Source organism: Pelomicrobium sp. G1 (genome assembly GCF_051905455.1).
Classification (GTDB): Bacteria; Pseudomonadota; Gammaproteobacteria; order Burkholderiales; family UBA6910; genus Pelomicrobium.
This window is the reverse complement of record NZ_JBQACR010000006.1, coordinates 1-54546: the sequence shown is the minus strand read 5'-3', so window position 1 is coordinate 54546 and position 54546 is coordinate 1. Positions and strand designations below refer to the sequence as shown.

At 67.9% G+C, this 54546-nt stretch carries 53 protein-coding genes, 1 tRNA gene and 1 pseudogene (1 of these 55 only partly in view); 28 read left to right on the top strand and 27 right to left on the bottom strand.

Annotation, left to right across the window (positions count from 1 at the left end; translation table 11 throughout):
* The 6 genes in view from ACTFO6_RS07550 to ACTFO6_RS07525 are tightly spaced (at most 49 nt apart) and all read right to left on the bottom strand, a layout consistent with a single transcriptional unit that may run on beyond the window.
* A protein-coding gene (locus ACTFO6_RS07550) for a triphosphoribosyl-dephospho-CoA synthase (RefSeq protein WP_439933842.1) crosses the window boundary here: on the bottom strand, positions 1-373 show its 5' portion. It extends 560 nt beyond the left edge of the window; only the first 373 of its 933 coding nucleotides appear in the window; it begins with the start codon at positions 371-373; the stop codon falls past the left edge of the window.
* A 2-nt stretch (positions 374-375) separates the two neighbouring features.
* Positions 376-1287, bottom strand: a complete 912-nt coding sequence (locus ACTFO6_RS07545; RefSeq protein ID WP_439933841.1) for an ATP-grasp domain-containing protein — start codon at positions 1285-1287, stop codon at positions 376-378.
* Complete coding sequence (mch, locus tag ACTFO6_RS07540; protein ID WP_439933840.1) at positions 1280-2281, bottom strand: methenyltetrahydromethanopterin cyclohydrolase; 1002 nt, start codon at positions 2279-2281, stop codon at positions 1280-1282. Before mch ends, ACTFO6_RS07545 begins: the two co-directional genes overlap by 8 nt.
* Before the next feature lie 49 nt (positions 2282-2330).
* The gene (locus tag ACTFO6_RS07535) at positions 2331-3458 is read right to left on the bottom strand and encodes an ATP-grasp domain-containing protein (RefSeq protein ID WP_439933839.1); all 1128 of its coding nucleotides are present in this window, start codon (positions 3456-3458) and stop codon (positions 2331-2333) included.
* Positions 3448-4350, bottom strand: coding sequence for an NAD(P)-dependent methylenetetrahydromethanopterin dehydrogenase (locus ACTFO6_RS07530; protein ID WP_439933838.1), 903 nt, complete (start codon positions 4348-4350; stop codon positions 3448-3450). Before ACTFO6_RS07530 ends, ACTFO6_RS07535 begins: the two co-directional genes overlap by 11 nt.
* A gap of 26 nt (positions 4351-4376) precedes the next feature.
* The gene (locus ACTFO6_RS07525) at positions 4377-5381 is read right to left on the bottom strand and encodes a beta-ribofuranosylaminobenzene 5'-phosphate synthase family protein (RefSeq protein WP_439933837.1); all 1005 of its coding nucleotides are present in this window, start codon (positions 5379-5381) and stop codon (positions 4377-4379) included.
* A 377-nt stretch (positions 5382-5758) separates the two neighbouring features.
* Here ACTFO6_RS07525 and ACTFO6_RS07520 point away from each other — a divergent pair, with 377 nt between their 5' ends.
* Genes ACTFO6_RS07520 through ACTFO6_RS07505 form a run of 4 tightly spaced genes read left to right on the top strand, consistent with a single transcriptional unit; the run spans position 5759 to position 10416 of the window.
* Complete coding sequence (locus ACTFO6_RS07520) at positions 5759-7030, top strand: formylmethanofuran dehydrogenase subunit B (RefSeq protein WP_439933836.1); 1272 nt, start codon at positions 5759-5761, stop codon at positions 7028-7030.
* Between the two features lie 19 nt (positions 7031-7049).
* A complete protein-coding gene (locus ACTFO6_RS07515; protein ID WP_439933835.1) occupies positions 7050-8717 on the top strand; it encodes a formylmethanofuran dehydrogenase subunit A in 1668 nt (555 codons plus the stop codon).
* Positions 8714-9610: a formylmethanofuran--tetrahydromethanopterin N-formyltransferase gene (fhcD, locus tag ACTFO6_RS07510; protein ID WP_439933834.1), complete on the top strand. Its 897-nt coding sequence runs from the start codon at positions 8714-8716 to the stop codon at positions 9608-9610. Before ACTFO6_RS07515 ends, fhcD begins: the two co-directional genes overlap by 4 nt.
* Positions 9607-10416, top strand: a complete 810-nt coding sequence (locus tag ACTFO6_RS07505) for a formylmethanofuran dehydrogenase subunit C (protein ID WP_439933833.1) — start codon at positions 9607-9609, stop codon at positions 10414-10416. Before fhcD ends, ACTFO6_RS07505 begins: the two co-directional genes overlap by 4 nt.
* Before the next feature lie 4 nt (positions 10417-10420).
* Here the strand turns inward: ACTFO6_RS07505 and ACTFO6_RS07500 are convergent, their stop codons facing one another.
* The 5 genes from ACTFO6_RS07500 to ACTFO6_RS07480 form a co-directional block, all read right to left on the bottom strand.
* Positions 10421-11140 (bottom strand): hypothetical protein, encoded by a 720-nt coding sequence (locus tag ACTFO6_RS07500; protein WP_439933832.1) that lies wholly within the window; start codon positions 11138-11140, stop codon positions 10421-10423.
* A 73-nt stretch (positions 11141-11213) separates the two neighbouring features.
* Entirely contained in the window at positions 11214-12221 is a 1008-nt protein-coding gene (locus ACTFO6_RS07495; RefSeq protein WP_439933831.1) for a trypsin-like peptidase domain-containing protein, read from the bottom strand.
* A gap of 109 nt (positions 12222-12330) precedes the next feature.
* On the bottom strand, positions 12331-13227 hold the full coding sequence (locus ACTFO6_RS07490; protein WP_439933830.1) for a substrate-binding domain-containing protein: 897 nt from the start codon (positions 13225-13227) through the stop codon (positions 12331-12333).
* A gap of 24 nt (positions 13228-13251) precedes the next feature.
* On the bottom strand, positions 13252-13662 hold the full coding sequence (locus tag ACTFO6_RS07485; RefSeq protein WP_439933829.1) for a c-type cytochrome: 411 nt from the start codon (positions 13660-13662) through the stop codon (positions 13252-13254).
* A 124-nt stretch (positions 13663-13786) separates the two neighbouring features.
* Positions 13787-15598 carry a methanol/ethanol family PQQ-dependent dehydrogenase gene (locus ACTFO6_RS07480; protein WP_439933828.1) on the bottom strand — a complete coding sequence of 604 codons (1812 nt, stop codon included), beginning with the start codon at positions 15596-15598 and terminating at the stop codon, positions 13787-13789.
* A 399-nt stretch (positions 15599-15997) separates the two neighbouring features.
* Here ACTFO6_RS07480 and ACTFO6_RS07475 point away from each other — a divergent pair, with 399 nt between their 5' ends.
* From ACTFO6_RS07475 to ACTFO6_RS07460, 4 genes are all read left to right on the top strand, one after another.
* Entirely contained in the window at positions 15998-16378 is a 381-nt protein-coding gene (locus tag ACTFO6_RS07475) for a 4a-hydroxytetrahydrobiopterin dehydratase (protein WP_439933827.1), read from the top strand.
* A 74-nt stretch (positions 16379-16452) separates the two neighbouring features.
* Complete coding sequence (locus ACTFO6_RS07470; protein ID WP_439933826.1) at positions 16453-17181, top strand: pentapeptide repeat-containing protein; 729 nt, start codon at positions 16453-16455, stop codon at positions 17179-17181.
* A 20-nt stretch (positions 17182-17201) separates the two neighbouring features.
* Entirely contained in the window at positions 17202-18116 is a 915-nt protein-coding gene (locus tag ACTFO6_RS07465) for a quinoprotein relay system zinc metallohydrolase 2 (RefSeq protein ID WP_439933825.1), read from the top strand.
* Positions 18117-18253: 137 nt separating this feature from the next.
* Positions 18254-19090, top strand: coding sequence for a quinoprotein dehydrogenase-associated SoxYZ-like carrier (locus tag ACTFO6_RS07460; RefSeq protein ID WP_439933824.1), 837 nt, complete (start codon positions 18254-18256; stop codon positions 19088-19090).
* Here the strand turns inward: ACTFO6_RS07460 and ACTFO6_RS07455 are convergent, their stop codons facing one another.
* Both ACTFO6_RS07455 and ACTFO6_RS07450 read right to left on the bottom strand, forming a co-directional pair.
* Positions 19091-19636, bottom strand: coding sequence for a DUF3280 domain-containing protein (locus ACTFO6_RS07455; protein WP_439933823.1), 546 nt, complete (start codon positions 19634-19636; stop codon positions 19091-19093).
* A gap of 18 nt (positions 19637-19654) precedes the next feature.
* The gene (locus tag ACTFO6_RS07450; protein ID WP_439933822.1) at positions 19655-19987 is read right to left on the bottom strand and encodes a hypothetical protein; all 333 of its coding nucleotides are present in this window, start codon (positions 19985-19987) and stop codon (positions 19655-19657) included.
* Positions 19988-20120: 133 nt separating this feature from the next.
* On the opposite strand from ACTFO6_RS07450, the gene ACTFO6_RS07445 reads away from it, so the two are divergent.
* From ACTFO6_RS07445 to ACTFO6_RS07410, 8 genes are all read left to right on the top strand, one after another.
* Complete coding sequence (locus tag ACTFO6_RS07445) at positions 20121-21110, top strand: MBL fold metallo-hydrolase (RefSeq protein ID WP_439933821.1); 990 nt, start codon at positions 20121-20123, stop codon at positions 21108-21110.
* Positions 21111-21965: 855 nt separating this feature from the next.
* A complete protein-coding gene (locus ACTFO6_RS07440) occupies positions 21966-23216 on the top strand; it encodes a porin (RefSeq protein ID WP_439933820.1) in 1251 nt (416 codons plus the stop codon).
* Positions 23217-23488: 272 nt separating this feature from the next.
* Positions 23489-24394 (top strand): pyrroloquinoline quinone biosynthesis protein PqqB, encoded by a 906-nt coding sequence (gene pqqB / locus ACTFO6_RS07435; RefSeq protein ID WP_439933819.1) that lies wholly within the window; start codon positions 23489-23491, stop codon positions 24392-24394.
* Positions 24395-24402: 8 nt separating this feature from the next.
* On the top strand, positions 24403-25116 hold the full coding sequence (pqqC, locus tag ACTFO6_RS07430) for a pyrroloquinoline-quinone synthase PqqC (protein ID WP_439933818.1): 714 nt from the start codon (positions 24403-24405) through the stop codon (positions 25114-25116).
* Between the two features lie 136 nt (positions 25117-25252).
* Positions 25253-25537 (top strand): pyrroloquinoline quinone biosynthesis peptide chaperone PqqD, encoded by a 285-nt coding sequence (gene pqqD / locus ACTFO6_RS07425; RefSeq protein WP_439933817.1) that lies wholly within the window; start codon positions 25253-25255, stop codon positions 25535-25537.
* Entirely contained in the window at positions 25503-26645 is a 1143-nt protein-coding gene (gene pqqE / locus ACTFO6_RS07420) for a pyrroloquinoline quinone biosynthesis protein PqqE (protein WP_439933816.1), read from the top strand. The genes pqqD and pqqE overlap by 35 nt, the downstream gene beginning before the upstream one ends.
* Positions 26646-26668: 23 nt before the next feature.
* Positions 26669-27664 (top strand): ABC transporter ATP-binding protein, encoded by a 996-nt coding sequence (locus ACTFO6_RS07415; RefSeq protein WP_439933815.1) that lies wholly within the window; start codon positions 26669-26671, stop codon positions 27662-27664.
* Positions 27661-28467 (top strand): ABC transporter permease, encoded by an 807-nt coding sequence (locus ACTFO6_RS07410; protein ID WP_439933814.1) that lies wholly within the window; start codon positions 27661-27663, stop codon positions 28465-28467. The genes ACTFO6_RS07415 and ACTFO6_RS07410 overlap by 4 nt, the downstream gene beginning before the upstream one ends.
* Before the next feature lie 82 nt (positions 28468-28549).
* On the opposite strand, the gene ACTFO6_RS07405 is transcribed toward ACTFO6_RS07410, so the two are convergent.
* Positions 28550-30286: a hypothetical protein gene (locus tag ACTFO6_RS07405; RefSeq protein ID WP_439933813.1), complete on the bottom strand. Its 1737-nt coding sequence runs from the start codon at positions 30284-30286 to the stop codon at positions 28550-28552.
* A gap of 179 nt (positions 30287-30465) precedes the next feature.
* Between ACTFO6_RS07405 and ACTFO6_RS07400 the strand changes: the two genes are divergently transcribed.
* From ACTFO6_RS07400 to ald, 8 genes are all read left to right on the top strand, one after another.
* Positions 30466-32670 (top strand): TonB-dependent receptor family protein, encoded by a 2205-nt coding sequence (locus ACTFO6_RS07400; RefSeq protein WP_439933812.1) that lies wholly within the window; start codon positions 30466-30468, stop codon positions 32668-32670.
* Between the two features lie 244 nt (positions 32671-32914).
* Entirely contained in the window at positions 32915-33394 is a 480-nt protein-coding gene (locus ACTFO6_RS07395; protein ID WP_439933811.1) for a 4Fe-4S dicluster domain-containing protein, read from the top strand.
* Positions 33395-33407: 13 nt separating this feature from the next.
* Complete coding sequence (locus ACTFO6_RS07390) at positions 33408-35255, top strand: aldehyde ferredoxin oxidoreductase family protein (protein WP_439933810.1); 1848 nt, start codon at positions 33408-33410, stop codon at positions 35253-35255.
* Between the two features lie 29 nt (positions 35256-35284).
* Positions 35285-36538, top strand: coding sequence for an NAD(P)/FAD-dependent oxidoreductase (locus ACTFO6_RS07385; RefSeq protein ID WP_439933809.1), 1254 nt, complete (start codon positions 35285-35287; stop codon positions 36536-36538).
* Complete coding sequence (locus ACTFO6_RS07380) at positions 36535-36789, top strand: MoaD/ThiS family protein (RefSeq protein ID WP_439933808.1); 255 nt, start codon at positions 36535-36537, stop codon at positions 36787-36789. Before ACTFO6_RS07385 ends, ACTFO6_RS07380 begins: the two co-directional genes overlap by 4 nt.
* Positions 36790-37098, top strand: a complete 309-nt coding sequence (locus ACTFO6_RS07375) for a hypothetical protein (protein WP_439933807.1) — start codon at positions 36790-36792, stop codon at positions 37096-37098.
* A 32-nt stretch (positions 37099-37130) separates the two neighbouring features.
* Positions 37131-38003: a DUF4743 domain-containing protein gene (locus tag ACTFO6_RS07370; protein ID WP_439933806.1), complete on the top strand. Its 873-nt coding sequence runs from the start codon at positions 37131-37133 to the stop codon at positions 38001-38003.
* Between the two features lie 58 nt (positions 38004-38061).
* The gene (ald, locus tag ACTFO6_RS07365) at positions 38062-39180 is read left to right on the top strand and encodes an alanine dehydrogenase (protein ID WP_439933805.1); all 1119 of its coding nucleotides are present in this window, start codon (positions 38062-38064) and stop codon (positions 39178-39180) included.
* Positions 39181-39482: 302 nt separating this feature from the next.
* On the opposite strand, the gene yqeC is transcribed toward ald, so the two are convergent.
* From yqeC to ACTFO6_RS07350, 3 genes are all read right to left on the bottom strand, one after another.
* Positions 39483-40244, bottom strand: coding sequence for a selenium cofactor biosynthesis protein YqeC (gene yqeC, locus ACTFO6_RS07360; RefSeq protein ID WP_439933804.1), 762 nt, complete (start codon positions 40242-40244; stop codon positions 39483-39485).
* The gene (locus ACTFO6_RS07355; protein ID WP_439933803.1) at positions 40241-41362 is read right to left on the bottom strand and encodes a WD40/YVTN/BNR-like repeat-containing protein; all 1122 of its coding nucleotides are present in this window, start codon (positions 41360-41362) and stop codon (positions 40241-40243) included. Before ACTFO6_RS07355 ends, yqeC begins: the two co-directional genes overlap by 4 nt.
* A gap of 153 nt (positions 41363-41515) precedes the next feature.
* Positions 41516-41592 (bottom strand) — tRNA-Arg (locus ACTFO6_RS07350).
* A gap of 109 nt (positions 41593-41701) precedes the next feature.
* Between ACTFO6_RS07350 and ACTFO6_RS07345 the strand changes: the two genes are divergently transcribed.
* Positions 41702-42256 (top strand): c-type cytochrome, encoded by a 555-nt coding sequence (locus tag ACTFO6_RS07345; RefSeq protein ID WP_439933802.1) that lies wholly within the window; start codon positions 41702-41704, stop codon positions 42254-42256.
* A gap of 58 nt (positions 42257-42314) precedes the next feature.
* Entirely contained in the window at positions 42315-43175 is an 861-nt protein-coding gene (locus ACTFO6_RS07340) for a symmetrical bis(5'-nucleosyl)-tetraphosphatase (RefSeq protein WP_439933801.1), read from the top strand.
* Positions 43176-43332: 157 nt separating this feature from the next.
* On the opposite strand, the pseudogene ACTFO6_RS07335 reads toward ACTFO6_RS07340, so the two are convergent.
* From ACTFO6_RS07335 to ACTFO6_RS07310, 6 genes and pseudogenes are all read right to left on the bottom strand, one after another.
* Positions 43333-43737: pseudogene (locus ACTFO6_RS07335) on the bottom strand (lysophospholipid acyltransferase family protein); the annotation flags it as partial.
* A 121-nt stretch (positions 43738-43858) separates the two neighbouring features.
* Positions 43859-44620, bottom strand: a complete 762-nt coding sequence (locus tag ACTFO6_RS07330) for a GNAT family N-acetyltransferase (protein WP_439933800.1) — start codon at positions 44618-44620, stop codon at positions 43859-43861.
* 121 nt (positions 44621-44741) lie between these two features.
* Positions 44742-45200, bottom strand: a complete 459-nt coding sequence (locus ACTFO6_RS07325; protein WP_439933799.1) for a glycine zipper 2TM domain-containing protein — start codon at positions 45198-45200, stop codon at positions 44742-44744.
* A gap of 19 nt (positions 45201-45219) precedes the next feature.
* Complete coding sequence (locus ACTFO6_RS07320) at positions 45220-46155, bottom strand: carbohydrate kinase family protein (protein ID WP_439933798.1); 936 nt, start codon at positions 46153-46155, stop codon at positions 45220-45222.
* Positions 46156-46307: 152 nt separating this feature from the next.
* Positions 46308-47204: a 2-keto-4-pentenoate hydratase gene (locus ACTFO6_RS07315; RefSeq protein WP_439933797.1), complete on the bottom strand. Its 897-nt coding sequence runs from the start codon at positions 47202-47204 to the stop codon at positions 46308-46310.
* Between the two features lie 82 nt (positions 47205-47286).
* Positions 47287-47706, bottom strand: a complete 420-nt coding sequence (locus tag ACTFO6_RS07310) for an SWIB/MDM2 domain-containing protein (RefSeq protein ID WP_439933796.1) — start codon at positions 47704-47706, stop codon at positions 47287-47289.
* Between the two features lie 462 nt (positions 47707-48168).
* Here ACTFO6_RS07310 and ACTFO6_RS07305 point away from each other — a divergent pair, with 462 nt between their 5' ends.
* Complete coding sequence (locus tag ACTFO6_RS07305; protein WP_439933795.1) at positions 48169-49872, top strand: glutamine--tRNA ligase/YqeY domain fusion protein; 1704 nt, start codon at positions 48169-48171, stop codon at positions 49870-49872.
* Here ACTFO6_RS07305 and ACTFO6_RS07300 read toward each other — a convergent pair.
* The 4 genes from ACTFO6_RS07300 to ACTFO6_RS07285 form a co-directional block, all read right to left on the bottom strand.
* On the bottom strand, positions 49835-50368 hold the full coding sequence (locus ACTFO6_RS07300; RefSeq protein WP_439933957.1) for an ester cyclase: 534 nt from the start codon (positions 50366-50368) through the stop codon (positions 49835-49837). The two genes, ACTFO6_RS07305 and ACTFO6_RS07300, sit on opposite strands and share 38 nt — an antisense overlap.
* A gap of 269 nt (positions 50369-50637) precedes the next feature.
* Positions 50638-51648 carry a radical SAM protein gene (locus ACTFO6_RS07295; protein WP_439933794.1) on the bottom strand — a complete coding sequence of 337 codons (1011 nt, stop codon included), beginning with the start codon at positions 51646-51648 and terminating at the stop codon, positions 50638-50640.
* Between the two features lie 283 nt (positions 51649-51931).
* Positions 51932-52537 (bottom strand): plasmid pRiA4b ORF-3 family protein, encoded by a 606-nt coding sequence (locus ACTFO6_RS07290; protein ID WP_439933793.1) that lies wholly within the window; start codon positions 52535-52537, stop codon positions 51932-51934.
* Positions 52538-52683: 146 nt separating this feature from the next.
* Positions 52684-52830, bottom strand: a complete 147-nt coding sequence (locus ACTFO6_RS07285) for an addiction module protein (RefSeq protein ID WP_439933956.1) — start codon at positions 52828-52830, stop codon at positions 52684-52686.
* A 1315-nt stretch (positions 52831-54145) separates the two neighbouring features.
* Between ACTFO6_RS07285 and groES the strand changes: the two genes are divergently transcribed.
* The gene (gene groES / locus ACTFO6_RS07280) at positions 54146-54439 is read left to right on the top strand and encodes a co-chaperone GroES (RefSeq protein ID WP_439933792.1); all 294 of its coding nucleotides are present in this window, start codon (positions 54146-54148) and stop codon (positions 54437-54439) included.
* Positions 54440-54546 lie beyond the last annotated feature (107 nt).

Here is a 54546-nt window from a genome sequence, read left to right as displayed (position 1 = left end):
CGTCCTCCGCGTCTTTCACGTCCAGGCGCTCGAGCAACGCCGCGAGCCGCTCCCGCAGCGCCATTCCAGGCTGAGCCGCCAAGGCCGCCTGGGCGAGGGGCGCGCAGGCGAGGACGATGCCCAGATTGGTGTTGCAGCCCACCGCCGCCCGGGTCGCCTCGACCGCCCGCAGGATGCGCGTTCCTACCTTGAGTCCCGGCGCGGTCAGGGGGGCCACGATGGCCTGGGCGCTTAGGACGAAGTCCTCGGCCATCATGCCGTGCCCGTCCGAGTACACGCTCACGTTGCCGGGTTTGAGGGCCCGCACGTCGGCGAGGCAGGCCCCCATCAGGGCTCGAGCGACTTGGGCAGCGCGGGACACGGGCTCGTCCATGCTCAGCCGGCCGCCTCCAGCCGGACGCTTGAGCGGCGGGAGACGAGATCGTCCACCAGGAAGCGGGCGATGGGGACGCCGGTGGCGCCCTGGAGGCTGCGCCACGCCGGCATGCCGTTCACCTCGATCACGTAGGGATCGCCCTGACGGTCGACGATCACGTCCACCCCCGCGTAGTCCGCCTCCACCGCCCGGGCGGCGTCGCAGGCGAGCCGGGCCAGGGCCGGCTCCAGGGCCACCGCTTCGCAACGAGCGCCGCACGCGGCGTTGCTCACCCAGCTCGTCCCCCAGCGGCGCATGGCCGCCACCGCCGCGCCGCCGACCACGAAAACCCGGTAGTCGTGCCAACGGCCTTCTCCCGAGTCGATGTAGCGCTGCAGGTAGGCGACCCCATGGTACTCGGCCAGATCCGGCATGTCCGTCCCCGCGCCCAGCCGGCGCAGCCCCACCCCCCGGGAGCCGAACAAGGGCTTGATGACTACTTGATGGCCGGCGGCCGCTTCCTTGTCCAGCACCGCCCGCGCCTGCTCCCGGCTCTCCACCACCCAGGTGGGCGGGGTCGGCACCCCGGCCCGCCGCAGGAGAAAGCTGGTCATCGCCTTGTCCACGGTGCGCTCGATGGCCCGGGCGTCGTTATACACGGGAACGCCCACTTCCCGCAGGGCGTGGAGCACGTCCAGCCGCCACACCACCTGCTCCAGGGTGCCGCCGGGCACGCTTTTCACGAACACCGCCTCGGGCAGTTGGCGCTCGAACCCCGGCATGACGATGCCATGCCAGGCGGCGGCGAGATCGAGCCGGCACTCGGCAAGTCGCACGTAGCAGGTCTTGAGCCCCCGCGCCTGGAAGGCGCGCTTGAGCCGGGCGCCATGCCAGCCCGGCCCGTCGGTCACGATGGCCACGCGCCTAGTCATTCCCGCTCCCGAAGGAAGCTTCCAGCAAGGCGGCATCGATCCGCCCGGCGTGGAAACTGCGGCCGCTTCTCAAGCTGGTCACCACCACCTGGGCCGGGGCGAACAGCAGGGGATCGATGCGGTAGAAGTCATAGCCGTAGTCCTTGAACACCTGGGCGAAGGGCTTGCCGTAGTCCCGGGAGGCGGAAGAGGGCAGCCGCTCGGCCAGAGAGCGGGCGTCCTCGTCGGCGGCGTCCACGAACAGGTGGACCTCCCCCGCAAAGAGGATGGCGTCGTTGGTGCGGCCCATGGCGACGATGAAGTCGGCCGCCGGCGGCGGGATGGGAGCGGCTCCCGCCCCGTCCACCACCCGCTCCAGGGGAAAACCCAGGGCGTGCACCTTGTGCAACGCCACCTCCAGCACCCGGGCCACCACCTGGACCACCCCGGCGAGGCTACGCGTCGGAGTGAGGATGAGGGTGAGCCGGGAAGAGGCGACGCCGCAGTCCCGGATGACCTTGTCCACCACTTCCGGCGGCGGGCGCCGGTCCACTTCCAGCACCAGGCAGGCCTGGTCGGCCCGGTCCCGGTAGCCCAGCTCCTCGAACAGGGTTTCCCGGCCGGCCAGGGCCCGGGCCGGTCCAGACCCCAGGGCGTGAAAAGCCTCTTTGCCGCTGCCGGCGGACAGGCTCCAGCCCGCGTACTGGCTGCCCAGGCAGGCGAGCACCGGGTTCGACGAGTGGACGCACACCGCGACCGGCCAGCGCCCGCTCCGGCACAGGAGACTCACCCGCCCGAGTCCGCCCATGCAGATCTCGGCGATGCGCCGCCCGGCCTCGAGCCCGCCGCGCCCCTCGATCCCGGCGTCCACTAGGATGACCCCGTTCGCAAGCCGCTCCACGCCGATGCGCAGCGCCGGGGCCTCGGCGATCAAAGCCGACACCAGGGGGGCCGCCAGGGCGTTTACGCTGGGCAGCCCGGCGACGGAGGGTTCCCGACCGCTTTCGGTGTTCAATCCTTTCTCCAATGAACCCCGTGGCAGGGGCGTCGCGTTTTATCTGTCCTCACGCCGCGGCCGCGCCCAGGGCGGCGGCGATCCGGGCTTTTCGCCGGGCGGCGAGCCGCCAGGCGGCGCCGGGGGTCGCACCCCGGGAATGCACGGTACACACCGGCGCCCCCGGAGGGATACGCAGGCCTCCGCGGGGCAGGTCGCTGCACCAGGCGGGCCAACGCCACCCACCCGGGATGCGCACGGGAGCAGGGGCGTACACGATGGCGTGGGCCCGGATCTGGACCCGGCGCACCAGGGGCTCCCGGGGCAGCTCCCCCCTGCAGGCCCGCAGGTGCCCGTCGAACAGGCTCTCCCGGCAATCGACGTCGTACAGATCCAGGGTGGCGGGCGGCCGCGGGTTCACTTCCAACACTTGGACCTGCCCCAGGGGGTCCACCAGGAAGTCGAGGCCGTTCAGGCCCCGGAGCCCGGTTGCAGGGACCAGTCGTGCCAGGATGGCTTCCACCGCTTCCCGGATCCGGGCGGGAAGCCGGGCATGGCTGACCGCGCCTCCATAGAGATAGGGGGCGGAGGCCTCGTCCGCCGTGCGCTGCTCGCTGAACCCCACCAGGCGGGCCTCCCGGCCGTCGGCGAGAAACAGGGCGGAGCAACTGCGGCCGGGAATCCAGCGCTGGTAGTAGGTGCGCCCCCGTCCCCGGCGGGCCTTGTCCCCGGCTGGTGCCACGTGCCCCCCGCCCGCGCCCCCCGCCTGCTTGCGCAGCCATCCCTCCAGGACCGGCGGCCGCCTCAAGCGGGTTTCCGGGTACGGAATTTCCAGACGTTCCAGGAGGGGAAAGAACCGGCCCGGGTCCTTGACCAGGGCCAGGGTTTCCGGGGTATTGCCCCAGAGCCGGCGCCCGCGGGCAAGCCGGGCCAGCAGCCCGGGCCGGCGCTCGAATCCGGCCCCGTACACTAGGCCCGCGCAGGCCTCAGGCGGGCACAGGGCCTGGGCCGCACGGAGCAGCCGCCCGGCGTCGAAGCCGCCCGGACCCGCGCAGGCCCGGGAATGGATGGCGCAAGCCCGGGTGTCCAGGTCGTTGAAGAAATCCAGCACCACCACCCCGTGGCCCGCCCGCCGGGCCGAAGCCGCCAGCGCCCGGCCGGAAACGGCCGCGATCAGGAAGGGCGCCTCAGGCCGCATAGCGGCGCGCGGCGGCGAAAGCGTCCCGGAAGTCCAGGTAGAGCGCTTTGTCGCCCTTGAGCATTTCCTCGAACAGGCCCCGCTGAACCTGGTACTTGATGTTGCCGATGGCGAGGGCCCCGATGCCCACGGCTTTGCCCGAAGCCGCTTCCAGCGGGGCGCCGTCGTCCATCACGCCGACGCCCTCGATGCCCGCCGGCGGCACGGCGTTCACGTCCGCCGCCACGAGCAGCCGCGTGGCCCGGGCCAGATCCTTCTTGCTCGCCACCTGCACCCCCGCCTTGGCGGTGGCGAGCAGGATTTCCGTCTCGGCGATGAGGTCCGCCCGCTCCGCTGCCGAGGTGGCGCCCACCGCCTCGGTGCTGACCCCGTAGCGGGCGTTGGCCACCTGGGCGGTCATGCGGGCCCGCTCCAGGCTGGTGTGGCTGGCAACTTTCACCCTCGCCCCCGCCCCGGCGGCCAGCACCGCCGCGGCGGTGCCCACGGGCCCGGTGCCCCCGAGGATCAGCACCTGGCGGCCGGCGAAATCGGTCTGGTGGACTTTCTTGAGCTGGCGCTCCACCGCAGCCACCATGGCCGCCGCGGTGGTGAACGCCCCGCTCGGGTCGGCGAACACCGACACCTCGAAGGGCGGCACCATGGCGTTCCTCGCCGCGTCCAGCATGTCGGCGGCGAGCCCGATGTCCCGGCCGCCGATGAAAATGCCGGTGCGCTTCACGCCCTTGGGGCCGCGGGAGAAGATGGCGTCCTGGGTAAGGGAGGCCACCTGGTCCAGCATGACATCGGTATAGGGCACAACGGCGTTGTAACCCGCGTCCAGCGCCATGTTGACGTCGAACGGGCTCGCCTGGCGGGTCGGAGTAAAAAGGTGAAGGATGTAGGGCCTTTCCATGGAACGCGAGGGTCCTGTCGCTTAGCTCAACGGCGCGCCATGCGCAGCGCCGCCCGGATGCCGGGCCGTTGCTCCTCTTCGACGCTCAAGGCCGCGCCCTGGTTGCGGGCCCGGCACACCCGGAAGGAAAGGGGGCCGCCGTCGCCCCAGCGCGCCTCGAGGTCCCGCACCAGGGCAAGCGCCTCGGCCTCGCTGCCCGCCAGCGCGAAACCGGTGGGTCCCCAGGAACTCTGGCCGACCCCGGCCGCTCCCTGGCCTTCCAGCCAAGCCAGAACCTGGGCCACCCGGGGGCTGGCGAAGCGTCCGCCCTGGGCCGGGGCGAAATGGTCCCCCACCACCCGCTGCAGCTCGCTCACCGCCGCCCCGAAACTCGCCACGTCCGCCTCCAGCAGGGCCGGCAGGGCCTTGAGCAACACCAGCCGGCACAGCCGTCCCGCCGCCTCCTCGGGGAAGGGCGGAAGCCGACGAAAAGCCTCCATCTCTGCGGGGCCGTGCAGGCCGCGGGCCTCCCGGTCGAAAATCAGGATCACCCGCCACGCCTCGGGAAAGGGGACGCGGCTCACCACTGGGGGCGGAGCTTCACCCCGGCGGCCTCCGTCCACGATGAACCCGCCCTGCTCGAAGGCGCCCACGCCGATCCCGGAGCGCGCCCCCCGATCCAGCAGGCGCGCGATTTCCCGCGGCGGAAGGTCCAAATCGTACAGCCGGGCCACGGCGGCCCCCACCGCCAGGGCGAGCTGGGTTCCCGAGCCTAGGCCCACGTGCTCCGGAATCGCCGTCTCCACGGTCAGCCGCACGCCGCCCGGGAGGGAAAGCTGCTGCGCCAGCAGGCGCAGGCTGCCAAGGACCCGCTCGGCTTGAGGGCCCGAGGCGCTCAAATCGCCGGCCGGCTCGGCCCGCAGGCGCGTGGCCAGTCCTTCCAGGGTGAGCCCCAGGCTGCCGTAACACCGGTCCGCCGTTTCGCTCAGGTCCAGGAAGCCGAAGTGCAAGCGACACGGCGCTTCCACCACGACCACGCGGCGGCGATTCACGGATTGAAACATTTTCTTATTCTAGGGGCAGTCAGCGGGTGCCTCGAGTTCGGAACAAAGGGTTCAGCAACTATCATGCCACTACCGCCCGCTCCGCTGCATCAAGCCTTCCCGACGCCGGGCACCGAGAACCTGCGACGGGAGCGGAGCATTTTGTCACAGGGCACCCTTTTGAGGATTTCACAGAAACCGGGGCGCAGCCGTGTTTGCCTTGTCCGGCGCCCGTTTCGCTTTTATAAGGAGGGTAACGCGAGCACGGGAGGCTTTCTCCGCTGGCACGCTCTGTGCATTACTACCCGACCGCCAGATGCCATGGGCCCCCTTGCATTCCCAGCGCTACGATTCCTGCCTCGGATGCATCCCCGGCTGAGCCGCCGATGAGTTCCACCGGAGTGCTTGACCCTGTCGCCTGCCCGTTCTGCGGGCTGCTCTGTGACGATCTGCGCATCGCCGTCGACGAAGACCGTCTGACGGTGGCCGCCCACGGCTGCCCCATCAGCGTGGGCGCCTTCGCCGGACTGCCTCCTCAGGAGGCGGCACCCCGGATCGCGGGCCGCGCGGCGAGCCTCGAGGAGGCGGCGGTGGCGGCGGCTCATCTCCTCAAGGGCGCCCGCCAGCCGCTCTTTGCCGGCCTGGGAACGGACGTGGCCGGCATGCGCCGGGTATTGGAGCTGGCCGATCGCTGCGGCGCAGTGCTGGACCACATGAACGCCGAAAGCCTCTTGCGCAACGTGCGCACCCTGCAGGAGGCGGGCCTCATGTCCACCAGTTTGAGCGAGGTGAAAAACCGCGCCGACCTGGTGCTCATCGTGGGCGGCAACGTGGCGAGCCGTTATCCCCGCTTCTTCGAGCGGGTGGTGTGGAACGAGGACGCTCTGTTCCGCCCGGAGGGCGCCTGGCCCGAAGTGGTGTATCTGGGGGAGGCGGCCGACCCGTCCCCGGGAACGTCGCCGGACGGGCGCCCTCCCTGGGTGGTGCCCTGCCCCCGGGGGAAACTGATCGAGGTCATCGGCGCCCTGCGCTGCCTGGTGGCCGGCCGTCCCCTGGACGCCCGGGAGGCGGGCGGCGTACCCATGGAAAAGTTAGAGGCCCTGGCCGATCGGCTGCGCCGCGCCCGCTACGGGGTGGCGGTGTGGAGCGCTACCGACCTAGACTTCCCCCACGCCGAACTCACGGTCCAGTCTTTGTGCGATCTCGTCAAGGAGCTCAACCGGGAAACCCGCTTCTGCGGGCTACCCCTAGCGGGAAGCGACGCCGACTTCACGGCCAACGAGGTGCACGTGTGGCAGACGGGGGTTGCCTTGCGCTCAAGCCTCGCGGCCGGCTATCCCGAATACGATCCGTACCACTACGCCGCGGTGCGGCTACTCGCGCGCGGCGAGGCGGACGCCCTGGTGTGGATCTCCAGCCTAAGCGACCGTCCCCCGCCCGAGACCGACGTTCCCACAGTGGTGCTCGGCGGCGCGGGCCTCCTCCCGCCGCGGGAGCCCGAGGTCTTCATCCCGGTGGGAAGGCCGGGGGTGGACCACGCCGCCCATTTGTTCCGCGCTGACAAGGCGGTCGTGATGAGGCTCGGGCCCTTGCGGACGAGCGCGCTCCCGAGCGTGGCCCAGGCACTCTCCGCCATCCTGGACGCCTATTGCGCCTGACGGCCCACCGAGGAAAACCATGCTCATCCAGCTCGCCCGCGGCAAGGTCTACGATCCCGCCCACGGGGTGGACGGGGAAGTGAGGGACATTTACATCCGCGACGGGCGCATCGTCTCCGCTCCCGAGCCCGGCGCGCCGGTGGACCAGATTTACGATCTTGACGGCAAGATCGTCATGGCGGGCGCCATCGACCTACACACCCACATCGGCGGAGGCAAGGTGAACATCGCCCGGGCCATGCTGCCGGAGGACCACCGGGATAAGCGTCACCCCCGCACCGCCCTCACCCGCTCCGGCAGCGGCCATGCCGCCCCGTCCACCTGGTCCACCGGCTACCGCTACGTGGAGATGGGCTACACCGCCTGCTTCGAGCCCGCCATCGTGCCGGTCAACGCCCGCCAGGCCCACCTGGAGATGGGGGACACCCCCATCGTGGACCACGGCGGCTACGCCATGCTGGGCAACGACGATTTTCTCCTGCGCCTGATCCAGGAAGGCCGGGATCAGCGCTTGATCAACGATTACGTGGCGTGGATCCTGCACGCCACCCAGTGCATCGGCATCAAGGTGGTCAATCCCGGCGGCATCAGCGCGTTCAAGTTCAACCAGAGGAGCCTCGACCTGGACGAGCCCCACGCCCACTACGGGGTCACCCCCCGCCAGGTGGTACAGGCCCTCGCCCGGGCGGTGTACGAGCTGGGCGTGCCCCATCCCCTCCACGTGCACGCCTCCAACCTGGGGGTGCCGGGCAACGTGGAGACCACCCTGGCCACCATTGCGTCGGCGGAAGGTCTGCCCCTGCACTTGACCCATGTCCAGTTCCACAGCTACGGCACGGAAGGCGACCGCAAATTCTCTTCTGCGGCTGGGCGCATCGCGGAGGCGGTCAACGCCCATCCCAACGTCACCGTGGACGTGGGCCAGATCATGTTCGGCCAGACGGTGACCTGCTCTGGCGACACCATGGCCCAGCACAGGAACAGCGGCCACGCCCACCCGAAGAAGTGGATGGCCATGGACATCGAGTGCGAAGCCGGCTGCGGAGTGGTGCCCTTCCGCTACCGGGACAAGAACTTCGTGAACGCCCTGCAATGGGCCATCGGCCTGGAAATCTTCCTGCTGGTGAAGGATCCCTGGCGGGTTTTCCTCACCACCGACCATCCGAACGGGGCGCCGTTCACCAGTTACCCCCATCTCATTCGTTTGCTGACGGACCGGTCCTTCCGCCGGGACATGCTCGCCACCCTCCACCCGGACGCCGTCGCGATGAGCGCGGTGGGCGCGATCGAGCGGGAGTACTCCCTGTACGAAATCGCCATCATGACCCGGGCCGCGCCGGCCCGCATCCTGGGCCTCTCCGACCGGGGCCATCTGGGCCCGGGGGCCGCGGCGGACATCGTGGTCTACACCGAGCATCCGGACCGGGAGCGCATGTTCGCCGCGCCAGATTACGTGTTCAAGGACGGAGCGCTGGTGGCCCAGGGAGGGCGCATCGTGCAGGTCACCCGCGGACGGGTGCACATGGTGCGCCCGGCGTTCGACCGGGGGATCGAGAAGGAGCTCGAATCTTATTTCGACCGCTACCAGACCCTGGGCATGGAGCGCTTCAAGATCGGCGACGAGGAGATCCGGGAGTTGAGCGGTGAGCCAGTGGTGCATCCCTGCGCCGGGAGGGCGTCGGCGTGAAGGTGAACGGCGTGCTCATCGACGACACTTTCGCGGAGGCCTTCCCCATGCGGGCCACCCGGGTGATCATCACTGCCGACAGCCTGGAGTGGGCCTGCCACGCGGCCCGATCGGCCACCGGGTTCGCCACTTCCGTGATCGCCTGCGGCTGCGAGGCGGGCATCGAGCGGGAGCTCGCCCCCCACGAGACCCCCGACGGGCGGCCCGGCGTGGCAATCCTGCTCTTCTCCGTCTCCGGCAAGGAACTGGCCAAGCAGCTCGAGCGCCGCATCGGCCAGTGCGTCCTCACCTGCCCCACCACCGCCGCCTTCTCCGGCATCGAGGGCGGCGAGCCCATCCCCCTGGGCAAGAACCTGCGCTATTTCGGCGACGGGTTCCAGCTCTCCAAGCTGATCGGCGGCCGACGCTACTGGCGCGTCCCGGTGATGGACGGGGAGTTCTTGTGCGAAGAGTCGAGCGGCATGGTCAAGGCCGTGGGCGGGGGCAACTTCCTGATCCTGGCGGCCAGCCGGACGGCGGCGCTGCAGGCCGCCGAAGCGGCAGTCGCGGCGATGCGCCGCGTTCCCAACGTCATCCTGCCTTTCCCCGGGGGCGTGGTGCGCTCGGGCTCCAAGGTAGGCTCTAAGTACAAGGCCCTGCCCGCCTCCACCAACGACGCCTTCTGCCCCACTCTGCGGGGGCTCGTTGCCACGGCCCTCAGCCCGGACATCGAGGCGGTGCTGGAGATCGTGATCGACGGGTTGACGGATGCGGACGTGCGCTCCGCCATGGGCGTTGGTCTCAGGGCGGTGTGCGGGCTCGGCGCCGACGCCGGAGTGCGGCGCCTGAGCGCCGGCAACTACGGCGGCAAGCTGGGCCCGTTCCACTTCCCTCTGCGGGAGATCGTGGCGTGAGCCCCCTCACCTTCACCCTGCGCGAAACTCCGCGGCAGCGGGTGGACCTCTCGCCCCTCACCCCGGAGCGCCTCGCCGGAAAAGCCCTGGCGGAGATCGAGGCCCTGGAGCTCACGAGCGGCAACCGCAGGCTGCAGGTGAGGGAGCTGTTCGAGGTGAGCGGGACCGACGCTGCCACGCTGGTGATCCGGGGAGGCTGCGACCGTCTGGACCGCATCGGTCAGGGCATGGGGAGCGGCTCCATCCTGGTGGAGGGGGACGCGGGGGCCTACCTGGGTCTCGACCTGCAGGGCGGCGCGATCGAGGTGCGGGGCGATGCCGGCGCCTATTGCGCGAGCCGCATGGCGGGGGGGCTCATCCACATTCACGGCAACGCCGGGGACTTCCTGGGAGCCGCCTTGCCCGGGGAGCCCCACGGCATGCGGGGAGGGACCGTGGTGGTCCGGGGCAGCGCGGGGGACCGGGCCGCGGACCGCCTGCGGCGCGGCCAGGTGCTGATCGAGGGGAACGCGGGCCGGTATTGCGCCTCCCGTATGATCGCCGGCACCGTGGCCGTGCTGGGGCGGGTGGGGGAAGGCGTGGGCAGCGGCATGCGGCGCGGAACCCTGCTCCTCTCCGAGACGCCGCCCCTCCCGTCCACGTTCAACGAGAGTGGGACGTTCGAGCTCACCTTCTTGCCCCTGTTGATCGGCTCCTGGCGGGGATTGCCGGGGGCGTTCGCGACGCTCGCCCCTGCCCACCGAGCACGCCGCTACGTGGGCGACCGGGCGGCGGGAGGCCTGGGAGAAATCTTGATCCGGGCGTGAACGGTCAGTGGTTGGAGGAGCGCTTGACCAGGGCTTCCGCCCCGCTGAAGGTCATGGTCTCTTCGATCAGGGGCTTGCCATCGCCCGCGGCTTCTCCAGGGACGACCGTGCGGACCTGATAGACGCCCCCCGGCAGCTTGGGCGCCAGCACGAAAACGTAGACCTTGTCGGCGAAGCGTTGGTAACGCTCCTTTCTCGGGTCGCTCACGTAGGGAGCGACCTTGATCTCCGTGCCGGCGAACTCCTCGCCGCGGAAGGACACCTTAACCGGACGCACCTCCGCGCTCTCGGCGAACGCCTTGCTGATCAGGCGCTTGAAATAGCGCCAGTTGCCTCCCGTCAAGCGCTGCATCTCCAGGATATCCCGGTTGAGAAAGTACATGAGCACCGGATTGCCGCGGGCGTTTTCCACCGGGGGAAAGCTCTTCTCCCGGTCACCGGTCAGGAACTGGGTGGATACGAACTTGCTGCCATCCGGTTGCACCCGTTCGACGAACACATCCACGTTATCCTGGAACCCGGACTCCAGAACCCCCTCCTTCTTGAAGCTGTAATGGAGGGTGTTCGGCCGGGTGATGGGCTGCAGGTGGTCGGTGAGGAAAAGGAGCGTCTCGGCGCTGGAATATTTTTCCCCTCTCTCCTCCGCCTGGGCGGTGGAAAGGACAAGGCCGGCGGCGACGAGCACCGTCAGACCAAGGGACTTCACGGGATTCAAGCGGCTCATGATGGCAGAGTTCCTTTCGATCAAAACGATTATTTCCGCTCCCAGGCGTCGAGGCCCAGGAGGGCCGAAGCGTTCAATGCAGCGCCATGGACTGCCGAAGTTTTTCCGCCAGCCGGGGACTCAAACCCGCCAGGACCTTGAGGGCGTAGTCCGCTTCCGCGTTTTCCGCCAGGGCCACCTGGGCGAGCCCCAGGTAATACCAAGTCTCGGCGCTTTCCGGGTCTAAGGCCAGCGCCCGGCGGTAGGCCTGGACGGCCTGGTGATCCTGGTTCAGATAGTGCAATGCCTTGCCCAGGGCGAGCCAGGCGTTGGCGTTGTCCGCCTCTTTCCAGGACCAGGCCTCCGCCACCTCCCGCAGGGCCGTCCATTGGTTTCCCGCCTCCAGGGCCGCGGCCCGCAGGAAATAGGGCTGGTCTTCCAGGGGCCGCTCCCAGAACGCCCGACCGCCCGTGAGGGGCTCCACTTTTTCCAGGGCGTGGTCCAGGTTGCGGAAGATCCATTCCAAGGGCAGGGAAAAGTGATAGGCCTGCTCGCCCCGGTATTTGAAGGTCACCAAGCCCACAAGGCGCCCTTCCTCGTCGAACAGCCCTCCGCCGCTTGCCCCCGAGGTGAAGGGGGTCGTGCTCTGGATGACGCCCCCCCCGTCGTAGTCGTAGAGGGCCTTGATTTCTCCCTTACTCATCTGGGGCGCAACGCCCCCCACGTAGCCCACGGCGATCACCGCCTGTCCCACCTTGAGCTTGTCGGGGCTGAAGGCCACCACCGGGGCGGTAGCATGGGGCACGTGCAGCAGGCACAGGTCGTGGTCCATATCCCTGGACTGGGTATGGGCGGTCCATCGGGCGCCGGCTTGCCCCACCTGGATGGAGCGGGCCTTGCGGGTCACGTGGCAGTTGGTGGCCACGATCCCCTCCTTCACCACTACGCCGCTGCCGATGTTGACGCTCCCGTCGGCGTTGTAGGCCTCCACCTTCACCACGCTCGGGATGAGCTTGAAAAACAGCTTGGGATCGAAATCGGCTCGGACGGAAAAGGGGAGCAGGACACCGACCATCGCCGGAAGCCACATGCAGCGTCGCATCACGTCAACCTCGCGCCACCGCCCTGCCCTCCCCTTGACCGGGCAGCAACCTGATCAAACCATTCTGCCTATCCGTATCCCGCGATCCTCGCCGCGCCCTCCCGGGGGTTCAGTTGGCCTTCCCGTGGATGATCCGACCTTGGTCGTCCACTAGGGGCACATTGTAATCCTCCAGAATCGCCCGGATGCCCGGGGCGTTGCGCTCGATCAACTGTTCGACCTGCGCCTTCCATTCCCGTTCGCCGAAACGAACCCCCATGGCGATGGGGTAATCGAACTTGATCTCCGGGTCCGGCCCGAACGGCACCACCGCGAGCTGCGGGGAATTCAACCGCTTGGCGAAGTAGCCGGCGATGGGCCCCCAGACGAAGGCCACGTCGATTCTCCCGGAAGCTAGGTCCCGCTCGATGATCTCGCCGGGGTAGTCCTCCGGGTCGCCGCTCATGCGCTGGTAGAAGATGGCCTGGCCGATCAGGCCATGGCGCAGCAGCCAGTCCACCGGCGGCGTCTGGGCGAAGACCCCCAGTTTCAGCGCTTTGAGCGTGGTTCCCTCCAGCCGCGGCAGATCTTCGGGCGTCTTCACGCCGTCCAGGCCTCTGCCTTTGACGTAGACCAGGGCGTAGGTGGAGCGGTAATAGGGCTTGGTGGTGGAAGCCAGCTCGTAGCCCACCGGCAGGCCCATGATGAGATCGCACTTGTAGTTTCCGCTCGCCGGGTCCCGGGCTCGCAGGGTGTTGCGCACGAAGCCGATGCGCTGGGGAAACCAGGTGTAATCGAGCCCCCAGCCCAGGTCCCGGGCGAACAGCTCGGCGATCTTGTTTTCGAAGCCTTCCTGGTTGCGGTGGGAGAAGGGCAGGTTGTTGGGATCGGCACAAACCCGCAGCACCTTGCCCTCGGCGCTGGCCCTCTCCTGGGCCTGGGCCGCCAGGGCGAAGCCGGCAAGGGCCGCGGCGGCCAGGACGACCCGCCACCCGGCACCGCCCCGCGGCGAGATTCGGTTTTTCATCCGGAATTCCTCGGGAAGGAGGCCTTACTTCAACTCCTCCAGCCGTCCCGGCGGAATCTTGCCGTCGGAGCGGCCCTTGAGATAAGCGTACAGGTTGTCCAGGTTATCGGTCACCATCTTGCTGTTGGCGAAGCCCGGCATGCCCCGCTCCGGCCGGCCGTTGAGCAACGTTTCCTTGAACTGCTCCCTGGTCATGACCTTCAGGCTCTCGATCAGGGACGGGCCCACCAGGCCCTCCTGCCGGGCGCCGTGGCAACGGTCACAGGCAAGCGCCCGCCAGGTTTTCCACCCCGCCAGGGTATCGGGATCCACCTTGTTCCCCTCCACCCGGTAAAGGGGTTTGCCCTCGCTCTGGCCGAGCGGCGCGGTCCCTGCCGCATGAGAAGCCGAGGTTACCATCAAAAGCGCCGCCGCTACCGCAATCGATCCTCTCATCTTCCTTTCCTAAGAAACAGTGGACGCAGAAAAAATTACTGACATCCCGACGCGGGTCTCGGCCGGGATGTCAGTAACGAAGCTTAGAACAAAGGGACCCTGAAGGGTTAGCCTTGTCCCTGGGTTACGGCAGGGAGAAGACCGTCAGCACGCCGCCCAGCTCGGTGTAGCGGGCGAGCTCCCGGTAGCCGCCCACCGCGCCCAGGCCGTCGGTATCCTTCTCCAGGCCCGCCGCCAAGCCGATGCCGGCCCAGCCGCCGATCCCCGAGAGAATCCCGATGTACTGCTTGCCCTTGTATTCCCAGGTGGTGACGTTGCCGATGATGCCCGAGGGGGTCTTGAATTTCCACAGCTCCTTCAGGTCTTTGGTGTCCACGGCCTTGATCCAGCCGTCGAGGGTGCCGTAGAAGGCCACGTCGCCGGCGGTGACCAGGGCGCCGCTCCACACCGAGAACTTCTCGGGCTTGGAAGCTACGATTTTGCCCTTGTCCGCGTCCCAGATGATGAAGTTGCCCATGCCGCCGTGGCTACCAGGCGCGGGATACATGGACAGGGTCGCCCCCACGTAGGGCTGGCCGGCCACGTATTCCACCTGGAACGGCTCGTAGTCCATGCACACATGGTTGGTGGGCACGTAGAAGAGACCGTTCTTGGGATTGAACGCCGCTGGTTGCTGGTCCTTGGACCCCAAGGCCGCCGGGCAGATGCCCTTCACGTTGATGTCCGGCCCGCGATCCGGCGAGGTGTGCTTGGAGGTGGCGTACTTCTTCACCACCTGCGGACGGCCGGTCTTCATGTCCACGTGGGTCGCCCAGTTCACCTTCGGATCGTATTTCTCGGCCACCAGCAGCTCGCCGCTCGCCCGGTCCATGGTATAGGCGAAGCCGTTGCGGTCGAAGTGCACGAGCGCTTTACGCTTCTTGCCCTTTACCGTGATGTCGGCCAGGATCATCTCGTTGACGCCGTCATAGTCCCACTCGTCGTGGGGCGTCATCTGATAGACCCACTTGGCCTGGCCGGTGTCCACGTCCCGGGCGAAGATGGTCATGGACCACTTGTTGTCGCCGGGGCGCTGGGTCGGGTTCCAGGTGCTGGGGTTGCCCGAGCCGTAGTACATCAGGTTGAGATCCGGATCGTAGCTGTACCAGCCCCAGGTGGTGCCGCCTCCGATCTTCCACTGGTCCCCCTGCCAGGTCTTGAGCGACGAGTCCTTGCCCACCGGCGCCATCTTGCCGTCGGTCCAGGTCATGGTCTTGTCCGGATCGAAGCACATCTCGTTGTCCGGACCGGTGCTGTAGCACTTCCACACCTGCTTTCCGGTGTTGATGTCGTACGCCGCAATGAAGCCGCGCACGCCGAACTCGCCGCCGGAAATCCCGGTGAAGACCTTGTCCTTGAACACGTGGGGGGCGTTGGTGTTGGTCTCGCCGATCTTCGGGTTGCCGTTGACCGTCTTCCACACCTCCTTGCCGGTCTTGGCGTCCAAGGCCACCAGGGTGGTGTCCGCCTGCTGCAGGAAGATCTTGCCCTCCGCGTAGGCGAGGCCCCGGTTCACCGTGTCGCAGCACATGACCGGGATCACGCTCGGATCCTGCTTGGGCTCGTACTTCCACTTGATGCTGTAGTCGTCCAGGCTGATGGCGAAGACCTTGTTGGGGAACGGCGTGTGGACGTACAAGGTGTCGCCGAGCACCAGGGGACCGCCTTCGTGCCCGCGCAGCACCCCCGTAGAGAACTGCCAGGCGACCCGCAGGTTCTTGACGTTGTCCTTGTTGATCTGCTTGAGCTCGCTGTAGCGCCAGTTGTAGAAGTTCCCGGCCGGCATGACCCATTGCTTGGGGTCTTTCTGCAGCTTCGCCAGCTCGGCGTTCGCCGCCGCCAGCCCCGGCACCGCCAGGGCCATCAACGCCAGCGGCCATTTGAATTTCGCTCTCATCGCCAGATCCTCCATTGTCGTTCAGCACGGGTTTGAGAATCTCATCCCCCTCACAGCGCGCAACACCTTCCCCCGATTCCGGGAGAAGGTGAAGGGTAATGCTTCCATTACCTGATGGGCGCGAAGCACATCGTATGCCAATCCGGAAAGCGCCCCTGGGCCGGGACGGCGGCGACACAATCCTTCTTTTTCATCGGGTTAGAGAAACGCTCGGGACTTCTCCCGGTGTGTCAGAATTGACTCTGTGCAACCGCGTGCGTGAACATGTTGTGTCACACCTCGCCGCCGGCGAGGGGCGGCGGGGGAACGGCAAGACCGCCGCCGAGTCCGGGAAAGACGGTGGGCGAACGTCCCCCGGACGCCCGTTTCTTCAAACCCATAGCGCATGAGGTGGCAGCGATGGAGCCCAAGACAAGCCTCCGGGTCTACACGGAAGAAGAGATCAAGGAACGCCTGGCCCGGGAATTGCCCCACTGGTATTACGAAGACGGCTGGATCCGCAGGAAATACCGCACCCACGGCTGGAAGGGCACCCTGATGGTGGTCAACGCCGTGGGACACCTGGCGGAGGCCGCCTGGCACCACCCGGACCTGACGGTGTCCTACGCCTTCGTCATCGTGAAGCTGGTGACCCACGTGGCCCGGGGCGTCACCGACAAGGACTTCGCCCTGGCCAAGAAAATCGAGGAAGTGGTGCAATGGCAACCGGGCAAGGAGGGCGGACCCCTGGAGGGCACGCCCCAGGACGATCCCCGAGTCTGGTACATCAAATACGACTAGCGAGGCGAGGGCCCCGGCGGGTTCTCGCTGCGGCGCAGCGAAGACTGGCCGTCCTCAGGTCCCTCTTGGGGTGGATGGCCCTCGGCTTCGCGGCCGCCGCCGGCGCCGCGCCCCTCACCGCCGAGGAGGTGAAGGAGCGGCTCGCCCGGGCGACCCGGGAGCAGCCGGCCGACTTCACCGGCCAGGATCTCTCCAACCAGGACCTGAGCGGCCTGGATTTCCGCAACGCCCGGCTCCCCCGGGCCAATCTCTTCGGTGCCAAGCTGGTGAACGCCAACCTGGCGGGCGTCGACCTCTCGGGCGCCAACCTGGACGCCACCTGGCTCATGGGCACCGATCTCACCGGGGCCAACCTGGAGAAGGCGAGCCTCTTTGCCCCGGTCATCCGCCAGCCGAAGCTCAAGGGGGCGAACCTGTCCGGCGCCCGGGTGATCGCCCATCTGGCCGGGTTGGACCTCTCGGGTGTCAACTTCGCCAACGCCCGGCTGGGCGTGGATATCCGCAACCAGCCCATGGGACAGATGCGCAACGACTTCACCAGCGCCAACCTCTCCGGGGCCAACCTGGAGGGGGCGGACGTGAACCGGGCGCTGCTGCGCTTCGCCAATCTGCAGGGGGCCAGCCTTCGCGGCGCCAACCTCTTCCGCGCCGACCTCTCAGGCGCCGACTTGACCGGCGCCGATCTCTCGGGGGCCGATCTCACCGAGGCCGACCTGGAGCGGGCGGTGCTCAAGTGCGCGAAAGGCCTGGACACGGTCAAGGGGCTCGACCAGGCGCGCAACCGGGACAAGGCGATCTACTAAGCGGCGCGGAAGCGGCGGCGATGGGGAAACGCCTTCTGTTCGTCTGGCTCGCCGGCCTAGCGCCGGCACTGGCCGGCGCGCCTCTCCCGGTGGAGGAGGTGGCGCCGGGCGTCTTCGTCCATGGGGGCGCCCAGGAGGAAACCTCCGCCGCCAACCGGGGGGCCATCGCCAACATCGGCTTCGTCGTGGGAAGCCGCTGCGTGGCGGTGGTGGATACCGGCGGCAGCCTCTCCGTCGGCCGGGGGCTGCGGGAGGCGGTGCGCGCCAGGACAGCCCTTCCCGTCTGCTACGTGATCAACACCCACGTCCACCCCGACCATCTCCTGGGCAACGCCGCCTTCGTCGGGGACAAGCCCCAGTTCGTAGGCCACGCCCGGCTTCCCGCGGCCCTCGCCGCCCGGGCCAGGACCTATCTCGCCGCCCTGTCCCGCGCCCTGGGCCCCGCGGCGGGGATGACGCCCCTCGTCCCGCCGGACACCTCCGTCCAGGACACCCTGATCCTGGACCTGGGCGGGCGGCGCCTGGAGCTGCGCGCCTGGCCCACGGCCCACACCGACCAGGATCTCACCGTGTTCGACGAGCAGACCGGCACCTTGTGGCTCGGCGACCTGCTGTTCGTCGAGCGGATCCCGGTGATCGACGGCAGCGCCCGGGGCTGGCTCCAGGTGACGGGAGCCCTGCGGGGGCTTCCAGTGCAGCGCGCCGTGCCCGGCCACGGCCCGGTCACCGTGCCCTGGCCGGCAGCCCTGGAGGCCCAGGAGCGTTACCTCGCCACCCTGGTGGAAGAGACCCGGCGGGCGATCAAGCACCGGTTGACCCTTCAGCAGGCGGTCGACTCGGTGGGACTGGCGGAACGGGGGAAGTGGCTGCTCTTCGACCTCTACCACCCCCGCAACGTGACCGCGGTCTATACCGAGCTGGAGTGGGAGGATTAGCGATTGGGAGAGGGTTCTTCCGATCGGCGCCGGCGAGAGGTGCTCCCGCCGGGGGGAGAGGGCCAAGCAGCGCCAGGGCCCCGGCCGGCGCGACCCCTCCCTCCGGTACAATGCAGAAGTCCGCAAGGAGACGTCCCATGAGAAACTTTCCCTTCGCTCCGGTCGTGGGCTTGGCGCTACTCCTTCTCGCCGGGAGCCCAGCCCAGGCCGCCGGCCCCACCCCTGACCCGGACACCGAAACATGGCGCAAGGTGAAGAGCGCCCTGTTCGGCGAGCGCCCCGTCGCCGCAGGCGCGCAAGAGGTGATCCAGTTGGAGGCGCCCGCCCGGGCCGAGGACGCGGCCACGGTCCCCATCGCCATCAAGACCTTCCTGCCCCAGGAGTCGGAACGGCACATCCGGCGGGTCTACCTCATCATCGACAAGAACCCTTCGCCGCTGGCTGCCGTCTTCCACTTCTCCCCCGACGCCGGCCGGGCCGACCTGGAGACCCGGGTGCGCATCGAGGAATACACCCATGTGCGGGCGGTGGCGGAGACGAGCGACGGCCGGCTCTACGCGGCCACCCGCTACGTGAAGGCGTCGGGGGGCTGTTCGGCGCCGGCGGGCAAGGATCCCGCCGCGGCGCTGGCCCGCCTGGGCAGGATGAAGTTCCGGCTGGACGCGCCGGTAACCCTCCACCAGCCCAACCTAGCCCAGCTCATGATCAGCCACCCCAACCACTCGGGACTCGCCATGGACCAACTCACCCGGCTCTACACCCCGGCCCACTACGTGCGCCAGGTCACCGTGAGCTACGCCGGCAAACCGGTGCTCACGGCGGAGGTGGACTTCTCCATCAGCGAAAACCCCAACTTCCGCTTCTACTTCGTGCCCCGGGAAGCGGGGGAACTCAGGGCGGAGGTGGTGGACTCCAAGGACCTCAAGTTCGAAACCAGCGTCCTCGTCCGGCCGGGGATGGCCGGCGGCTCCTGATCAACGGCAGCCTTGCCCTTTTTCCCGCATGTCCCGCACCAGGTAGGACACGCCCCGGCGCCAGGAGGTGTCGGTGTTGCCGCGGATGTCCACGGACTTGTTGAGCCGGGTCGCGCCGGTGGCCACGTCCTTGATCTCCACGTTGATGTTGAGGATCAGGTTGCTCACCTTCTGCACCCAGGCGAGGGCCACCAGGTCGGCGCCCAGGGCCTTGCCGATATCCAGCTCGCAGCCGTTGCACTGGCGCAGCTCCTGGGAGGCCTTGTACTTCTCGATCAAGGCCTGGGCCGGCCCGTTGTCCAGCACCCGGCACAGGCCCGCCTGGGAGAGCTCTTCGCGCAACTGCCGGGAGATCATCGCGAGCCGCTCCCGCTGGGCGGACACGGACGCCTGGTCCCCGGAATCGTCGATGATCTCGAAGTCCATGACCGCGACGGACTTGACCGGCCCCGCCGGGGCGGCGTAGGCACTGCAGCCCAGGAGCAGCGGGAGCGCCAGCGCCGCGGGGGCTGCCCTGCGGAAAAGCGGTTTCCATGACTTCGTCATCGGCGAGGGCCCCCAGGCTCAGACGCCGCACGCCTTGAAAGCGCGCGCCTGCACATCCCGATATTTCTTGATCATGTCCTTGACGAAGTCCGGGTCGCGGAAAACCCCCATGCGCTCGCCGCCCATCTCCCGGTAGCGGGCCGCTGCGGAGGCTTCCACGTACTCCTCGTAGGGCATCTCCTTGGCGATGAAGTCGATGGCGCAGGAGCACTTGTAGAGGTACTCCTGCTTGCCGCGATGATCGTACATGCACGCCAGGACGTACTCCACCCGGTCCTGGGTCGGGTAGTCGTAGGCCGACGCCACGCCGGGCGCGAATAAAACGAGGATCACCAGCAGCCGCCATTTCATCCGGGGTCTCCTTTACGAGGAATGCAGCGATGGACGGGACGCGGTCGCCGCGATTGCGCGGGCGCGGCGCGCGTGCAATAGTAAGCCAACTTCGTCCGGGAATGCCAGCGACGGCGTCCGCGAGCCCGCTTCGATGGTCCGGCTTTTGCCCTCGAAATCCCACGGCATGTTCCCCTTCCGCGCCTTCGCCCGCCGCTTGGTACTCCTAGCGATCGCCGCCGTCTTCCTCGCCTTGGCCGCGCCCCGTCCGGCGGCCGCGCAAGGCCTGACCCCCGTGCCGGTGGCGCCCGACGTGTACGCTTTCGTCGGCGCCCTGGCCGAGCCCGCGGTGGAAAACCTGGGCTTCGTCGCCAACCAAGGATTCATCGTGGGCGACTCAGGGGTGATCGTCATCGACACGGGGACCCACCACGCTCACGCCGAGGCGATGCTGGCCGCCATCCGACGGGTGACGGACCGCCCGGTGGCGCTGGTCATCAACACCCACGCCGCTCCAGAGCGGGTGCTGGGCAACGGGGTCTTCGCCGCCCGGGGCGCGCCCATCCTGGCCCACCGGGACGCCGTCCGTTACATGGAGGCGAACTGCCACACCTGCATCCGGCGGCTGGCCGATGCCCTGGGCGGGGAAACCATGGCCGGCACGAGCGTCACCCTCCCCACCCGGGCCGTGGACGGAAGCGTGACGCTGGAGGTGGCGGGGCGGCGGCTTTCGCTGCTGCACTTCGGCTGGACCTTGGCGGGGGATCTGGCGGTGCTGGACCAGGAAAGCGGCGCGCTCTTCACCGGCGACCTGGTGTGCCTGGACCGGGTACCGGAGGCTCGGGACACCCGGTTGGACGTCTGGCTCGCCGCCCTGCAAGCTCTACGGGATCTCCCCGTGCGCGTCCTGGTGCCCGGCCGGGGGCCGGTATCCGATCCCCGGCGCGTCGCCGACACGCGAGCCTATCTGGAAGCGCTGCAGCAGGCGGTGCGGGCCCGCTACGAGGAAGGAGACAGCTTGAGCGAAGTCACCGCCCGGGCGGCGGTGCCGGCGTTCCAGGGCTGGGCCTTGTATGCCCGTTTACATGCCGCCAACGTCCACCATTTGTATCTGGAGCTGGAGAACAAGGCCCTCGCCGAATAGCGCCCGCTTCGGAACTTGTGTCTAGACGTAAGGTGCGTTGAGCCGTAGGCGAAACGCACCGACAGCCGAAACGCCCCGCTGTAGGATAAGACCCCCCGAAACGGTGCGCCAAGGCGCACCCTACTATCTGGAAGCGCCGCAGCAGGCGGTGCGGGCCCGCTACGAGCGGTAGGGTGCGTTGAGCGGAAGCGAAACGCACCGTTGCCGGGTGAGTCGCTCGGGGCGGTCGCGCCAAGTCGCCCCCTGCCTGGCACGGCTCTTGCGCAATACCGGAGGCGACAGGCGCAAGGGGTGGTTCAATGCGGATAGCAGCGCCCCGAGTGGTGTCGTTTCCTCCGTTTTCTCCTCCACTTGGCTTGGGAGACCGGCGTTGAACCGGTCTCCCATTTTCTTTTCCCGTCCGCAAGTGCGCAAGGAATTGAGCATGGGGCTGTCACACAATGTAGCGATTGCGTTGCTCCCCGTGTGACACCGGGATTGTCTTCCCGTGGCGCCGGCCGCCATCCCGCCGGATTCCCCGTCTTTACCCTAACCCTTTCCCCGCATTCGATTTTTTTTTCTTTTGCCCGGGCGAGCCGGCGGCTTCCGGCGGGCCCGTCCCCCGGCCGGGAAGCCCCGGATTCCATTGGCATATTAATTGCCAAAGGCGTACGGATTGGCTTTGGCGAGGAGGGTTCTTAGCGCTCATTTCGCGCACGCACCGGTTTCAAGCAGGTTTCCCTGGGCACTCATCAGGGAGCAGAGCGAAGCGGACGATTCGATTCGGGCGGCGATGGATGTTTGCGTGCCCGAAGACGAAGAAGGGGTGTTGTTGACTTCAACTTTGCTTCACTTCTGAAGAGGGGAGGTTGGGCGATGGTACAGCGCAAGAAAATCTGCACGGCAGTGGCGGGAGCGCTCGCGCTCCTGGGCGTCTCCAGCGCGCAGGCGGAATTGAGCTGGAAGGCGGGGGACTGGGATCTGTCCTTCAGCGGCAACGTGAACGGCTTTGCCACCTTCAACGACTGCGACAACAACCCGGTTACGGTGGCAGGGGGGCTCGCCTGTAACGGCGCAGGCCAGGACGAGCAGAACATCGAGTCGGGGCTACTGCCGAGCGCCTTGGTCTTCTCCGCCAAGACGCGGCAAATGGATTTCGACATCAGCGTCACCCTGGGCTTCTATCCGGGCCTGAACGACACCAACGTGGGCGGCGGCAAGACGGGGATCGGCTCCACCAGCATCGACATGCGGCAGAACTTCCTGACCTTCGGTGACAAAAGCTGGGGCACGATCAAGGTGGGCCGAGACCTGGGGATTTTCGGCAGCGACGCCATCCTCTCCGACATGACGCTCCTGGGGGTGGGCTCCGGTGCCGCCTTTCTGGGGGGCAACACCACCCTGGGCCGCATCGGCGCAGGCTACATCTACGCCGACTGGATTCCCCAAATCACCTACTGGTCTCCTAACTTCAACGGCTTCCAGTTCGCCGGCGGTATTTTTTCAGGCTTTGACTACATTGCGTTTTCCGGGCATCCGAACACGGCCACGCTCAGCAAGCAGGACGAGCCGGGTTTCCAAGCCAAGCTCACCTACGACTGGTCGGGGATCGGGGGCACTTCGGGCCGGGTGTGGCTGGGAGGGATGACCCAGAAGACAAAATCGAACGGGGGTACGGATAGTGCACCGGCCGGATCGAGCGTGGATGGCCGGGGCTTTGACGTGGGCGCCAAGGTGGGCTTCGGCGGCCTGGAAGTGGTGGGCTATTACTACAACGCCAAGGGTCTGGGCACCACCGCCATCGGCTTCGACGGCGCGGCCGTCGTCGGTGGCACGGTGGACGAGCGGGATTCGGACGGCTTCTATGTCCAGGCCACCTACACCTTCGGCAAGCCCAAGCTGGGGGTGAGCTATGGGGAAAGCCGGCTGGACCTGGCGGGCAACGAAACCGTGGCCACCAGCGGGACCCTGGTCAAGAAAAACCAGTCCATCGTGGTGGGCCTCTACTACGCCCTCACCAAGAGCCTGAACCTGGTGGCCGAGTACATCAACACCGAAGCCGAGGCCCATAACGGCGTGAAGAACAAGGACGACGCCGTCGCCCTGGGCGCCATCCTCTTCTTCTGATCCATCCCCAGAGACGTTCCCGCCGCCCGGGCGCCATGCCCGGGCGGTTTTCTTTCAAGTTCATGAAAATCATGAGCGCCTCCTCACGATTTCGCGGCTTTCGGGCCGACGGACGCGAAAGCAAAATGCCGTATTGAGCGCCCGTCGCCGGGCGAACCATCGGGGCGTGCGCCGGCCTTTTTTCCAGGCCCTCTCCCCTGTCCCCTCTCCCTGGGGAGAGGGAAACCGGATGGGGCCGCCCGTCCCTCTGATTCGAGGCCGCAAAGCGCCTGATGAAAGTCCGAGTCCTCGGCTCCGCCGCCGGCGGCGGCTTCCCCCAATGGAACTGCAACTGCCCGAACTGCCGGGGGGCACGGGCTGGCCGGCTCAAGCCCCGCACCCAGTCCTCCATCGCGGTGGCGGGGGACCACGGCCGCTGGGTGCTGTTCAACGCCTCCCCGGACGTGCTGGCCCAGATCGCCGCCTTCCCCGGCATGTGGCCTCGGGAGGGGCTGCGGGACACGGGGATCGCCGCCATCGTGCTGATCGACGCCCAGATCGATCACACCACCGGGCTCTTCCTGCTGCGGGAGGGCGCCCCCCTGGAAGTCCACTGCACCGAGCGGGTGCGGGAGGATCTGACCCGCGGCAACCCCGTTTTCCGCGTCCTGGAGCACTACTGCGGCGTGCGCTGGCACCGGGTACCCATCGACGGCTCCCCCTTCGAGGTGGCCGGGGCGAGCGCGTTGCGCTTCACCGCCGTGCCCCTGAAGAGCAACGCGCCTCCCTTCTCCCCCCAGCGCGACCGGCCGCTTCCTGGCGACAACATCGGCGTGCGGGTGGAGGATCGCGATAGTGGCAAGAGGCTGTTCTACGCCCCTGGGCTGGGGGAAATGGAGCCCCATTTGGAGCCCCTTTTCGCCTCGGCCGATTGCCTCCTGGTGGACGGCACCTTCTGGACCGACGACGAGATGGTGCGGCTCGGGATCTCCGCGAAGCGGGCCCGGGACATCGGCCACCTGCCCCAGTCCGGGCCCGGGGGCATGATGGAAGTCTTGGACCGTTACCCCCGGGCGCGCAAGATCCTGATCCACATCAACAACACCAACCCGATCCTGGACGAGGCGAGCCCCGAGCGGGCGGAACTCGCCGCCCACGGTATCGAAGTGGCCTGGGACGGGATGGAGATCGAGCTGTAGGAGGAGCCATGGGCGCCGGCGACGAGCGGCCTTGGACGCGGGAAGAGTTCGAGCAGAAGCTGCGGGAGAAGGGGGCTGGATACCACATCCACCACCCCTTCAACGTGCGCATGAGCGCAGGCCAGCTCACCCCTGACCAGATCCGGGGTTGGGTCGCCAACCGCTTCTATTACCAGATCAACATCCCCTTGAAGGACGCGGCCATCCTTTCCAACTGCCCGGACCGGGAAGTGCGCCGCCAGTGGATCCAGCGCATCATTGACCACGACGGCCGCGAGGGGGACGAAGGCGGCATCGAGGCTTGGATAAGGCTGGGCATGGCCTGCGGCATGACCCGGGAGGAGATCGTGTCGCTCAAGCATGTGCTGCCGGGGGTGCGCTTCGCCGTGGACGCCTACGTGAACTTCGCCCGCACCCGCCCCTGGCAGGAAGCGGTGTGCGCCTCCCTGACCGAGCTTTTCGCGCCCCAGATCCATAGGGAGCGGCTGGCCAACTGGCCCCAGCACTATCCCTGGATCGACCCGGCCGGCTACGAATACTTCCGCAAGCGCCTGTCGGAGGCCCGCCGGGACGTGGCCCATGGCCTGGAAATCACTCTGGACTATTTCAAGACCCGGGCCCAGCAGGAGCGGGCCTTGGAGATCCTGCAGTTCAAGCTGGACGTGTTGTGGACCCTGCTGGACGCGATCCAGCTCGCCTATTGCCCGAAGGAGCGGCCATGATCCAGGCGGTAGGGCGTATAGAGCGCAGCGAAACGCACCGATCGACCGCCGGAGTCACGGTGCGCCAGGGCGCACCCTACAACGATTGCCGAGCGTTCTGTCGGCTCCCGCGGTCGAAGCTTGAGGAGGCGGCCCGATGATCCAGCCTCTTGCTTTGGAAGACGTGCCCCAGTTGACCCGGCACTTCCGCTTGCAATGGGAGGAAGCCCAGCAGGCCTGGGTGCTGCTCTACCCGGAAGGAATGGTGCGGCTGTCCCCCAGCGCGGCCGAGATCATGCGCCGGGTGGACGGGGCCACGACCGTGGCGGGAATCGTGGCCGACCTGGAACGGGCTTACCCCGGCGCCGACCTTCGCCGGGATGTGATGGAATTCCTGGAGGTGGCTCATGAACGAGGCTGGATCCGCAGACAAAGCGAATAATCCCTTGTGGCTGCTGGCGGAGCTCACCTACCGCTGCCCGCTGCACTGCGTCTACTGCTCCAACCCGGTGGACTACACCCGTTACGGGACCGAGCTCGCCACCGAGGAATGGCTGTGGGTGCTGCGGGAGGCCCGGGCCCTGGGCTGCGCCCAGTTGGGCTTCTCCGGCGGAGAGCCCCTCCTGCGGGACGATTTGGAAGTGCTGGTGCGGGAAGCCCACGCCCTGGGCTATTACACCAACCTCATCACCTCCGGCGTGGGGTTGAACGAGAAGCGCATCGCGGCCCTGAAGGCGGGGGGCCTGGACCACATCCAGCTCTCCTTCCAGGACTCCACCCGGGAGCTGAACGACTTCCTGAGCCACACCCGCACCTTCGACTTGAAACAGAGGGTCGCCCGCCTGATCAAGGCCCACGGCTACCCCATGGTGCTCAACGTGGTGCTGCACCGGCAGAACATAGACCACGTGGAGAAGATCCTGGAGATGGCGCGGGAACTGGGGGCGGAGTACGTGGAACTCGCCAACACCCAGTACTACGGCTGGGCCTTCGTCAACCGGGACCACCTGCTGCCCTCCCGGGAGCAGATCGAGCGGGCGGAGGCGGTGACCCACCGCTTCCGGGAAAAAGTGGGCAATGCCATGCGCATCTACTTCGTCGTGCCGGACTACTACGCCAACCGGCCCAAGGCGTGCATGAACGGCTGGGGCTCGGTGTTCATGTGCGTCTGTCCCGACGGGGTGGTGCTCCCTTGCCACGAGGCGCGCGGGCTTCCCGGGCTCACCTTCCCCAGCGTGCGGGAGGCAAGCCTCAAGTGGATCTGGTACGAGTCCCCTGGGTTCAACCGGTACCGGGGCGAAGGGTGGATGAAGGAGCCCTGCCGCTCCTGCCCCGAGCGGGTGAAGGACTTCGGCGGCTGCCGCTGCCAGGCCTACCTCCTCACCGGAGACCCGGCCAACGCGGACCCCGTGTGCGAACTCTCCCCTCATCACCACGTCGTGGTGAAGGCGATCGACCGAGCCCAGCGGCCGGCGGCGGCCGCGAGGCCCATCTTGTTCCGGGACGACCGCAACTCCCGGGCCTTGAGCGAGGCGTCCCTCGCCCAGTGAGCGAGAGCCTTTAAACTTTCCTCATGGACGCGGCTCGGCAAGCCTCCGTTCCGACGCCTCCCGCCATCGAGGCTTTCGAGCTTACCAAGCGCTACGGGGATGTGCTGGCGGTGGACGGGCTTTCCCTGGAAATCCCCGCTGGCCAGTTTTTCGGCCTCCTCGGGCCCAACGGCTCGGGCAAGACCACTACCGTGCACCTCCTCTCCACCCTGATCCGGCCCACCCGGGGCGAGGTCCGGGTGGCGGGCTTCGACGTGCTCGCCCGGGCGCTGGAGGTGCGCCGGGCCATCGGCGTGGTGTTCCAGGACCCGGCCCTGGACCCGAGCCTGTCGGTGGCGGAAAACCTCCGTTTCGCCGGGATGCTCCATGGCCTTTCCAGCGCCGAAATCCGCCGCCGCGCCGAGGAGCTGCTCGACCTCTTCGGGCTCGCCGAGCGGCGCAACGATCCGGTCAACCGCCTCTCCGGCGGGCAGCGCCGGGCCCTGGACATTGCCCGGGGGGTGATCCACGAGCCCCGCATCCTGTTCCTGGACGAGCCCACCATCGGCCTCGACGTGCCCAACCGGCGGCGTATCTGGCGCTTCATCGGGCAATTGCGGGCGCGCAAGGGCATGACCGTGCTCCTCACCACCCATTACCTGGAAGAGGCGGTGGCCTGCGACGTGGTGGCCTTCATCAAGGAAGGGCGCCTGGTGAAGTCCGGCCCGCCCCAGGCCCTCATCGAGAGCCTCGGCACCCACGTGCTCGAGATCGAGGCCGAGGCTCTGGAAGAGCTGGCCGCGGCCCTCGCCCCCCGTCTCGGCGCGGGCCTCCTGGAAGGGGAGACCCTCAGCTTTCGCTTCCGGGGCGAGGCGGCGGCCCTCGCCGCCCTCCAGGCGGAGCTAGCCCCCCGGGTGGCGGCGCTGCGGGTGCGTCGGCCTAATCTCAACGACGTGTTCCTGTGGACCACCCAGGCAGGGGCCCGGGCGCCTGGGGAGGCGGAAGCCCCCTGCCCGGCGCGGGAACGGGTGCATCCGTGATCGCCCGCCCCCTTTACGCCGTGCTGGAGCGGGAGCTGATCAAGCTCTTCCGCCAGCGCGGGCGGCTCGTCTCCGCCCTGGTGCGGCCCTTGATCTGGCTGTTCGTGATCGGCGCGGGTTTCGACGCCCTGCTGGACCGTGGCGGCCCCGAGAGCTACCAGTATTTCCTCGTGCCCGGGGTGACCGGCATGGCCATCCTGTTCGGGGCGATGCTAGCGGCGCTGGCTACGGTGTACGACAAGGAATCGGGGGTAATGCGCATGCTCATCATCGCGCCCCTGCGGCACGCCTGGATCGTCGCGGCCAAGGCGATCTCGGCCGCCTGCGCGGCCCTGGTCCAGGCGGCGCTTCTCCTGGTGCTACTGGGCCTGCTGGGCTATCTCTCCCGGGGAATCGACGCGCCCATGCTGGCCGCCGGGCTTCTCGCCACCGCCGGCGCTTGCGCGGCCCTGGGGATGCTGGTGGCCGCCTTCACCAAGACCCTGGACAACTATGCGGTCATCATGAACTTGGTGATCTTCCCGGTGTTCTTCCTCTCCGGGGCGCTCTACCCGGTGAGCACCCTGCCCGATCCCTTGCGCATCGCCGCCCTCCTGAACCCCTACACCTACGGGGTCGATCTCCTGAAACACGGGATGCTGGCCAATGCGGGCTCGGCCCTGGCGCCGGACTTCAGCCCCAGCGTCGATCTCGCCGTGCTGGGGGCCTTCACCGCGGCGGCGATCGCCCTCGCTTGCTGGCGCTTCTCCCGGGACAGCGCCTACGAACCCCTGATCCACGCCATCGCGCGTAGGCGGGACTGATGCGATGCTCCCGTAGGGTGCGTTGAGACGCAGGCGAAACGCACCCGCCACCGGGCGAGCGCTGTTGGAGTGGTGCTACGGCCTACAACCGCCCCGCCTGCAGCATTTGGCGCACCAGGTCCTGGAACGCCGCTTCGTAGGCCTGGCGGAAGCCCTCTTCCCGCCGGCCCCGGCCCGTCCCTTCCCCTTGGAAGCGTCCCAGGGCCGTTCCGTCCGGGGCGGAGAAGGTCACCACGACGCTGGCATAGTAGGTGTCAAAGGTGGGATTGAACGTGCTGGAGCCCTGCACCCGGGCGAGCGGATCCTGGCCCGACGGCCGATCCGCGGTCCGCACCTCGGCGAAGAGCTGCTTGAGGGCCTGGAGGGCGGCTTCTTGAACGATCCGGCCCTCCTCGAACCAGTAGTGGGCGTAGCCGCCGGCACCTCCCATGACGTAAGTGTTGCGGGCGATGTCCTTGGGTGCCATGTACAGGGTCACCGCGCCGGCGCTGGGGAGGGAAATCGTCCCCGGGGATGCGCCCGCGAGCCGCAACTTCTCGGCCGGCGGAGGCGCCTGGAGCGCCGCCAGGACCGCCCCGTCCTGGGCCAGCGCCTCGGCGAGTCTCCGGAACGCCGCCTCATACGCCCCCCGGGCACCTTCGTCCCCGGTCGCCCGGAACGACCCTTCCGCCGTGTACTCCCCCACCGTCTCGCCGGCGGCGGAGGAGAGGGTCACGGCGGCGGTGGCGTAGTAGGTGCCCAGCAAGGGGTTGTAGGCGCTCCAGCCCCGCACCTGGGCTACGGGGCGGGAGCCGCGATTTTCCGCCACCATCGTTACCCGCTCGAAGATCCGGGCGAGGGCCCGGGAGGCGGTCTCCCGGACGATCCGGCCCTCTTCTACCCATTCCCCCCCGTAGGAGCCGCTGGTGGCGATGCGGGTGCGGCGGGTGGCCTCCTCCGGCTCCATGTAAAGCGCGAGCTCCGCCTTCAGGGGCAAGGTCACCGGTTGCGGGACGGAGGGCGCCGGTGGAGAGACGCTCGGGGCAGCAGCGGCCGGGGATGGCCGGGCCATGGCGGTAGTGACGCCTTGAGGTGCAGCGGCGGCCGGTTGCGGAGGCGCCTCCGCTCCCGGGGCCGGGCCGCCGGCCTGGGCCGGGGCGGAAGTCGCCGTTTCCGCCTCTGACGGCGCCGGGGCGGATGCCGCGGGCGCCGGAGCCGCCGCGACGGGACTGGAACGGGAAGCGCCTCGCAGCGCCGCCACCAGGGTCCCGTCCGCCCGGAGCCGCCGGGCAATCTCCTGAAATGCCGCGTCGTAGGCCTGCTGGAAGCATCCCTCCCCGCCGCCCCGGGACGAGGCTTCCGCCTCCAGCCTCCCCAGGGTCTCGCCGCCGGGGGCGATGAAGGTCGTGACCGCCGTGGCGTAGCAGGCCTTCAGGATGGGGTTGTAGGTGCTCCAGCCCTGGACATGGGCCACCGGATGGGACGCGGCGGGCTGCTTGACCGGTGCCGCCCCCTCGAAGAGCTGCCCGAAGGCCTTGAGGGCCGTCGCTTGGACCATGCGCCCTTCTTCGAACCAGTAGCCGCCCGCGTAACCGCCCCCTAGCACGTGGGTGCGCTTGGTGGCTTCCTTGGGGGCCATGTAGATTCCCAGCGCAGCGGCGATGGGGATGGAGGTTCCCGCCGCAGGCGCAGTAGCCGAAGCCTCCCGCCCCGGCGCGGGGGAAAAGGGGTCCAGCCGGCCGGTCCATTCGCCGAGCCGTGGCGCGCTGCACCCGGAGAGGATTGCCATGATGAGGCTCGCCAGGGCGAGCCTCGAAGGCTTGAGGGCTAAGTTTTTCATCGGGGTCTCGACGAAGGCGGTGAAGAGTAAGGGCATTTTCCCCCACCGGCGCCCGCCGTTGGAAGATTTTTTGAACGGCCCAGGTGGCGGCTTGCAAGCGCCGCTGGCAATTTCATGAAAATCATGACGGGGGATGACGCTATGCTTTTTCTGGACCGACTTCAACGCGAAGAAAAAACATGCGCCAGACCGTTGCCATCACGTTCCTCGCCAGCGCCCTCGCCTCCTGGGCCCCCGCCCCCTTTGGGGCGGCGGCCGCCGAGCCCGAAGAGGCAACCCCGGTGCGCGCCTCCCCGGTGGTGGTCACCGCCACCCGCATCGAGCAGGAGAGCTTCGACTTGCCCCTGGCCATCGACGCCATCGGCGCCCAGGTACTCCAGGAGGGCCGGGCGGCGGTCAACGTCTCCGAGGGCCTCACCCGGGTACCGGGCACGGTGGTGCAGAACCGGGAGACCTTCGCCCAGGAGCAGCAGATCGTTCTACGGGGCTTCGGCGCCCGCTCCCAGTTCGGCGTGCGGGGCATCCGGCTCTATGCCGACGGGATTCCCGCCAGCACCCCCGACGGCCAGGGAGGCACGGGGCTGTTCGACCTGGACTCGGCGGCGCGCATCGAGGTGCTGCGGGGCCCCTTCTCCGCCCTTTACGGCAACCACTCAGGGGGCGTAGTGCAAGTCTTCACCGAGGAGCCGCCGGAGCGGGCGTTTGTCGAACCCTATGTCCGCTTCGGCTCCTTCGACACCTGGAAAGCCGGGCTCAAGCTCGGCGGCTCCTGGGGCGACGGAGGTTATCTCGCCAACGGTTCCCGGTTCGAGACCGACGGCTTCCGGGACTGGAGCGGCGCGCGGAAGGATCAGTTCAACGCCAAACTGACCCAAGCGCTCTCGGGCGGGGGGCGGCTGCAGCTCAGCCTCAACGCCCTGGACCAGCCGGACAACCTGGACCCCCTGGGGCTCACCGCGGATGAAGTCCGGCAAAACCGGGAACAGGCGAGCCCCGTGGCGCTGCAGTTTAAAACCCGCAGGAGCCTCTCCAACCTGCAAGGGGGCGCAGTGTGGGAGCAGCCTTTCTCGGCCACCGATACCCTGCGCCTCGCCGCCTACCTCGGCCAGCGTAGCAACGAGCAGTTCCTCGCCATTCCCCTGGCGACCCAGAATGGGCTGCGCCACTCGGGCGGGGTGAGCGTCTTCGACCGGGACTTCGGCGGCGCGAGCCTGCGCTGGACCCGCAGGAGCGAGGCCTTCGGCACGCCCTTCACCTTGACCGCCGGGCTCGACTACGATCGGGCCCAGGACGACCGCAAGGGCTTCCGCAACGAACTCGGGACTCTAGGGGCCCTCAAGCGGGACGAGGATAACCTGAGCGAGAGCTGGGGCGGTTACCTCCAAGGAGAGTGGCGTGCGACCGAAGCCTTGAGCCTGCACGGGGGGCTGCGCTATACCCGGGTGGATTTCGAGTCCAAGGACAAGTTCATCTGCACCACCACGGTGAACACCACCGGCACGCCCCTCGGTACCTGCAGCGGCAGCACGCTCCCCGTGACCGCCACCAACTTCAACCCGGACGATAGCGGCAGCCGGCGCTTCTCCGCCTGGACGCCGGTGGCGGGGCTGCTCTACCGACTCAGCCCAGCGGTGAACCTCTACGCCAACGCCGGCCGCAGCTTCGAGACCCCCACCTTCATCGAGATTGCCTACCGACCTGACGGCAGCTCCGGGCCCAATCTGGCGCTGGAGCCATCCAAGAGCAACCATTACGAAGTGGGGGTCAAGGCTTTCCTCGGGGCCGACACCCTGGTGAACGCTGCTCTGTTCCAGATCGACACCCGGGACGAGATCGTGGTGTTCTCCAATTCAGGCGGCCGGGCCACCTTCCAGAACGCGGGGGACACCCGCCGCCGGGGCGCGGAGCTGTCCCTGGACAGCCGCCTGACCCGCGGGCTGTCCGCCTACCTGGCCCTCACCTACCTGGAGGCCCGGTTCCAGGAGAGCTTCCCCACCTGCGCCGGATTTTGCACCGCCCCCAACGCCACCGTGGCCGCCGGCAACCGCATCCCCGCCGTGCCCGAGTACACGGTGTACGGGGAGTTCCTGTGGGAGCACCGGCCCCTCGGATTCTCCGCCGCGCTGGAAGCTCGCTGGAACGCCAAGGTGTACGTGAACGACTTGAACACGGACTTCGCCCCTAGCTACTTCGTCGCCAGCGCCCGGGCCGTCTTCAAGCAGCGTTTCGGCGACTGGCTCTTCCAGGAATTCCTACGGGTGGACAACCTCCTAGACGAGGAATACATCGGCGCGGTAATCGTGGGGGATGCCAACGGCCGTTTCTTCGCCCCCGCGCCGGGGCGCACCCTCCTCGTGGGCGTCTCGGTGCGCCACCTTTTTTGACCCGCCGCCGGCTTGCCCCAGTGTGTCAATCCTGGGACAGGCGCGCCATTCTGGGGCACCGGGTAGCACTGGAGAGGCATTCTCCCCCGGGGCTTGAGACCCGGGGGCCGGGGCACGATCCTTGCTCACAGGCGCCGAATGCCGCCTGCCTGCTGCCCCCCTTTACGCCGCAGCGGTATCATGGCGTTTTGGATCCAGAGGTTAGAAGGTTCGTCAGGCTCAGGAAGAGGAGGAGTTTCATCCCATGCTGAAATCCCTACATATCAACCCGGACAAATGCACCGGCTGCCTCCAGTGCGAAATGGCCTGCAGCTTCGAAAACGAAGGCGTGTTCAACATCGCCAAGTCCCGCATCAAGGTGTTCGACTTCCACCACGCGGGGCGCAAGGTGCCCTACACCTGTACCCAGTGCGCCGAGGCCTGGTGCCTGCACGCCTGTCCGGTGGAGGCGATCAAGATCGACGCCACCACCGGCGCCAAAGTGGTGGTGGACTCCATCTGCGTCGGCTGCAAGGTGTGCACCATCGCCTGCCCCTTCGGCACCATCAACTACAACGTGGACACGGGCAAGGTTATCAAGTGCGACCTGTGCGGGGGCAAGCCCGCCTGCGCCGAGGCCTGTCCCACGGGGGCCATCACCTACATCGACGCGGCCTGGACCGGGCTGGAGCGCATGCGCGCCTGGGCTGCCCGCACCGACACCCAGGCTCGCGCCTCTCACTGAGGAGGAATCGACCATGGCATGGCAAGGCAAGATCCTGCGCGTGAATCTTACCAAGGGCACCTGCACCCCCGAGCCCCTCAACATGGACTGGGCGCGCCAGTACCTGGGCCAGCGGGGCCTCGCCACCAAGTACCTGGTGTCCGAGATCGATCCCAAGGTCGATCCCCTGTCCCCGGACAACAAGCTCATCTTCGCCACCGGCCCCTTGACCGGCACCATGGCCTCCACCGGCGGGCGCTATTCGGTCATCACCAAAGGGGCGCTCACCGGGGCCATCGCCTGTTCCAACTCGGGCGGCTTCTTCGGCGCGGAGCTCAAGATGGCCGGCTGGGACATGGTCATTTTCGAGGGCCGCAGCCCGACCCCCGTCTACCTCTACATCGAGAACGAGGAGGCGCAGCTCCTCCCCGCCGACTTCCTGTGGGGCAAATCAGTGTGGGAAACCGAGCCGGCCATCCAATCCCGGCACCAGGACCCCTTGATCCGGGTCGCCTGTATCGGGCGCGCGGGGGAGAACCGGGTGCTCTACGCCGCCATCGTCAACGACCTACACCGGGCGGCGGGCCGTTCGGGGGTGGGGGCGGTGATGGGCTCGAAGAACCTGAAGGCGGTAGCGGTGCGCGGCACCAAGGGCGTGGGCAAGATCCGCGATCCCAAGGCCTTCATGGAGGCGGTGCGCGCCGCCAAAGAAGTGCTCAGGAACCATCCCGTGACCGGCCAGGGCCTACCCAAGTTCGGGACCCAGGTGCTCATGAACGTGATCAACGAGGTGGGGGCTCTGCCCACCCGCAACCACCGGGACGTGCAGTTCGAAGGCGCCCCCAAGATCTCGGGCGAGGCCATGCACCAACCCCGGCCCACCGACGGCAAGCCCAACCTGGTGACCAACCAGGCTTGCTTCGGCTGCACCATCGCCTGCGGGCGCATCTCCAAGATCGACGAGACCCACTGGACGGTGAAGAACAAGCCCGAGTACTGGGGTGCCTCCGGGGGCCTGGAGTACGAGGCCGCCTGGGCCCTGGGGGCGGCGAACGGCGTGGACGACCTGGAAGCCCTCACCTATGCCAACTTCGTCTGCAATGAAGACGGCATGGACCCCATCTCTTTCGGCGCCACGGTGGGCGCGGCGATGGAGCTCTACGAAATGGGGGTGCTCACCGAAGCGGAGATCGGCATGCCCGCCCCCTTCGGCTCGGCGGAAGCCCTGTGCCGCTTCGCCGAGTGGACCGCCCGGGGCGAAGGCTTCGGCAAGGTGCTGGGGCTGGGCTCGAAGCGGCTGTGCGAGAAATACGGCCATCCCGAGCTCTCCATGAGCGTGAAGGGGCAGGAATTCCCGGCCTACGACGGGCGGGCGCTGCAGGGCATGGGGCTCGGCTACGCCACCGCCAACCGGGGCGCGTGCCATCTGCGCGGCTACATGGTGGCGACCGAAGTTCTGGGCAACCCGGTCAAGACCGATCCCAAGGCGACGGAAGGAAAGCCCGAGATGCTGAAGGCGTTCCAGGATGCCACCGCGGTGGTGGATTCCACGGGCCTGTGCGTGTTCACCACCTTCGCCTGGACCCTGGCGGACATCCAGCCCCAGCTCCAGGCGGCCTGCGAAGGCGACTGGTCCATGGAGTCCCTGAACCTGCTGGGCGAGCGCATCTGGAACCTGGAGCGGGAGTTCAACCTGAAGGCGGGCTTCACCGCCAAGGACGACACCCTGCCGCCGCGCCTGCTCAAGGAGCCTTGCAAGACAGGCCCGCAGAAAGGGGAAGTGTGCCACCTGGACGTGATGCTGCCCAAGTATTACCAGGTGCGCGGCTGGACCCCGGACGGGGTGCCCACGCCCGAGACCCGCAGGCGGTTGGGATTGTAAGAAGCAACCAATCTTGTTCCGAGGTTGCGATGAAGCACGTGATCATCGGCAACGGCCCCGCCGGGGTGATCGCCGCCGAGACCCTGCGCCGGGCCGATCCCCGGGGCGACATCGTGCTGCTGGGGGACGAGCCGGAGCCGCCCTATTCCCGCATGGCCATTCCTTACCTGCTGGAAAACCAGATCGACGAACGCGGCACCTGGCTGCGCAAGGATCCGGACCATTTCCAGCGGTTAGGCGTCCAACTCAAGACCGCCCGCGCGGTCCGCGTGGACACAGCGGACCGGCAGGTGGAGCTCGCGGACGGAAGCCGCCTCCCCTACGACCGGCTGCTCGTCGCCACCGGCTCGCGCCCCAACCCGCCGCCCGTGCCCGGAGGCGATTCCCCCGGGGTGCTGCCCTGCTGGACCCTGGCGGACGCCCGCCGCATCATGGCGCGGGCCAAACCCGGCGCGCGGGTAGTGCAGATGGGGGCGGGCTTCATCGGCTGCATCATCCTGGATCCCCTCATCGCCCGGGGGGTCCAGCTTACCCTGGTGGAGATGGGCAACCGCCTGGTGCCCCGCATGATGGGGGAGACCGCGGGGAACCTGATCCGCCGCTGGGTGGAACGCCAGGGCGTGAAGGTTTACACTTCCACCCGGTTGGAGCGCATCGAGACGAAAACGGGCGCGGAGACCCTGGAGGTGAGCCTGAGCGACGGCACCCGGCTCCCGGCGGATCTGGTCATCAACGCCACCGGCGTGCGACCCAACGTGGAGTTCCTGGCGGGGAGCCGAATCGCCACCGACGCGGGCGTGAAGGTGGACGCCGCCATGCAGACCAGCGTTCCCGGCGTTTACGCCGCGGGGGATGTGGCCCAGGCGGCCGAGCTGAGCACGGGAAAGATGATCGTCAACGCCATTCAGCCCAACGCCGCCGACCAGGCGCGGGTCGCCGCCCTCAACATGGCGGGGAAAGCGGCGAGCCTGTCGGGCACCCTGGTGATGAACGTGCTGGATACCATGGGCCTCATCGCCACCTCCTTCGGCCAGTGGATGGGAGTGCCCGGGGGCGAGGGCGCGGAGCGCGCCGACCCGGAGCGCTTCCGCTACCTGCGCCTGGAATTCCAGGACGACGTGCTGGTGGGAGCCCACTGCCTGGGGCTGACCGAGCACGTGGGGGTGATCCGGGGCCTGATCCAGACCCGCGCCCCCCTGGGGCCTTGGAAAGACCGCCTGCTGAAGGACCCGACCCGGCTCATGGAAGCCTACCTCGCCCGCGCCCAGGGCGCGGTCGCATGAAAGTCACCCTCAAGCTCTTCGCCATGCTCCAGGACTACCTGCCGCAGGAGGCCCGCGGCCAGCGGGCGCTGGAGCTGACCCTGCCCGAGGGCACCACGGTGGCCGCGGTGGTGGAACGATTCCGTCTGCCCGAGAAACTGGTGCATCTCACCCTGGTGAACGGGGAGTACGTGGAGCGGGAGGCCCGGGCGAGCCGCCCGCTCCAAGACGGCGATGTGCTGGCCATCTGGCCGCCGGTGGCGGGAGGTTGAATGGCGGAACGAACGACGGAACCGGTGCGCATCGAGCGCCATCTGGCGATCAGCCACAAGGACTTCATGCGCACGCTGCCCGCAGCCCTGGGACGGCGCCCGGACACGGAGGATCCGGCCAACATCCTGGTGAAGAGCGGCCCCGACAAGCGCCTGGAAATCCGGCTCTCCCCCGAGGGCAGCCGCCAGATCGGCTCCCTCACCCTGCCCCAGACCGGCGTCGCGCTGGAGTTCGTGGGCTACACCCCCCAGGAAGTCGAGCAGTTCATGCAGCGCTTCGACGCCTATTACCGGCGCGGCGGCGGCTGACGGACCGCTTTTCTAGCCGCGGATTTCCGCCCTTGGACCTGACGCCCCTGGTGGAAATCGTCCGCGCCGCGGCCCGGTTCGATCCCGGCGGCCACCTTCCTTTCCATGCCGCGGGCCAGCAGGTGGGATGGGTCACCCCCCAGCTCGCCGGGCGGCTGGAAGCCATGACGGAGGTATTCCTGGTGGGGGACTTCGGCGTTGCCCTCCATCCCGACCTGACAGCGCCCGAGGACCGGACCCGGGCCCTCGCCCGGGCGGTAGACAGGCTTGCCGCCGAAGGCTGGATCTCCGGCGTGCGCCACGAGCCCTACGCCATTCGCGGCCGCTTCGACGAGCCGCCCCTCTTCGCCATCGAGCGGGCGGCGGCCCGCCCCTTCGGCCTCACCACCTTCGCCGTCCACGTGAACGGCCTTGCCCATCGCTCGGACGGGGGGACGGACATGTGGATCGCCCGCCGCAGCCCCACCAAGCCCATCGATCCGGGCCTGCTGGACAACCTGGTGGGCGGGGGCGTCGCCGCGGGGCACACCGCTGCCCAGACCCTGGTCAAGGAATGCTTCGAGGAGGCGGGCATCCTGGAGCCTCTGGCCCGCAAGGCCCGGCCGGCCGGCCTGGTGGGGCTTCTGCGGGAAGTGCCCGAAGGGGTCCAGTCGGAGGTGATCTTCGTCCACGACCTGGCGCTGCCGCCCGAATTCGCCCCGTGGAACACGGACGGGGAAGTGGCCGAATTCCGTCGGGTTCCCCTTCAGGCCTTGCCGGAGATGCTGGCGCAAGACGCGCCTTCCTTTACCCTGGACGCCGCCCTGGTGATCCTGGACTGCCTGGTCCGCCACGGGGTGATCGGCCCCGACGACAGGGGCTACCAGAGCCTGGTGACGGGTCTGGGGCCGAAGCCTCTCGGCTGAAACCGGCGGCGGTGCCCCCGCGTCCAAAAATTGTCCTCCGGCAAAGAGGAGCGCTGCCATGCTCATCGGCGTACCCAAGGAGATCAAGACCCACGAGTACCGGGTGGGCCTCACCCCCGCCAGCGTGAAGGAGGTGGTGGCCCATGGCCACCGGGTCCTGGTGGAACGGGGCGCCGGGGCCGGCATCGGCGCCTCAGACGCCGAGTATCTGGGCGCTGGGGCCGAGGTGGCGGCTTCCGCCGAAGAGGTCTACGCCCGGGCCGAGATGATCGTGAAGGTCAAAGAGCCCCAGCCGGTCGAGCGGGCCCGCCTTCGGGAAAACCAGATCCTCTTCGCCTATCTGCATCTCGCCCCCGACCCCGAGCAGGCCCGGGACCTCATGGCCCGAGGCGTGGTGGCGATCGCCTACGAGACCGTCACCTCCTCTGGCGGCGGGCTGCCCCTCCTCGCTCCCATGTCGGAGGTGGCCGGCCGCATGGCGATCCAGGCGGGCGCTCGCTGCCTAGAACGGGAAAACGGCGGCATGGGGGTGCTGCTGGGCGGCGTGCCCGGCGTGCCGGCGGCCCGCATCACGATCCTCGGCGCGGGCGTGGTGGGAACGAACGCGGCCCAGATGGCGGTGGGCACCGGCGCCCAAGTGACGGTCCTGGACCTCTCGGTGGAGCGGCTGCGCCGCATCGACCACGTGTTGGGCGCGCGGGTCGTCACCTGCTTTTCCAACCGCCACAACATCGAAGAGCACGTGCTGGCGGCGGAGCTGGTGATCGGGGCGGTGCTGATCCCCGGCGCCGCCGCGCCCAAGCTGCTGCCCCGGACGCTGGTGCGGGCCATGAAGCCGGGCTCGGCCATCGTGGACGTCTCCATCGATCAGGGCGGTTGCGCCGAGACCTCCCGCCCCACCACCCACGCCGAGCCCACCTACGTAGAGGAAGGCGTGGTGCACTACTGCGTGGCCAACATGCCGGGGGCAGTCCCCCACACTTCTACCTACGCCCTCAACCACGCCACGCTGCCCTTCGTGCTGGCCCTGGCCGACAAGGGCTGGCGGCGGGCGATGGAGGAGGACCCCCACCTACGGGAGGGGCTCAATGTGTGCCGCGAGCGCATCACCCACCGGGGTGTGGCGCAGGCCCTGGGACTGCCCTACACGGACCCGGCGCGAGCGCTCGCCGGGTAAGGCGCGCCGTCCGCCCGGGATCGCGTCACCCGCGGAGCCACGGATTGACGACCTTCGCTCCGACGCCTTCGAAGTGGCGCGTGTTACGGGTGGCGATCACAGCCCTACGCGCGCGCTGCGGCGATGCCAGCAATCTGCACGTCGTGGAACCCGACCCGACGACCCGCACGGCGGCGGCGCGCGGCGATCCTGGCGGCTTCGGCCGCAGCCGCCTGCTCAAAGGGCAACCCATGGCCTTCCAGATCTTCTTCGAGCGCCCTGTCAAAAGCCCTCATCGGTCATGGCGGGGTCTCTTCGCCAGTTCAGCTCCTCGCCACCACGCCCACCAGGGGGTTTTCCGCCCGCAGGCGGCACAGGAGCACCCGGTCGAAGCGCCGGGTGAGGGCGAGGGCGGCCTCGGCCGCCTGCCGGGCCAGGGCCTCCCGCTCGGCGTCGTCCACCATGTTGATCACCGGCACCACCCGCGCCGAGCCCGTGCCCTTCATGAGGCCCTCCTCGGAGGCCATGAGCCGCGCCACCTGCCCCGGCGTGAGCGGCTCGCCCCGCTTCCCCCCGCTCACCGCCTCGATCCGGTCGATGCGGTGGGCGACGCGCTCGGACAGGGGCTCACCGATGGCCCTGGCGGAAAGAAGCGCGATGACGGTGGCGGCACCCGCAGGAATCCGCGGCTCGTCCTCCTCCGGGCACTTGATCCAGCGCATGCGGGCCCCGTCGGCCTTGACCAGGGTGACGGCGAAGCCGGCCGTCCGGTGGATCTGCGCCACCAGGGCCGGCGACACGCCGCCGAGCCTCCCTTCCTTCGCGCTCGGCGCGAAATAAGCCACCTTGGGGTGACGGGCAGCCGCGGCCCTCACCCGCTCCGACAGCAGTGGCTCCTCGGCCACCACCTGGGCCACGGGAAGGCTCGTAGGCAGCCGAGGCGTCAGGACCGTGGCGGTGAGGGCGACCGGCCCCGGGTGAAGGGCGGCCAGGCGCTGCAGCACGCTCTTCTTGCCCCCCGCGCCCACGGCGCACACGATGCCGGAGCGGGCGCCGAACAGATCGAGCAGGTCTTCGCCCCTCATCGGTCCGGGTCCCGGGCCACGACCGCCGCCCGCACCGACAGGATGCGCGGGAGGAACCGGGCGAGGACTCGCCAATGCTCGCCCCCATCCCGGCTGGCGAAGAGCTGCCCGTTGGTGGTGCCGAAATACAGGCCGCAGGGCTCGATCCCGTCGGCGTCCATCGCCTCCCGTAGCACGCTTACGTACGCCCTACGTTGCGGCAACCCCCGGGTAAGGGGCGTCCAGGTGCGGCCCGCGTCCCGGCTCCGGTACACCCGCAGCCGGCCGCCCACCACGGTGCGCATGTGGCTGCTTTCCTCCGGGATTTGGAACACCGTGTCCGGGTCCCGGGGATCCACCGCCAGGGCGTAGCCGAAATCGCTGGGCAGGCCCGCCGTGACGTCGATCCAATGTCCGGCGCCGTCGTCGCTGCGGAAGGTGCCGGCGTAGCACTGGCGGTACAGCCGCTCCGGCTGGGCCGGGTGCAGGACCAGGCGATGCACGTTGTGACCGCACTGCCTCGAAGGATCGGGGACGTGGGCCACCGGCACCCCCTGGTTCGCGGCACGCCAAGTCTCGCCGCCGTCTTCGCTCCCGTAGACGCCGCCCGCGGAGACCGCGGCGTACATCCGGCGCTCGTTTCGGGGATCCACGTGGATCGAATGCACGGCGAACATTCCATGGGCCGGCTCCCAGTAAGCCCGGGTCGGGTGATGGTTAAGACCGGCGACGGGCGACCAGGTCGCGCCCCCGTCGCGGCTCACGAACAGGCCGGGCGGATCGATCCCCGCGTAGAGGGTGCGCGGGCTTCCCGGACCGCCCGGCGCCAGGTACCACACCGCCTTGAGGGGCGGATCCATCTCGCCGAGAGCGTGATGGGGCACGGCGGGCAGCGGCGTCCAGCGCCGGCCCGCGTCCCCGGTGCGATAAAGATGGGCGCCCCACACCGGATGAGCCGCCGCAGCGTATCCGGTCTGCGAGTTGCGCGGATCGAGCCATGCGTGGAGGATTTCGTACCCCGCGAGATGCGGCTCCTCCAGGCGCCAGCGCGCCCGCGCGAGGCTCGAGCGGGCGACGAACAATCCTTTTTGCGTCCCGATCACCAGCGCCACATGGGACGCTCCGCGCTCGCTAGGCATCTTCGCTCGATGGGTCGAAACGGTCCCCCTGGTTGGGCATCCGCACGGCCTCCGCGTTCGGCGGTGGCAGGCCGAGGGATCGGGAAAGGTTCGCAAAGCGGGCGAGCGCCCCAAGTTTTTCTGCGACGCTCGATAACCGCAAGGCAAGGAGGGTGGCGCGCCCGGCGAGATTCGAACTCACGACCTTCGGCTCCGGAGGCCGACACTCTATCCAGCTGAGCTACGGGCGCGCGGGGCCTGTATTATGCCGCTTTCCCGCTAGGGCGTCCACGCCCGTGCTTTGAGGGCTTTTGGCAAAGCCGCTATAATTTCACGACTTTTTTGCGTGCGGGACCCGGCATGGCAGACATCCACATCGAAGAGCACTCTTCCCTCATCAAGACCCCGAAGCAACTCATCATCACGGTGGTGCTGGCCTTCCTCGTGCCGGTGGTCGTCATCGTGATGATCGCCCACTTCATGACGGGCGGCATCAAGACGCCGAAAGAGGCGATGGCGCCGGAAGCCGTGGCCCAGCGGTTGAAGCCCGTGGGAACCCTGGTGGTGGCGGGAACGCCCGCCGCCGAAGCCGAGGCCCAGCGCCTCGCCGCGGCCGCCCCCGCCCCGGCGCCCGCCCAAGCCCCGGCGCCCGCGGCCGGAACTCAGACCGCCGCCCTGGACGGCCAGGCGGTCTATCAAAAAACCTGCGCCGCCTGTCATGCCGCAGGCGTGGCAGGCGCGCCGAAGCATGGCGACAAGGCGGCCTGGAGCACCCGCATCGCCCAGGGCAAGGATGCTCTATACGCAGCCGCGCTCAAGGGCAAGGGCGCCATGCCGCCCAAAGGAGGAAATCCTGTCCTGTCCGACGCGGAGGTTAAGGCCGCGGTAGACTACATGGTGGAGCACGCCAAGTAAGGGCAGACGGTCACCAGAGGCGTAGATCCGAGTCTGCGCCTTTTTTGTTTCTGATGCCATGGCGACCTACGCGATCGGCGACGTGCAGGGGTGCTACGCCCCGCTGCAACGCCTGCTGGAGAGAATGCGCTTCGATCCGGCCCGGGACCGGCTATGGTTTACCGGCGACCTGGTCAATCGCGGCCCCGCCTCCCTCGAGACCCTGCGCTTCGTGAAAAGCCTGGGCGCGGCGGCGGTGGCGGTGCTGGGTAACCACGACCTCCATCTGCTGGCGGCGGCGCGCGGGGTTCGCCGCCTCCACCGCCAGGACACCTTGAGGGACGTGCTGGGGGCGACCGACCGGGACGAGCTGCTCGACTGGCTGCGCCGCCGCCCCCTGATCCATGCCGAAGGCGCCACCGTCCTGGTGCACGCGGGGCTGCTGCCCGAGTGGAGCGTGCCCCGGGCGCTGGAATTGGGGCGGGAAGTGGAGCGAGCCCTGGTGGAAGACCTGGACGGCTTCTGCCGCCACATGTACGGCAATCACCCGGACCGGTGGGACGAGGCCTTGACCGGCTACGAGCGCCTTCGGGTGATCGTCAACGCCATGACGCGGCTGCGGATCCTCACCCCGGACGGGCGCATGGAGCTCACCTACACCGGCCCGCCCGAGCACGCGCCCGCCGGCTGCGTGCCCTGGTACGCCGTGCCCGAGCGCCGCAGCCGGGACTATTTCATCGTCTGCGGCCATTGGGCCGCCCACGGGCTCGCCATCACCGAGGCTCTGGCGACGCTGGATACGGGCTGCGTATGGGGCGGGAAGCTGACGGCGCTGCGCCTGCAGGACCGGCAGGTGTTCCAGGTCGCCTGCGGGGAAGAGGCAGACCGAGAGCGGCGGCGATGGCCTGTTCCGACGCCCGGGCCAGCTCGTGGCGGGTGAGGCTGCGGGGGTCGATAGGCTCGCAGAAGACGATTTCGGCCCGGGTGTAAGGCTCCCCCAGGATGCGTTTGAGGGACCCGGCGAAGCTCATGTCTCCGTAGTAGGGGACGGCCCGGGAAAGGGCCCCTGAGGCATCCCGGTAGCGCAGGGCGGCCGGGTGGACCGGCGCCACGACCTCCACGGCGGGCTGCAGCAGGGAGGGGTGAAAGATTTTCAGCTCGGTGCCGTCGGTGGTGGTGCCTTCGGGGAAGACCGCCAGGCGCTCCCCGGCGGCCAGCAGCCGCCGGATCTCCCCGTTCACCCGCGCCGCGTCGTGGCGCCGGCTGCGCTCGACGAAGATCGTCCCCGCCCGCTCGCTCAAGTAGCCGATCAACGGCCAGCGCCGGATCTCCGCCTTGGCCACGAAACGGCACGGGCTCACCGCGGAGATGACGAAGATGTCGAGCCAGGAGACGTGATTCGCCACCACCACCCCCGTGCGCGGCTCCACGCCAGGAGGATCGCCCCCCACCGAAAGCTCGACGCCCAGAATGCCCAGGAGCTGGAGGGACCAGCGGCGCATGACCCGGGCCCGGGCGGACCGATCGAGCCGCGGATACTGGAAAGTCACGCGAGCGAGCCCCGCCGCCAGGTGATACGCCAGGCGCGCGATCCGCCACGCGGAACGGACGAAGGGATGGAGGCTAGGCGTGATGATCTTTCAGGAAATGGCGCGCGTAGCGCCCGTTCAGGCGTTGCATGGGCAACAGGAGGAGGAGATCCGCGGTATTGAAGTCGGGATCCCAGGCCGGATCGCCGCACACCCAGGCGCCGAGGCGCAGGTAACCCTTGATCAGGGGCGGGATGGCGGCGTCCAGGTCCCCTTTCAGCGCGGCGAGGGGAAGCGGGCAGCGCGGAAACACCCGGTATTCCACCGGACTCATGAAGCGCTGGCACACCTGGTTGTAGATGCTGGCCGCCACCCGCCCGCCGTCGCCCATGGCGATGCTGGCGCAGCCGATCAGGTAATCGTACCCGTGGCGGCGCATGTAAGCGGCGATGCCCGACCAAAGCAGGGCGATGATGGCGCCGTTGCGGTAACCGGGATGCACGCAGGCGCGCCCCACCTCCACGAGGCGGCCGCCCAGGTGGGCCAGCCGCACTAGGTCGAACTCGTCCTCGGAATAGTAGCCGCCGATGCGCTCGGCGTTCTCGGGGCTCAGGATGCGGTAGGTGCCGACCACTTCGTGGGTCTCGCGGTCGCGCACCAGCAGATGCTCACAGTACGGGTCGTACAGATCGCGATCGATGCCGAGATGGGCGCTTTTCAGGCGCGCGCCCATCTCCTCCCCGAAGACCCGGTAGCGCAGCCGCTGGGCCTCCAGCACCTCCCCGGGAGATTGGGCGAGCTGCACCAGGAGCCGCCGGCGCTGGGCCGGTCGTATGCGCGATTGTTGGGTCAGCATGGTCGATCCCTTCACCACGGTCGGCGCCACTGTAGGCCGGAACCGTGACGCTTGCGTGAAAGACCTGCTAACCCTGGATGAAATCCCCGCCCGTCCCGGGTGCACCGGGCAGCCCCTCGGTTCAGTAATGAGTGACGCGAGTCACGCCCCCGCCGGACACCACCCTCACCCGGTCGCCGGGCTTGAAGCTCTCGTCGGCCTCCTGGGTCACCGCGATCAGGCTGCCGCTGTCCAGTTTCACCGTGATCTCCAGGCCGGGCCTGCGGGTGAGGGCCTCCTCGGCCGCCGCGCCGGCGAGCCCTCCCAGCACGGCGCCGCCGATGGCCCCGATGGCCGCGCCCTTGCCGTGGCCGATCTCGCTGCCCGCAATGCCCCCCGCGGCGGCGCCGGCCGCCGCGCCGATGGGGGTCTTGGTGCCCTCGATGGTCACCGGCCGCACGCTCTCCACCACCCCCAGGCGCACGGTCTGCTCCTTGCGCGCCTGGTCCCGGCTGTAGGCACCGCCCGACAGGCTCCCGGCGCACCCCGCCACCGCCACCGCGATAGTCGCCAGCACCCAAGCCAATATCCGCTTGCTCATGACCTTCTCCAGCTCTGGTTCACCACAAACGATAGCCGAACGCCTCGTAGAAACGCTCGTCGATTTCCTCGCGGCTCGGTTGGTGGTTCTGGGCACCCCGATGGGCGATCTTGATGGCGCCCATCGCCGAAGCGAGCCGACCGGCGTCTTCCAGGGTGAGCCCGTTGGCGATGGCGTACAGCAATCCCGCCCGGTAGGCGTCCCCGCAGCCGGTGGGATCCACCACCGCATCGGCCCGCACGCAGGGGATGTGGATCTCCCGGCCCTCGGCATGAATCACCGACCCCTGGGCCCCCCGGGTAACCACGAAGGCCCTCACCCGCCGCGCCAAGGCTGCGACCGGCAGCCCAGTGCGCTCTTCCAGGAGCTTGGCTTCGTAGTCGTTCGCCGCCACGTAGTCGGCCGCGTCGATGAAGTCGAGCAGCTCCCGGCCATTGTACATCGGCAGTCCCTGGCCCGGATCGAAGAGGAACGGGATGCCCGCCTCGCGGAATTCCCGGGCGTGCTTGAGCATGCCTTCGCGGCCGTCCGGCGCCACGATCCCGAGCCCGATGCCCTCGGCTTCATGGACACTGTTCAGGTGGGAATGGTTCATGGCCCCCGGGTGAAACGCGGTGATCTGGTTGTCGTCCAGGTCGGTGGTGATGAAGGCCTGGGCCGTGTAGGTCCCCTCGACCCGCAGCACGTGGGTGCGCTCCAGCCCGAGCCGCTCCAGGCGGCTTTCGTACGGGTGGGAGTCCTCCCCCACGGTGGCCATCACCACCGGCTCACCGCCCAGCAGCCTGAGGCTATAGGCGATGTTGCCGGCGCAGCCGCCGTATTCCCGCCGCAGGTCCGGCACCAGGAAGGACACGTTCAGGATGTGAATCTGATCGGGAAGGATGTGGTTCCTGAACCGATCGCGAAACACCATGATCGTGTCGTAGGCGATGGAGCCGCAGATCAGCGTGCGCATAGCTGGTCGATTATACAAGAGCAAGAACAGCGCCGCGGGTCCGGTTGTCCGACCTCCGTGGCGTCGGCAAGGTTCGGATGTCGGCAAGCGGTGCACCGGCGAGCGCGACCATTATGCTTCATGCATGCCCCCGTCGTCGCGAGACGGATCTCCTAGCGAAATGTCACCACCACCTCGGGTTCTCCTGACAGCCCCCGGTACCGAACTCGGATCGAGGCGCCTGGCTCGGGTGTCAGGGGCGCGCTGAAGGCGCCCAGGCTCACCAGGTCCCCGGGCTCGAGCCGCTCGCCCCGGCGCTGGAGGTCCCGGGCGAGCCAGAGCAGCGCGTTCAGGGGGTGGCTCAGCACCGCCGACCCTGGGGCGCGGGCGAGGACGCGCCCCGCCCCGTCCTCCACCACCACTTCCATGGTCCCGAGGGCCACCGGATCGAGCCGCGCCGCCGGAAGCGGCGTGCCCAGGACGCCGAGGCGGGCACCCACGTTGACCGCGGTAATGAGGGCTGCGTTGACCGGCGCCCCTTCCGCCAGGGCCAGGTCCGCCAGCTCGATGAAGGGGATCACCTCCCCCAGGGCGGCCAGGGCTTCCCCCGGCGTGGCCGCCTCGTTGACCGCAGCGCTTCCTATCCGCACCAGCAGGTCCGCCTCCACCACCGGCCGGGCCCCGTAGGCGGCCGGCACCGCGGCCCCGCCGGAAAGCAGCATCTTTTCCAGGAGCACCCCCCGTACCGGCGCGGCGGCGCCGAAGCGACGCTGCAGAGCGGGATGGGTGAGCCCCACCTTGTAGCCCACTCGGGGTCCAAGCCTGGGCTCGAGCCGCGCCACCAGCTTGGCCTGGGTGCAGAGTGCCTCCTCCAGGGTCATGGCGGGATCCAGGCCTCCCAAGGGGATCCGAGCGTGCCAGGCCGCCGCCAGAACGTCGGCTTCGGCCTCGGTGGCGCAGGCGCCCCAGGCGCCGCCGGCGGCCCAGGCCAAGGCCCAGGCGAGCCCCGCCAGCCACCGGGGCCGGTTTCGAGGGAAGGGTCGATGAAGCGGAGCCGGCGCAGGGGACATGGAGCCAGCGCAGGAAAGGAAACAAAGGAAACGAGCCCCGCCCGCTGGAGGCCTGCCACGGCGCGGGCGGGGCGGGATGGGGTCAGCTCAGGTGCTTGTTGACCAGCTTGGTCATCTCAAACATGGACACCTGGCTCTTGCCGCCGAAGACAGCCCTGAGCTTGTCGTCGGCGTTGATCATGCGCTTGTTCACGGTGTCCTGGAGCTTGTTTTTCCTGATGTAGTCCCAGACCTTCTTGGTGACCTCGGTGCGGGGCATAGGGCTCGAGCCCACCACGGCCGCCAGGGTGGCGTCGGGGGTCATCGGCTTCATGAAGGCGGGGTTCGGCTTGCGCTTGGCTGCCGGCTTGGCCGCCTTCTTGACCGGCTTTTTCGCCGCGGGCTGCTTCTTGGCCGCCGGCTTCTTGGCCGCCGGCTTCTTGGCCGCGGGTTTCTTCGCGGCCGGTTTCTTGGTCGCCGGCTTCTTCGCCGCCGGCTTCTTCGCGGTTTTCTTGGTCGCCATAATCTTCCCTCCAATCGATGCGTGCGGTCGCCTTTTCCCCTCTATGCCGGTGCCTGGCTCAAGGCGATAGCTAGGCGACGAGAGAATGCCTAAGCTTTTGGCTCTGCGCAAGGGGTTTTTGCCCGTAGGCGCCCGTTTTTCCGGGCTCCGCGCCGATCGAGGCCGTTTTGCGGGCGTCCGCAGGGCTCCGTTGGGGGACTAAACCCAGCGGCGCCGGCCTCCAGAGGCCCGTTCGCCGGAAGAAGCGCCGCCAGCCGCCGGGGGGCGGCTTGGGAGGTGCCCCGGTGGCTCGGCCGCCCGGTGGAGGGGAGCTGCGGCACCGTCCTGATCCCCCAGCGCCCCGGTACGCCGAAGCGGTACGCCGAGGGTTCCTCTAGGCCCATCCGTCCGCCGGGCTCCGCCTCCCGGAACGCCTCGGGTAAACTTTGAGTTTTCCAAATAAACCGGTTCCTGCCCCCGTCCATGTCAGCCCCCAAGCCCGCCCCCAAGGCCCCCGCGGCCCACGTCACCAACTTCCTGCGCCAGATCATCGAGGAGGACCTGCGCACCAACAAATGGGGGGGGCGGGTCGCCACCCGCTTTCCCCCGGAGCCCAACGGCTATCTCCACATCGGCCACGCCAAGTCCATCTGCATCAATTTCGGCCTGGCCCGGGACTACGGCGGCGAGTGCCACATGCGCTTCGACGACACCAACCCGGAGAAGGAGGAGCAGGAGTACGTGGACTCCATCCTGGAGTCGGTGCGCTGGCTGGGCTTCGATTGGGGCGAGCACCTGTACTACGCTTCGGATTACTTCGACAAGCTCTACGAGTTCGCGGAATATCTGATCCGCCAGGGCAAGGCCTACGTGGACAGCCTCTCGGCCGAGGAGATCCGCGACTACCGGGGCACCCTGACCGAGCCGGGCAGGAACAGCCCCTACCGGGACCGCCCGGTGGAAGAGAACTTGGACCTCTTCCGGCGCATGCGGGCCGGCGAGTTCCCCGACGGCGCCCACGTGCTGCGGCTCAAGATCGACATGACGTCGCCCAACATCAACCTGCGCGATCCGGTCATCTACCGCATCCGCCACGCGCCCCACCACCGCACAGGAAATCGGTGGTGCATCTATCCCCTGTACGACTATGCCCATTGCATCTCGGACGCCTTGGAGCGGATCACCCACTCCATCTGCACCATGGAGTTCGAGGATCATCGGGCGCTTTACGACTGGATCCTGGACGAGCTGGCCGAGGTGCTGCCCTGGCATTCGCGGCAGTACGAGTTCTCGCGTCTGAATCTCCTCTACACGGTGCTTTCCAAGCGCAAGCTGATCGAGCTGGTGGAAGGCGGGCACGTGGACGGCTGGGACGACCCGCGTATGCCCACCCTGGTGGGCTGCCGGCGCCGGGGCTATACCCCCGAAGGGATTCGCCTGTTCGTGGAGCGCATCGGCGTATCCAAGCAGGAATCGTGGATCGACATGACCGTGCTGGAGGACTGCATCCGGGAGGACCTGAACGAGCGGGCGCCGCGGCGCATCGCGGTGCTCGATCCCCTGAAGCTGGTGATCGTGAACTACCCGGAGGAGCGGGAAGAGACCTGCCGCGCGCCCAACCATCCCCAGAAGCCGGAGCTGGGCACGCGGGAATTGCCCTTCTGCCGGGAGCTATGGATCGAGCGGGACGACTTCATGGAGCATCCTCCCAAGGGCTTCTTCCGCCTGTCGCCCGGCGCGGAGGCGCGGCTACGCTACGCCTACCTCGTGAAATGCGTAGACGTGAAGAAGGACGCCGAGGGGCGCGTGGTGGAAGTGCATTGCACCTACGACCCCCAGACCCGGAGCGGCACCCCGGGGGCGGAGAGCCGCAAGGTCAAGGGCAACATCCACTGGCTCTCGGCCCGGCACGCGGCGGCGGCGGAGGTGCGCCTGTACGACCGGCTGTTCTCGGTGCCCCATCCCGGCGCGGGGGGCCGGGATTATCGGGAAGACCTGAACCCCCATTCTAAGCGGGTGATCCGCGCTTGGGTGGAGCCGCTCGCCGCCGCCGCCCAGCCCGAGGAGCGGTTCCAGTTCGAGCGACACGGCTATTTCGTCGCCGACCTGCGCGACCACGCGCCCGGGCGTCCGGTGTTCAATCGAAGCGTCACCCTGAGAGATTCCTGGGGCAATTCGCGACAATAGCCGTGGTCGTAGGGTGCGTGGAGCGCAAGCGAAACGCACCGGAATCGACCGACGGATCCACCAGCGGCGTCGCCTTTTGGGAGGAGACGAAGATCACGGCGTCGGACAAAGCGACGACATCGTGCTCCTCGCCGGGTTCGGTGAACAGATAATCGCCTTCCGACAACTCGGCGCCCCCCGATCGATACCTTTCCCGCGAGGACCACCACCTCTTCCGTGCCGTGATGGGTATGGCGGGGTAAAGCGCGATCCAGCCGCCAGACGCACCACCGAGGAACGCCCTCCGGATTCGTTGTTGCGGTAAAGACTGCGCTCGATACCGGGATGGCCGGTGGGCCGCCAGTTCCGCTCGCTTCAGTTGCTTTTCCAAGCCCTTCAAATCGCCGAGCACCCACACGTCCGCAATCTTCTCCCCACGGAATGTGAACAATGCGCACCCCGCCCAGCTTACGCGCTTTTGAGTGGGCGGATAACCCAAAAGCTCGGCTTGATCAATGCCGGTTTGTGCGTCCTCATTTTTCTGTCACATAAGGCTGGCGCTGAGCCTCGAAGCGCTGAGACCAAGGCAGGGAAGCGCGGCAACGCCGTTCCCCGCGCCCGCTGAAGCAGAAACCTAGCAGAGCGTCTGGGGTGCGGGCCAGGCACAGGTCCGGGCTGGACACCTAGGAACAGATAGGGCGCGTAGGGTGCGCCTTGGCGCACCGCTCGGGGGATGCCGGTACGCTTCGCCCGCCTGCCGCGACACGTGCGGCGCAGGCGCCACGTTCAGGTTAGGAAGCGGCGAAGCGACAGACGGCGCTCGTCGAAGCGCCACAGGCCGGCCCGCCGCGCCGCCGCGTAGGCGGCTTCCAATTCGGTGGGAAGCGGCCGCCGGTCGATCTCCACGTACAGCCGGCGCCCGTCGTCGGCGATGGAGCCCACCTGGTACTCGGGACGGTACTGGCCCATGATGTTCACGTAGGTGTCGGGGGACACCTCGTTGGCCAGCCACTCGAAGATGGCCGCGGCCTCCTCCGCCAGGCCAGGCATCACCAGGTGGCGTACCAGCACACCCCGCTTGGCGAGGCCGTCAGGGCCGAACTTGAGGGGTCCCACCTGCCGGTGCATCTCCAGGATCGCCTCCCGTGCCCGCTCCGGATAGTCCTTGGCCTTGGCGAAGCGGCGAGCGCTCTCCCGCGTCCAGAACTTGAAATCGGGCATGTAGATGTCCACCAGCCCGTCTAGCAGCTTAAGCGACTCGACCGAGTCGTAGGCGCTGGTGTTGTAGACGATGGGGAGCTTGAGACCCTGGGGCACCGCCGCGGCGATCGCCTCGATCATCTGGGGAACCACGTGCTCGGGGGTGACGAAGTTGATGTTGTGGCAGCCTTGGGCCTGCAGCGCCAGGGCGAGGTCGGCGATCTCCTCCGCCGTGCACTCCCGGCCGGCGCGCTTCTGGGAGATGTCCCAGTTCTGGCAGAACACGCAGCGCAGGTTGCACAGCCCGAAGAAGATGGTGCCCGAGCCGTTCCAGCCGCGCAGGCAGTCTTCCTCGCCGAAATGGGCGAAGGCGCTGGAGACGACGGCGTACCGCCCCGTGTTGCACACCCGCATCTGGTTTTCCAGGCGGTTGACGTGGCAGTTGCGGGGACAAGCGCAGCAGTCGGCGAGCTCCGCCAGGGCCGCCCTCACCCGCGCTTCCAGGCCGCCCTTGCGGTAGGTCGCCAGGTAGGCGGGCTCGAAGTCCCTTACCTGGAAGCGGGGGTCGGGCTCCCAGGAGGTCCAAGGCGTCAACATACGGACCCGAGACGGCAGGGAATTGCTCTCGATCGACCACTCTATTAGACAACTCCCGGCGTCCTTGGTCCAGCGGGAGGGCAGGTGCCGGTAAGCTGCGCCCTTGCGCCGCGTGCCCGGCCTGGCGCTTCGAGCATTGGGGGTGCCCCCGCACCCCGGGGACTGTACCCAAACCCTTTTGGGCGCCGCCGATGACCGTGCCCTACAGATTCTCGGGCCAAAGGCCAGTGAGCTTGGCGATGTCTCGCGAGCATTCGCGGACCGATTTCTTCGCGGGTCCGCGTTAAGGTACGCGACGCTTGCGGCCCGTCGCTCTTGAACGTATTTGTAGACCCCGTCGTATTTTCGCCAGCACGTTGTTTACGGCAGCGATGTCGAACCGCTCCGGGTCGAATCCGGCACCGAGCCAGTCGAGCGTTTCCTCATGCTCGGGATTCGAGGGATCTGCAATGATCTTCAATAAGTCCGCATAGCCCCAGACGCCGCCGCAGTCCTCCGGCGGGCACGCCCTGGCGCCGGCAATGCAAGAGAGTCGGGCGTCTTCCTTGGCGCCCCCGAGCACTTTTTCCAGTACGATCTTGTGTTCCCAACCGTCACCGAAATCGTACTCATAGATCATCGCGTCTTTGACGGTCCTTAAGACCTCGTCCAGGCGCACGCGCTTTTCGTTGATCCGTTCCATCGCGAATTCAGGATCGGGCTCCCCGTAAAGCACGCCCCTTGCAACGAACTGATGCAAGTGCGAGTCTGTCCAGCCCATGGCGACTTGGAGGACTTCGTGCAGGTCGGCCAGCGAAAGGGAACTCGGCACAAGCAGCCGGCGCCAAATCGGCGGCCTGACGCCGTTCAGCGTCACCTTGATCTGATACATCATCGCGTCGGTTGCCATTTGTCGGCATCTCAGAAAGTCAAGGTGTAACGGTTTGAGCCGCTACCTCCGCCCGCGCCAGTAGCCGGGACGTCGGCTATGGGAGCGAGCGAAAGAATACGCAGTTGGTGACCAACTACGGTGTCCCTCGGGGTGCAGCCAGTAGTTCACTGGAACCGGGCCTTCAGCTCAGCCAACGCCCCGGAACCAGGGATCAACAAGACGGCGCCGCTTTCCATCTCAGCACTCCGGCGCTCCACCTCTGCGGCCCATGCCTCCTCGACACCAGGATCCATGTCAAGACTTGGAATCAATCGCTCGACCAATCACGTCCACCCTGTGGTCGGCGGTTGCAACGCTTCAGCTTCCAGCAATTCGACAGTCGAAACCATGGCTCACTCCACGAGAGCTAAAGCAAAGGTTAGATTGCCATAGTGCCGTGCATATAGGCAAACGTCGCGACAGCCTCAGAAAAGGTGGCAACGCTTCGCGTCACCAGCAGCAAGAGGCAGAGCGAGAATGAGCAGCGCTTTTTGTTGCCCACGTGCATAAGATTGCTAGCGGCTTTCCTTCACTTAGAAACGATGGATTTGTAGGTTCAGAGCCTACCTCAAAATTGTTGTTGGCGTGAGGATGAGTTCGTAGAATCGGATGCATGCTGCGTCTGAGCGACGAACAGTGGGAGCGAATTCGGGAGCATTTTCCCGAAGAGACCCTTGCCGAAGGTCGAGCAGGCGCAAGCCGGTGCCGACGCGCCAGGTGCTTGCCCACTTCTTGCGGCGCAAGCGCTATCCCACAGCGCTCAACGATCGGCTGTCACACCGCCAGCCGGTTTCACCGGGCGAAGGCCATCTTCAACGGGTCCGGTGCCTTGTCGCAGATCAGTCGGCGAGTCTCGGCCTCCTGGCTGGGCTTGGCGAGCTGCGCTCGCCAAGCTTGCGCCGCCGCGCTTGTCTCTCAATGCGCACGCCTTCCTGTACATGACATTGGCAGAGGTTGAACACCCCGATGCGCGACAGGCACTCTCCTCGGCGATAGCTTCATATGCCTAGCCGCGCCGACGCAGACCGACTACTTACCGCCGCTGTTCCGCGCGCTTCAAACCACAACGATCTTATGATGCTTTGTCTTTTCATGCCAGCGGGATTGGGCGGCAACGAGAATGTCAAGACCAGATGTTTCCGCTCAATATAGGGACGCTCCGCCATGGGGAGCAGGGCTTCGGCGGAGCTTTTTAGGCGATAAAGACTTGTCGAGCTGGGCGGGGTGAGGACTCCCGTCTCCCCCACATGGCACTCCGGCGTCGCCGCCGTGCTACGGCCGGAGATTCACCGCGTCGCCCGCCCAAGTGAAAATGATGTCAGGGAAGGCGGATGGGAGGCCGGCCGTCCCTCCATCCAAGACCCCTGACTGGGCCGAGTAACCGGACGCCGAAAATTTCCGGGGTCGTCACCCGCCGTTTCCATGATACCCCTGTCGCGGGCTTCCTAGTTTTTCAAACCAAGTGCCGCCCGTCAGTCACCGTCACTTGCCTTCGCTCCTGTCCCGGAGCTACCATTAGCACTCTCTCGCATCGAGTGCTAACAAATCCCCGTCATCGACCACAACCTATTGAAGGAGAAAAACTTTATGAAAATCCGTCCGCTGCACGACCGGGTCATCGTCAAGCGCCTGGAAGAGGAGCGCAAGACCGCGTCCGGCATCGTGATTCCCGACACCGCCGCGGAGAAGCCCGATCAGGGGGAAGTGGTCGCCATCGGCAATGGCCGGCTGCTGGAAAACGGGACCCTGCGCCCCCTGGAGGTCAAGGTGGGCGATCGGGTGCTCTTCGGCAAGTATTCGGGCCAGACCGTGAAGGTGGAAGGGGAAGAGCTCCTCGTGATGCGCGAGGAGGACATCATGGGCGTCATAGAGAACGGTTAATCGTCCTAATCATCAGAGGAGTCCGCACAACATGGCAGCCAAAGAAGTCAAGTTCCATGAAGCCGCTCGCCATCGCATCGTCGCTGGCGTGAACATTCTCGCCGATG

Excerpts from the sequence above, each read along its gene's own strand:
- ACTFO6_RS07515 (WP_439933835.1), top strand. The coding sequence starts at position 7,050 with ATGCTCATCCAGCTCGCCCGCGGCAAGGTCTACGATCCCGCCCACGGG.
- ACTFO6_RS07500 (WP_439933832.1), bottom strand. The coding sequence starts at position 11,140 with ATGAGCCGCTTGAATCCCGTGAAGTCCCTTGGTCTGACGGTGCTCGTC.
- ACTFO6_RS07310 (WP_439933796.1), bottom strand. The coding sequence starts at position 47,706 with ATGGCGACCAAGAAAACCGCGAAGAAGCCGGCGGCGAAGAAGCCGGCG.
- ACTFO6_RS07320 (WP_439933798.1), bottom strand. The coding sequence starts at position 46,155 with ATGCGCACGCTGATCTGCGGCTCCATCGCCTACGACACGATCATGGTG.
- ACTFO6_RS07295 (WP_439933794.1), bottom strand. The coding sequence starts at position 51,648 with ATGTTGACGCCTTGGACCTCCTGGGAGCCCGACCCCCGCTTCCAGGTA.
- ACTFO6_RS07440 (WP_439933820.1), top strand. The coding sequence starts at position 21,966 with ATGGTACAGCGCAAGAAAATCTGCACGGCAGTGGCGGGAGCGCTCGCG.
- ACTFO6_RS07355 (WP_439933803.1), bottom strand. The coding sequence starts at position 41,362 with ATGCCTAGCGAGCGCGGAGCGTCCCATGTGGCGCTGGTGATCGGGACG.
- ACTFO6_RS07385 (WP_439933809.1), top strand. The coding sequence starts at position 35,285 with ATGAAGCACGTGATCATCGGCAACGGCCCCGCCGGGGTGATCGCCGCC.
- ACTFO6_RS07305 (WP_439933795.1), top strand. The coding sequence starts at position 48,169 with ATGTCAGCCCCCAAGCCCGCCCCCAAGGCCCCCGCGGCCCACGTCACC.
- ACTFO6_RS07470 (WP_439933826.1), top strand. The coding sequence starts at position 16,453 with ATGGCCCTCGGCTTCGCGGCCGCCGCCGGCGCCGCGCCCCTCACCGCC.
- ACTFO6_RS07520 (WP_439933836.1), top strand. The coding sequence starts at position 5,759 with ATGAGTTCCACCGGAGTGCTTGACCCTGTCGCCTGCCCGTTCTGCGGG.
- ACTFO6_RS07330 (WP_439933800.1), bottom strand. The coding sequence starts at position 44,620 with ATGCTGACCCAACAATCGCGCATACGACCGGCCCAGCGCCGGCGGCTC.
- ACTFO6_RS07535 (WP_439933839.1), bottom strand. The coding sequence starts at position 3,458 with ATGCGGCCTGAGGCGCCCTTCCTGATCGCGGCCGTTTCCGGCCGGGCG.
- groES (WP_439933792.1), top strand. The coding sequence starts at position 54,146 with ATGAAAATCCGTCCGCTGCACGACCGGGTCATCGTCAAGCGCCTGGAA.
- ACTFO6_RS07490 (WP_439933830.1), bottom strand. The coding sequence starts at position 13,227 with ATGAAAAACCGAATCTCGCCGCGGGGCGGTGCCGGGTGGCGGGTCGTC.
- ACTFO6_RS07340 (WP_439933801.1), top strand. The coding sequence starts at position 42,315 with ATGGCGACCTACGCGATCGGCGACGTGCAGGGGTGCTACGCCCCGCTG.
- ACTFO6_RS07475 (WP_439933827.1), top strand. The coding sequence starts at position 15,998 with ATGGAGCCCAAGACAAGCCTCCGGGTCTACACGGAAGAAGAGATCAAG.
- ACTFO6_RS07405 (WP_439933813.1), bottom strand. The coding sequence starts at position 30,286 with ATGAAAAACTTAGCCCTCAAGCCTTCGAGGCTCGCCCTGGCGAGCCTC.
- ACTFO6_RS07400 (WP_439933812.1), top strand. The coding sequence starts at position 30,466 with ATGCGCCAGACCGTTGCCATCACGTTCCTCGCCAGCGCCCTCGCCTCC.
- ACTFO6_RS07485 (WP_439933829.1), bottom strand. The coding sequence starts at position 13,662 with ATGAGAGGATCGATTGCGGTAGCGGCGGCGCTTTTGATGGTAACCTCG.
- ACTFO6_RS07325 (WP_439933799.1), bottom strand. The coding sequence starts at position 45,200 with ATGAGCAAGCGGATATTGGCTTGGGTGCTGGCGACTATCGCGGTGGCG.
- ACTFO6_RS07445 (WP_439933821.1), top strand. The coding sequence starts at position 20,121 with ATGGTCCGGCTTTTGCCCTCGAAATCCCACGGCATGTTCCCCTTCCGC.
- ACTFO6_RS07480 (WP_439933828.1), bottom strand. The coding sequence starts at position 15,598 with ATGAGAGCGAAATTCAAATGGCCGCTGGCGTTGATGGCCCTGGCGGTG.
- ACTFO6_RS07380 (WP_439933808.1), top strand. The coding sequence starts at position 36,535 with ATGAAAGTCACCCTCAAGCTCTTCGCCATGCTCCAGGACTACCTGCCG.
- ACTFO6_RS07460 (WP_439933824.1), top strand. The coding sequence starts at position 18,254 with ATGAGAAACTTTCCCTTCGCTCCGGTCGTGGGCTTGGCGCTACTCCTT.
- ald (WP_439933805.1), top strand. The coding sequence starts at position 38,062 with ATGCTCATCGGCGTACCCAAGGAGATCAAGACCCACGAGTACCGGGTG.
- pqqB (WP_439933819.1), top strand. The coding sequence starts at position 23,489 with ATGAAAGTCCGAGTCCTCGGCTCCGCCGCCGGCGGCGGCTTCCCCCAA.
- pqqC (WP_439933818.1), top strand. The coding sequence starts at position 24,403 with ATGGGCGCCGGCGACGAGCGGCCTTGGACGCGGGAAGAGTTCGAGCAG.
- yqeC (WP_439933804.1), bottom strand. The coding sequence starts at position 40,244 with ATGAGGGGCGAAGACCTGCTCGATCTGTTCGGCGCCCGCTCCGGCATC.
- ACTFO6_RS07465 (WP_439933825.1), top strand. The coding sequence starts at position 17,202 with ATGGGGAAACGCCTTCTGTTCGTCTGGCTCGCCGGCCTAGCGCCGGCA.
- ACTFO6_RS07545 (WP_439933841.1), bottom strand. The coding sequence starts at position 1,287 with ATGACTAGGCGCGTGGCCATCGTGACCGACGGGCCGGGCTGGCATGGC.
- ACTFO6_RS07390 (WP_439933810.1), top strand. The coding sequence starts at position 33,408 with ATGGCATGGCAAGGCAAGATCCTGCGCGTGAATCTTACCAAGGGCACC.
- ACTFO6_RS07345 (WP_439933802.1), top strand. The coding sequence starts at position 41,702 with ATGGCAGACATCCACATCGAAGAGCACTCTTCCCTCATCAAGACCCCG.
- ACTFO6_RS07415 (WP_439933815.1), top strand. The coding sequence starts at position 26,669 with ATGGACGCGGCTCGGCAAGCCTCCGTTCCGACGCCTCCCGCCATCGAG.
- pqqD (WP_439933817.1), top strand. The coding sequence starts at position 25,253 with ATGATCCAGCCTCTTGCTTTGGAAGACGTGCCCCAGTTGACCCGGCAC.
- pqqE (WP_439933816.1), top strand. The coding sequence starts at position 25,503 with ATGAACGAGGCTGGATCCGCAGACAAAGCGAATAATCCCTTGTGGCTG.
- ACTFO6_RS07495 (WP_439933831.1), bottom strand. The coding sequence starts at position 12,221 with ATGCGACGCTGCATGTGGCTTCCGGCGATGGTCGGTGTCCTGCTCCCC.
- ACTFO6_RS07530 (WP_439933838.1), bottom strand. The coding sequence starts at position 4,350 with ATGGAAAGGCCCTACATCCTTCACCTTTTTACTCCGACCCGCCAGGCG.
- ACTFO6_RS07375 (WP_439933807.1), top strand. The coding sequence starts at position 36,790 with ATGGCGGAACGAACGACGGAACCGGTGCGCATCGAGCGCCATCTGGCG.
- ACTFO6_RS07315 (WP_439933797.1), bottom strand. The coding sequence starts at position 47,204 with ATGTCCCCTGCGCCGGCTCCGCTTCATCGACCCTTCCCTCGAAACCGG.
- ACTFO6_RS07455 (WP_439933823.1), bottom strand. The coding sequence starts at position 19,636 with ATGACGAAGTCATGGAAACCGCTTTTCCGCAGGGCAGCCCCCGCGGCG.
- ACTFO6_RS07290 (WP_439933793.1), bottom strand. The coding sequence starts at position 52,537 with ATGGCAACCGACGCGATGATGTATCAGATCAAGGTGACGCTGAACGGC.
- ACTFO6_RS07450 (WP_439933822.1), bottom strand. The coding sequence starts at position 19,987 with ATGAAATGGCGGCTGCTGGTGATCCTCGTTTTATTCGCGCCCGGCGTG.
- ACTFO6_RS07395 (WP_439933811.1), top strand. The coding sequence starts at position 32,915 with ATGCTGAAATCCCTACATATCAACCCGGACAAATGCACCGGCTGCCTC.